The sequence below is a fragment of the Arthrobacter sp. UKPF54-2 genome (assembly GCF_007858535.1).
Classification (GTDB): domain Bacteria; phylum Actinomycetota; class Actinomycetes; order Actinomycetales; family Micrococcaceae; genus Arthrobacter.
In genome coordinates, this window is sequence record NZ_CP040174.1 from 1,474,676 (window position 1) to 1,530,006 (window position 55,331).

Annotated in this window: 54 protein-coding genes, 2 pseudogenes and 1 riboswitch (2 of these 57 running past the window's edge); of the genes and pseudogenes, 22 read left to right on the top strand and 34 right to left on the bottom strand. The window is 68.7% G+C overall.

Annotated features, from left to right (window positions below; genetic code table 11):
- The 6 genes in view from E7Y32_RS06680 to E7Y32_RS06705 are tightly spaced (at most 50 nt apart) and all read right to left on the bottom strand, a layout consistent with a single transcriptional unit that may run on beyond the window.
- On the bottom strand, positions 1 to 701 hold the 5' portion of the coding sequence (locus tag E7Y32_RS06680) for an HpcH/HpaI aldolase/citrate lyase family protein (protein ID WP_186467063.1). The gene continues 115 nt to the left of window position 1, outside the view; 701 of the gene's 816 nt are visible here — the first part of the coding sequence; it begins with the start codon at positions 699 to 701; the stop codon falls past the left edge of the window.
- A complete protein-coding gene (hpaH, locus tag E7Y32_RS06685) occupies positions 686 to 1,471 on the bottom strand; it encodes a 2-oxo-hept-4-ene-1,7-dioate hydratase (RefSeq protein ID WP_146336434.1) in 786 nt (261 codons plus the stop codon). Before hpaH ends, E7Y32_RS06680 begins: the two co-directional genes overlap by 16 nt.
- A gap of 2 nt (positions 1,472 to 1,473) precedes the next feature.
- Positions 1,474 to 2,550: a 3,4-dihydroxyphenylacetate 2,3-dioxygenase gene (hpaD, locus tag E7Y32_RS06690; protein WP_146336435.1), complete on the bottom strand. Its 1,077-nt coding sequence runs from the start codon at positions 2,548 to 2,550 to the stop codon at positions 1,474 to 1,476.
- Between the two features lie 50 nt (positions 2,551 to 2,600).
- Positions 2,601 to 4,115: a 5-carboxymethyl-2-hydroxymuconate semialdehyde dehydrogenase gene (gene hpaE, locus E7Y32_RS06695; protein ID WP_146336436.1), complete on the bottom strand. Its 1,515-nt coding sequence runs from the start codon at positions 4,113 to 4,115 to the stop codon at positions 2,601 to 2,603.
- Positions 4,116 to 4,125: 10 nt separating this feature from the next.
- The gene (locus tag E7Y32_RS06700) at positions 4,126 to 4,800 is read right to left on the bottom strand and encodes a GntR family transcriptional regulator (RefSeq protein ID WP_146336437.1); all 675 of its coding nucleotides are present in this window, start codon (positions 4,798 to 4,800) and stop codon (positions 4,126 to 4,128) included.
- Positions 4,793 to 6,253, bottom strand: a complete 1,461-nt coding sequence (locus E7Y32_RS06705) for a fumarylacetoacetate hydrolase family protein (protein ID WP_146336438.1) — start codon at positions 6,251 to 6,253, stop codon at positions 4,793 to 4,795. Before E7Y32_RS06705 ends, E7Y32_RS06700 begins: the two co-directional genes overlap by 8 nt.
- A 312-nt stretch (positions 6,254 to 6,565) precedes the next feature.
- On the opposite strand from E7Y32_RS06705, the gene E7Y32_RS06710 reads away from it, so the two are divergent.
- A complete protein-coding gene (locus E7Y32_RS06710) occupies positions 6,566 to 6,964 on the top strand; it encodes a hypothetical protein (protein ID WP_186467064.1) in 399 nt (132 codons plus the stop codon).
- A gap of 34 nt (positions 6,965 to 6,998) precedes the next feature.
- Here the strand turns inward: E7Y32_RS06710 and E7Y32_RS06715 are convergent, their stop codons facing one another.
- Positions 6,999 to 10,388 (bottom strand): DEAD/DEAH box helicase, encoded by a 3,390-nt coding sequence (locus E7Y32_RS06715; protein WP_146336439.1) that lies wholly within the window; start codon positions 10,386 to 10,388, stop codon positions 6,999 to 7,001.
- Between the two features lie 163 nt (positions 10,389 to 10,551).
- Between E7Y32_RS06715 and E7Y32_RS06720 the strand changes: the two genes are divergently transcribed.
- Positions 10,552 to 11,433 (top strand): hypothetical protein, encoded by an 882-nt coding sequence (locus E7Y32_RS06720; protein WP_261382560.1) that lies wholly within the window; start codon positions 10,552 to 10,554, stop codon positions 11,431 to 11,433.
- Here the strand turns inward: E7Y32_RS06720 and E7Y32_RS06725 are convergent.
- Positions 11,430 to 11,990 (bottom strand): hypothetical protein, encoded by a 561-nt coding sequence (locus E7Y32_RS06725; protein WP_146336440.1) that lies wholly within the window; start codon positions 11,988 to 11,990, stop codon positions 11,430 to 11,432. The genes E7Y32_RS06720 and E7Y32_RS06725 overlap by 4 nt on opposite strands.
- A gap of 153 nt (positions 11,991 to 12,143) precedes the next feature.
- Here E7Y32_RS06725 and E7Y32_RS06730 point away from each other — a divergent pair, with 153 nt between their 5' ends.
- Both E7Y32_RS06730 and E7Y32_RS06735 read left to right on the top strand, forming a co-directional pair.
- Positions 12,144 to 12,644 carry a sigma-70 family RNA polymerase sigma factor gene (locus tag E7Y32_RS06730; protein ID WP_146336441.1) on the top strand — a complete coding sequence of 167 codons (501 nt, stop codon included), beginning with the start codon at positions 12,144 to 12,146 and terminating at the stop codon, positions 12,642 to 12,644.
- A complete protein-coding gene (locus E7Y32_RS06735) occupies positions 12,641 to 13,318 on the top strand; it encodes an anti-sigma factor (RefSeq protein WP_146336442.1) in 678 nt (225 codons plus the stop codon). Before E7Y32_RS06730 ends, E7Y32_RS06735 begins: the two co-directional genes overlap by 4 nt.
- Positions 13,319 to 13,341: 23 nt before the next feature.
- Here the strand turns inward: E7Y32_RS06735 and E7Y32_RS06740 are convergent, their stop codons facing one another.
- Positions 13,342 to 14,187, bottom strand: coding sequence for a DUF1206 domain-containing protein (locus E7Y32_RS06740; RefSeq protein ID WP_146338317.1), 846 nt, complete (start codon positions 14,185 to 14,187; stop codon positions 13,342 to 13,344).
- Between the two features lie 126 nt (positions 14,188 to 14,313).
- The gene (trmB, locus tag E7Y32_RS06745; protein WP_146336443.1) at positions 14,314 to 15,237 is read right to left on the bottom strand and encodes a tRNA (guanosine(46)-N7)-methyltransferase TrmB; all 924 of its coding nucleotides are present in this window, start codon (positions 15,235 to 15,237) and stop codon (positions 14,314 to 14,316) included.
- 234 nt (positions 15,238 to 15,471) lie between these two features.
- Here trmB and E7Y32_RS06750 point away from each other — a divergent pair.
- A pseudogene (locus E7Y32_RS06750) lies at positions 15,472 to 16,786 on the top strand (MFS transporter).
- A gap of 33 nt (positions 16,787 to 16,819) precedes the next feature.
- On the opposite strand, the gene E7Y32_RS06755 reads toward E7Y32_RS06750, so the two are convergent.
- Positions 16,820 to 18,109: an MFS transporter gene (locus E7Y32_RS06755; protein ID WP_146336444.1), complete on the bottom strand. Its 1,290-nt coding sequence runs from the start codon at positions 18,107 to 18,109 to the stop codon at positions 16,820 to 16,822.
- A 24-nt stretch (positions 18,110 to 18,133) separates the two neighbouring features.
- Complete coding sequence (locus E7Y32_RS06760) at positions 18,134 to 19,384, bottom strand: M20 family metallopeptidase (protein ID WP_146336445.1); 1,251 nt, start codon at positions 19,382 to 19,384, stop codon at positions 18,134 to 18,136.
- Positions 19,385 to 19,547: 163 nt separating this feature from the next.
- Between E7Y32_RS06760 and E7Y32_RS06765 the strand changes: the two genes are divergently transcribed.
- The 3 genes and pseudogenes from E7Y32_RS06765 to E7Y32_RS06775 all read left to right on the top strand — a co-directional run bounded on the left by E7Y32_RS06765 (position 19,548) and on the right by E7Y32_RS06775 (position 24,368).
- Positions 19,548 to 20,579, top strand: a complete 1,032-nt coding sequence (locus E7Y32_RS06765; protein ID WP_146336446.1) for an Lrp/AsnC family transcriptional regulator — start codon at positions 19,548 to 19,550, stop codon at positions 20,577 to 20,579.
- Positions 20,580 to 20,765: 186 nt separating this feature from the next.
- Positions 20,766 to 22,138 (top strand): annotated as a pseudogene (locus E7Y32_RS06770) (MFS transporter).
- 331 nt (positions 22,139 to 22,469) lie between these two features.
- Positions 22,470 to 24,368 carry a DEAD/DEAH box helicase gene (locus E7Y32_RS06775; RefSeq protein WP_146336447.1) on the top strand — a complete coding sequence of 633 codons (1,899 nt, stop codon included), beginning with the start codon at positions 22,470 to 22,472 and terminating at the stop codon, positions 24,366 to 24,368.
- 112 nt (positions 24,369 to 24,480) lie between these two features.
- Here the strand turns inward: E7Y32_RS06775 and E7Y32_RS06780 are convergent, their stop codons facing one another.
- The 6 genes from E7Y32_RS06780 to E7Y32_RS06805 form a co-directional block, all read right to left on the bottom strand.
- Positions 24,481 to 25,131 carry an MBL fold metallo-hydrolase gene (locus E7Y32_RS06780; protein ID WP_146336448.1) on the bottom strand — a complete coding sequence of 217 codons (651 nt, stop codon included), beginning with the start codon at positions 25,129 to 25,131 and terminating at the stop codon, positions 24,481 to 24,483.
- Between the two features lie 21 nt (positions 25,132 to 25,152).
- On the bottom strand, positions 25,153 to 26,163 hold the full coding sequence (locus E7Y32_RS06785; RefSeq protein ID WP_146336449.1) for an aldo/keto reductase: 1,011 nt from the start codon (positions 26,161 to 26,163) through the stop codon (positions 25,153 to 25,155).
- Between the two features lie 157 nt (positions 26,164 to 26,320).
- Positions 26,321 to 26,713: a multidrug efflux SMR transporter gene (locus E7Y32_RS06790; protein WP_146336450.1), complete on the bottom strand. Its 393-nt coding sequence runs from the start codon at positions 26,711 to 26,713 to the stop codon at positions 26,321 to 26,323.
- A 2-nt stretch (positions 26,714 to 26,715) separates the two neighbouring features.
- Positions 26,716 to 27,039, bottom strand: coding sequence for a multidrug efflux SMR transporter (locus E7Y32_RS06795; protein WP_146336451.1), 324 nt, complete (start codon positions 27,037 to 27,039; stop codon positions 26,716 to 26,718).
- A 9-nt stretch (positions 27,040 to 27,048) separates the two neighbouring features.
- Positions 27,049 to 27,113: riboswitch (guanidine-III (ykkC-III) riboswitch) on the bottom strand.
- Between the two features lie 50 nt (positions 27,114 to 27,163).
- Positions 27,164 to 27,877 (bottom strand): cache domain-containing protein, encoded by a 714-nt coding sequence (locus tag E7Y32_RS06800; RefSeq protein WP_146336452.1) that lies wholly within the window; start codon positions 27,875 to 27,877, stop codon positions 27,164 to 27,166.
- Positions 27,878 to 27,915: 38 nt separating this feature from the next.
- Positions 27,916 to 28,659, bottom strand: coding sequence for a FadR/GntR family transcriptional regulator (locus E7Y32_RS06805; RefSeq protein WP_186467065.1), 744 nt, complete (start codon positions 28,657 to 28,659; stop codon positions 27,916 to 27,918).
- Between the two features lie 174 nt (positions 28,660 to 28,833).
- Between E7Y32_RS06805 and E7Y32_RS06810 the strand changes: the two genes are divergently transcribed.
- Genes E7Y32_RS06810 through E7Y32_RS06825 form a run of 4 tightly spaced genes read left to right on the top strand, consistent with a single transcriptional unit; the run spans position 28,834 to position 32,927 of the window.
- Positions 28,834 to 29,907 (top strand): ABC transporter ATP-binding protein, encoded by a 1,074-nt coding sequence (locus tag E7Y32_RS06810; protein ID WP_146336454.1) that lies wholly within the window; start codon positions 28,834 to 28,836, stop codon positions 29,905 to 29,907.
- A 52-nt stretch (positions 29,908 to 29,959) separates the two neighbouring features.
- Entirely contained in the window at positions 29,960 to 31,147 is a 1,188-nt protein-coding gene (locus E7Y32_RS06815) for an ABC transporter substrate-binding protein (RefSeq protein ID WP_146336455.1), read from the top strand.
- A 1-nt stretch (position 31,148) separates the two neighbouring features.
- Positions 31,149 to 32,078, top strand: coding sequence for an ABC transporter permease (locus E7Y32_RS06820; RefSeq protein WP_146336456.1), 930 nt, complete (start codon positions 31,149 to 31,151; stop codon positions 32,076 to 32,078).
- A gap of 21 nt (positions 32,079 to 32,099) precedes the next feature.
- The gene (locus E7Y32_RS06825; protein WP_146336457.1) at positions 32,100 to 32,927 is read left to right on the top strand and encodes an ABC transporter permease; all 828 of its coding nucleotides are present in this window, start codon (positions 32,100 to 32,102) and stop codon (positions 32,925 to 32,927) included.
- Here the strand turns inward: E7Y32_RS06825 and E7Y32_RS06830 are convergent.
- On the bottom strand, positions 32,924 to 33,526 hold the full coding sequence (locus E7Y32_RS06830; protein ID WP_146336458.1) for a HutD family protein: 603 nt from the start codon (positions 33,524 to 33,526) through the stop codon (positions 32,924 to 32,926). The two genes, E7Y32_RS06825 and E7Y32_RS06830, sit on opposite strands and share 4 nt — an antisense overlap.
- A 106-nt stretch (positions 33,527 to 33,632) precedes the next feature.
- On the opposite strand from E7Y32_RS06830, the gene E7Y32_RS06835 reads away from it, so the two are divergent.
- Positions 33,633 to 34,232, top strand: coding sequence for a phosphoribosylanthranilate isomerase (locus E7Y32_RS06835; RefSeq protein WP_146336459.1), 600 nt, complete (start codon positions 33,633 to 33,635; stop codon positions 34,230 to 34,232).
- 59 nt (positions 34,233 to 34,291) lie between these two features.
- On the opposite strand, the gene E7Y32_RS06840 is transcribed toward E7Y32_RS06835, so the two are convergent.
- The 7 genes from E7Y32_RS06840 to E7Y32_RS06870 form a co-directional block, all read right to left on the bottom strand.
- On the bottom strand, positions 34,292 to 35,026 hold the full coding sequence (locus E7Y32_RS06840) for a hypothetical protein (RefSeq protein WP_186467066.1): 735 nt from the start codon (positions 35,024 to 35,026) through the stop codon (positions 34,292 to 34,294).
- A gap of 121 nt (positions 35,027 to 35,147) precedes the next feature.
- A complete protein-coding gene (locus E7Y32_RS06845; protein ID WP_146336460.1) occupies positions 35,148 to 35,531 on the bottom strand; it encodes a hypothetical protein in 384 nt (127 codons plus the stop codon).
- Positions 35,521 to 37,344, bottom strand: coding sequence for a hypothetical protein (locus E7Y32_RS06850; protein ID WP_261382561.1), 1,824 nt, complete (start codon positions 37,342 to 37,344; stop codon positions 35,521 to 35,523). Before E7Y32_RS06850 ends, E7Y32_RS06845 begins: the two co-directional genes overlap by 11 nt.
- Positions 37,345 to 37,427: 83 nt before the next feature.
- Positions 37,428 to 39,548: a glycosyltransferase gene (locus E7Y32_RS06855; RefSeq protein ID WP_261382562.1), complete on the bottom strand. Its 2,121-nt coding sequence runs from the start codon at positions 39,546 to 39,548 to the stop codon at positions 37,428 to 37,430.
- A complete protein-coding gene (locus E7Y32_RS06860; protein ID WP_146336462.1) occupies positions 39,545 to 40,645 on the bottom strand; it encodes a hypothetical protein in 1,101 nt (366 codons plus the stop codon). The genes E7Y32_RS06855 and E7Y32_RS06860 overlap by 4 nt, the downstream gene beginning before the upstream one ends.
- 49 nt (positions 40,646 to 40,694) lie before the next feature.
- Complete coding sequence (locus E7Y32_RS06865; RefSeq protein WP_146336463.1) at positions 40,695 to 41,693, bottom strand: glycosyltransferase family 2 protein; 999 nt, start codon at positions 41,691 to 41,693, stop codon at positions 40,695 to 40,697.
- A 1-nt stretch (position 41,694) separates the two neighbouring features.
- Complete coding sequence (locus E7Y32_RS06870; RefSeq protein ID WP_261382563.1) at positions 41,695 to 42,474, bottom strand: glycosyltransferase family 2 protein; 780 nt, start codon at positions 42,472 to 42,474, stop codon at positions 41,695 to 41,697.
- 384 nt (positions 42,475 to 42,858) lie between these two features.
- Between E7Y32_RS06870 and E7Y32_RS06875 the strand changes: the two genes are divergently transcribed.
- Complete coding sequence (locus E7Y32_RS06875) at positions 42,859 to 43,824, top strand: glycoside hydrolase family 16 protein (RefSeq protein ID WP_261382564.1); 966 nt, start codon at positions 42,859 to 42,861, stop codon at positions 43,822 to 43,824.
- Positions 43,825 to 43,828: 4 nt separating this feature from the next.
- On the opposite strand, the gene E7Y32_RS06880 is transcribed toward E7Y32_RS06875, so the two are convergent.
- Positions 43,829 to 44,740, bottom strand: a complete 912-nt coding sequence (locus E7Y32_RS06880) for a metallophosphoesterase (RefSeq protein ID WP_146336466.1) — start codon at positions 44,738 to 44,740, stop codon at positions 43,829 to 43,831.
- 444 nt (positions 44,741 to 45,184) lie between these two features.
- Between E7Y32_RS06880 and E7Y32_RS06885 the strand changes: the two genes are divergently transcribed.
- The 3 genes from E7Y32_RS06885 to E7Y32_RS06895 all read left to right on the top strand — a co-directional run bounded on the left by E7Y32_RS06885 (position 45,185) and on the right by E7Y32_RS06895 (position 46,764).
- Positions 45,185 to 45,736 (top strand): YceI family protein, encoded by a 552-nt coding sequence (locus E7Y32_RS06885; RefSeq protein ID WP_146338323.1) that lies wholly within the window; start codon positions 45,185 to 45,187, stop codon positions 45,734 to 45,736.
- Between the two features lie 93 nt (positions 45,737 to 45,829).
- Positions 45,830 to 46,231 (top strand): YccF domain-containing protein, encoded by a 402-nt coding sequence (locus E7Y32_RS06890; RefSeq protein ID WP_146336467.1) that lies wholly within the window; start codon positions 45,830 to 45,832, stop codon positions 46,229 to 46,231.
- A 41-nt stretch (positions 46,232 to 46,272) separates the two neighbouring features.
- Positions 46,273 to 46,764 carry an SRPBCC domain-containing protein gene (locus E7Y32_RS06895; RefSeq protein ID WP_146336468.1) on the top strand — a complete coding sequence of 164 codons (492 nt, stop codon included), beginning with the start codon at positions 46,273 to 46,275 and terminating at the stop codon, positions 46,762 to 46,764.
- A gap of 13 nt (positions 46,765 to 46,777) precedes the next feature.
- Here the strand turns inward: E7Y32_RS06895 and E7Y32_RS06900 are convergent, their stop codons facing one another.
- Genes E7Y32_RS06900 through E7Y32_RS16390 form a run of 4 tightly spaced genes read right to left on the bottom strand, consistent with a single transcriptional unit; the run spans position 46,778 to position 48,588 of the window.
- Positions 46,778 to 47,182 (bottom strand): VOC family protein, encoded by a 405-nt coding sequence (locus tag E7Y32_RS06900; RefSeq protein WP_146336469.1) that lies wholly within the window; start codon positions 47,180 to 47,182, stop codon positions 46,778 to 46,780.
- Positions 47,179 to 47,331, bottom strand: a complete 153-nt coding sequence (locus E7Y32_RS06905; RefSeq protein ID WP_146336470.1) for a CopG family transcriptional regulator — start codon at positions 47,329 to 47,331, stop codon at positions 47,179 to 47,181. Before E7Y32_RS06905 ends, E7Y32_RS06900 begins: the two co-directional genes overlap by 4 nt.
- 45 nt (positions 47,332 to 47,376) lie before the next feature.
- Entirely contained in the window at positions 47,377 to 48,246 is an 870-nt protein-coding gene (locus E7Y32_RS06910; protein WP_146336471.1) for a DUF4031 domain-containing protein, read from the bottom strand.
- Positions 48,247 to 48,255: 9 nt separating this feature from the next.
- The gene (locus tag E7Y32_RS16390; protein WP_261382565.1) at positions 48,256 to 48,588 is read right to left on the bottom strand and encodes a BBE domain-containing protein; all 333 of its coding nucleotides are present in this window, start codon (positions 48,586 to 48,588) and stop codon (positions 48,256 to 48,258) included.
- 90 nt (positions 48,589 to 48,678) lie between these two features.
- Between E7Y32_RS16390 and E7Y32_RS06920 the strand changes: the two genes are divergently transcribed.
- The 5 genes from E7Y32_RS06920 to E7Y32_RS06940 are packed head-to-tail and all read left to right on the top strand — an operon-like array spanning position 48,679 to position 52,864.
- A complete protein-coding gene (locus E7Y32_RS06920; RefSeq protein WP_146336472.1) occupies positions 48,679 to 49,089 on the top strand; it encodes a molybdopterin-binding protein in 411 nt (136 codons plus the stop codon).
- Positions 49,086 to 49,853 (top strand): molybdate ABC transporter substrate-binding protein, encoded by a 768-nt coding sequence (gene modA / locus E7Y32_RS06925; RefSeq protein WP_146336473.1) that lies wholly within the window; start codon positions 49,086 to 49,088, stop codon positions 49,851 to 49,853. Before E7Y32_RS06920 ends, modA begins: the two co-directional genes overlap by 4 nt.
- Entirely contained in the window at positions 49,850 to 50,698 is an 849-nt protein-coding gene (locus E7Y32_RS06930; protein WP_186467067.1) for an ABC transporter permease, read from the top strand. Before modA ends, E7Y32_RS06930 begins: the two co-directional genes overlap by 4 nt.
- Entirely contained in the window at positions 50,695 to 51,744 is a 1,050-nt protein-coding gene (locus E7Y32_RS06935) for a sulfate/molybdate ABC transporter ATP-binding protein (protein WP_146336474.1), read from the top strand. Before E7Y32_RS06930 ends, E7Y32_RS06935 begins: the two co-directional genes overlap by 4 nt.
- 37 nt (positions 51,745 to 51,781) lie before the next feature.
- On the top strand, positions 51,782 to 52,864 hold the full coding sequence (locus E7Y32_RS06940; protein ID WP_186467068.1) for an SDR family oxidoreductase: 1,083 nt from the start codon (positions 51,782 to 51,784) through the stop codon (positions 52,862 to 52,864).
- 19 nt (positions 52,865 to 52,883) lie between these two features.
- Here E7Y32_RS06940 and E7Y32_RS06945 read toward each other — a convergent pair whose 3' ends face one another.
- The 3 genes from E7Y32_RS06945 to E7Y32_RS06955 form a co-directional block, all read right to left on the bottom strand.
- Complete coding sequence (locus tag E7Y32_RS06945; protein WP_146336476.1) at positions 52,884 to 53,402, bottom strand: carboxymuconolactone decarboxylase family protein; 519 nt, start codon at positions 53,400 to 53,402, stop codon at positions 52,884 to 52,886.
- Between the two features lie 157 nt (positions 53,403 to 53,559).
- Positions 53,560 to 54,546, bottom strand: coding sequence for a glycerate kinase (locus E7Y32_RS06950; RefSeq protein WP_146336477.1), 987 nt, complete (start codon positions 54,544 to 54,546; stop codon positions 53,560 to 53,562).
- 4 nt (positions 54,547 to 54,550) lie between these two features.
- Positions 54,551 to 55,331, bottom strand: partial view of a 3-keto-5-aminohexanoate cleavage protein gene (locus E7Y32_RS06955; RefSeq protein ID WP_146336478.1) — the 3' portion only. 152 nt of this gene lie beyond the right edge of the window; 781 of the gene's 933 nt are visible here — the last part of the coding sequence; its start codon lies off the right edge, out of view; it ends in the stop codon at positions 54,551 to 54,553.

Here is a 55,331-nt window from a genome sequence, read left to right on the forward strand (position 1 = left end):
CTGGAGAGGTAGTGCCGGGCGGTGTCCGGGTTGAAAGCGTTGACGCCGGCGGGTTTGCCTGCCGCCTTTGCAGCGGAGAGGCAGTGCTCAACGGCGGCGCGGACCTCGGGATGTTCCTGCTGTCCCAGCAGGCCCATGGACGCTGCAAGGTCGGAGGGCCCCAGGAAAATCGCGTCCACACCATCCACGTTCAGGATGTCCGCCACGGCATCTACTGCCGCCACCGACTCGATCTGGACCGTGACGCTGATGGTTTCGCCGGCGCGGGCCAGGTAGTCAGGGACCCGGTTCCAGCGCGCGGCCCGGGCCAAGGCCGAGCCGACGCCGCGTACGCCGTGCGGCGGATAGCGGGTGGCGGCGACGGCGGCTTGCGCCTCCGCCGCCGAGTTCACCATGGGAATCAGCAGGTTCTGGGCGCCCAGGTCCAGGTACTGCTTGATCACCACCGTGTCGTTCACCGGGGGCCGGACCAAGGTGTGGACCGGATAGCCGTGGATGGCCTGCAGCTGGGCGAGGATGGATTCGAGTCCGTTGGGGCTGTGCTCGGCGTCGACCAGGAGCCAGTCGAGCCCGGAGCCGGCACAAATTTCGGCCACGAGGGGGCTGCCCGAGCACACCCACATCCCGGCCAAAGGCCGTCCGGAGGCGCCGGTCTGGCTGCGCAGGGCGTCCCGGAAAGTGTTGTCTACTCGAAACGGCATGTGATGCTCCCCAATGGTCCGTAGTCCGCGTGGACGGTATCACCCTTGTACACCCACATCGGCCGGGTGAACGAGCCGGCGAGGACGATGTCGCCGGCTTTCATGGCGTCCCCGTGTGCGGCGATCTTGTTGGCCAGCCAGTGCACCCCGTTGGCCGGATGGTCAAGGACGCCGGCGGCAACACCGGTTTCCTCCACGGTCTGGTTCTTGTACAGGATGGCCGAGATCCAGCGCAGGTCGACGGTGTCCGGCTTCACCGGGTTGCCGCCGATCACCATGGCGCCCATCGCGGCGTTGTCCGCGATGGTGTCCACGATGGTCCGGCCGTCCATCTCGATCCTGGAGTCCAGGATTTCGAGGGCCGGCACCACGTAGTCGGTGGCGTTCAGGACGTCGAAGATGGTGCAGCCGGGTCCCTTGAGCGCATCCTTCAGCACGAACGCCAGCTCCACCTCAACTCTCGGATGCGTGTACCGGTCCCACTCCACTGAGCAGCCGGTCTCAAGCACCATGTCATCGAAAATCGCACCGTAGTCCGGTTCGGTGATGCCCGTGGCGGCCTGCATGGCCCGGGATGTGAGGCCGATCTTGCGGCCCACCAGGGTCCGGCCGGCGTCCTCATTGCGGCGCCGCCAGAGCTGCTGCACGGCGTAGGAGTCCTCCACGGTCATGTCCGGGTAGCGGGCTGTCAGGCGGGGGACCGGGGTCCGGCTGCGGCCGGCTTCCAGCAGTTCGTCGGCGATGGCCTCGATCGTCTTGGCATCCAGCATGGCTACAGCTGCGCCCCGAGCTTGAACCCCTCGGCCGCAGAGCCTTCCTTGCGGGTGTAGGAGAATCCGTCGGCCCCCACGGTGACGGCCATTTCGGAGGCGTCGGTGCGTTCGATCACCGGTTGGGGGTTCCCGTCGAGGTCCAGGACCAGGGAGGCTTCGGTGTACCAGGACGGGACCACGGGGTTGCCCCACCAGTCGCGGCGTTGGTTGTCGTGCACGTCCCAGGTGATGGTGGGGTTGTCCGGGTCTCCGGTGTAGTAATCCTGGGTGTAGATTTCCACGCGGTGGCCGTCCGGGTCCAGGATGTACAGGTAGAACGCGTTGGAGACGCCGTGCCGGCCGGGGCCGCGTTCGATCCGGTCGCTGATCCGCAGGGCGCCCATCTTGTCGCAGATCTGGATGATGTTGTGCTTCTCGTGGGTGGCGAACGCGACGTGGTGCATGCGCGGGCCGTTGCCGCCGGTCAGGGCGGTGTCGTGCACGGTCTGCTTGCGGTGCATCCACGCGGCGTACGTGACGCCGTCGGAGTCCTGGATGTCCTCCGAGACGCGGAAGCCGAGGTCCTCGAGGTACTTGCGGCCGCGCGGGACGTCCGGGGTGACCTGGTTGAAGTGGTCCAGCCGGACCAGCTCGCCGGCGGAGTAGAGATCGTAGCGCTGGGTGAGGCGTTCCACGTGCTCCACCTCGTAGAAGAATTCGTAAGGGAAGCCAAGCGGGTCCTCGACGCGGACGGCGTCGCCGATGCCCTTGGTGAAGCCGTCCTTGCGGCGCTCGGTACGGCACCCCAGTTCCTTGTAGTAAGCCTCGGCGGCGTCCACTTCGGCGGGGGACTTCACCCGGTAGGCGAAGGCCGCGACGGCGGCGATGGGGCCCTTGCGCAGCACCAGGTTGTGGTGGATGAACTCTTCGAGGGAACGCAGGTAGATCGCGTTCTCGTCCTCCTCGGTCACGTGCAGGCCCAGGAGGTCCACGTAGAACTCACGGGACTTGGCGAGGTCGGTGACCACAATCTCCATGTAGGCGCAGCGGACGATGTCCGGTGCCGGGACCGTGGGGGTGGGGATGAAGTTGGTCATGGGATTCTCTCTTCTTTGAAAGGGTTCTGGGGTGGCGCTGGCCGGAAGGCTCAGGCGCCGAACTTCGGGGTGTGGACGGCGCCCAGAGTGATGTGGACGGCCTGCTGGTCGGTGTAGAAGTCGATGGACCGGTAGCCGCCCTCGTGGCCGAGGCCGGAGGCCTTGACCCCGCCGAAGGGGGTGCGCAGGTCGCGGACGTTGTGGCTGTTGAGCCAGACCATGCCGGCCTCGACGTTCTGGGAGAAGTTGTGCGCGCGGGTCAGGTTCTGGGTCCAGATGTAGGCGGCGAGGCCGTAGCGGGTGTTGTTCGCGAGCGCGAGGGCTTCGTCGTCGGTGTCGAAGGGGGTGATGGCGACGACGGGGCCGAAGATCTCCTCCTGGAAGATCCGGGCGTCCGGGGCGACGTCGGCAAACACGGTGGGGGCGATGTAGTTGCCCTCTGGGAGATGGTCCGGGCGGCCGCCGCCGGCCAGCAGCCGGCCCTCAGACTTGCCGATCTCCACGTAGCGGGAGACCTTCTCGTAGTGTTCGGGGTGGACCAGGGCTCCGACCTCGGTGTTCGGATCATGCGGATCGCCGACGACGATGTTCTTTGCCCGGGCGGCGTACTTCTCGCAGAACTCCGCGTAGATGCCGCGCTGGACCAGGATGCGGGAGCCGGCGGTGCAGCGTTCGCCGTTGAGCGAGAACACGCCGAACAGGGTCGAGTCGATCGCGGCGTCGAGGTCGGCGTCGGCGAAGATGATCGCCGGGCTCTTGCCGCCAAGTTCCATCGAGAGGCCCTTGAGGTTCTCCGCGGCGTTGCGGAAAATCGTCTTGCCCGTGGTGGTTTCACCGGTGAAGGAGATCAGCGGGACGTCCGGATGCTTGACCAGGGCGTCCCCGGCTTCCTCCCCCAGGCCGTTGACCAGGTTGAAGACACCGTCGGGCAGGCCGGCGTCCTTGAAGATCTTCGCCCAGAGCGAGGCGGAGAGCGGGGTGAATTCGGCAGGCTTGAGCACCACGGTGTTGCCCGTGGCCAGCGCCGGGGCGAGCTTCCAGGATTCGAGCATAAAGGGCGTGTTCCACGGGGTGATGAGGCCGGCGACGCCGATCGGCTTGCGGTTGACGTAGTTGATCTGGGCGCCGGGGACCTTCATGGCGTCGTCGAACTGGGCCACGATCAGGTCGGCGAAGAAGCGGAAGTTCTCGGCCGCGCGCAGCGCCTGGCCCTTGGCCTGGGTGATCGGCAGGCCGGTGTCGAAGGTTTCGAGCTGCGCGAGGCGGCTCTCCTGGGCCTCGACCGCGTCGGCGATCCTGTTCAGCACGCGGGCGCGTTCGCGCGGTTTCATCCGCGGCCACGGGCCCTCGGTAAAGGCCTTGCGCGCGGCGGCGACGGCGAGGTCGATGTCCTCTTTCTGGCCGGCGGCGGCGGTGGCGTAGGTCTCGTTGGAGACCGGGTCCAGGACGTCGAAGGTCTTGCCGCCCACGGAGTCCACGAATTCACCGTTGATGTAGTGCTGGATATGGGTGGGCAGGTCCTGCGGGACGTAGCGGGTTGTGGTAGCAGGAGCAGTAAACGTCATTGTTGTCTTCCTAACTGTTGCCCTGGGCGAGGTAGGCGTCCAGGGTTGCGGAGCGGTGCAGGCGGGCGGCCTTTTCGATCTCGTCGGCGCTCGCGCCCGACTCGATAAGCCGCAGGAGCATCTCGTGTTCTTGCACCGATTCCCGGGCGCGGCGGGGGACGAAACGGAAGGTGGACGAGCGGAGGGACGCCAGCCGGTTCCAGCCCCGGTGGACCAAGTCCAGGATGTGGGGGTTGGGGCAGTGCTCAAACAGAATGCCGTGGAAGGCCTGGTTCAAGCGGGTGAACCGGTCGGGGTCGAAGTCCTGCAGGCACTCGCGCATCTCGGCGTTGACCGCCCGTGCCCTAGCGATGTCCGGCGCGCTGATCAGGGGTGCCGATAGCGCCGTCGCTGCCCCCTCCACGATGCTCAGGGTCTGCATGGTGTAGAGATACTCGGTGGGGTCGATCCCGAAGACGGTGGCTCCGACGTTCCGCTCGAATTTCACCAGGCCTTCTGCCTCGAGCCGGCGGATGGCTTCGCGGACCGGCACCACGCTAACGCCCAGGTCCTCGGCGATCTTCGCCAGTACCAGCCGGTATCCAGGGGAGTACGACCCGTCCACGATCCGGCCCTTGACGGCCGCATAGGCCCGCTCGGACTTGCTGACTGCCTGCGGGCCAGCGGTGCTGGTGGTGTCACCCATGGGCTTTGCCGGCTTCCCATTCCTCAAAGCGCGCCCGCCATGCCGCGTTGAGCGGGTACAGGCCGTCCACGCTGTGGCCCTGCTGCACCATCTCGGCGATGAATGATTCCTCACGCTCCTGCGCGATCGAATCATCCGCGAGTTCCTCGGCCAGCGCCGGCGGGATCACCAGGATGCCGTCCGCGTCGGCCACGATGATGTCCCCGGGCTGGACGGTCGTGCCGCCGCAGGCGATGGTGATGTCCGTGTCCCACGGGATGTGCCGGCGCCCCAGGACCGCCGGGTGCGGGTTGGCGTAGAAGGTGGGCATGTCCAGGGCAGCGACGGCGGAGAAGTCGCGGACCCCGCCGTCGGTGATGACGGCCGCCGCGCCGCGGACCTGGGCGCGGAGGGCCAGGATGTCGCCGATGGTGCCGGTGCCCTTCTCGCCCCGGGCCTCCATGACCAGGATCTCGCCGTCGTTGACGGAATCGATGGCCCGCTTCTGGGCGTTGAAGCCGCCGCCGTGGGTCTTGAACAGGTCTTCGCGGTTGGGGACGTAGCGCAACGTTCGGGCCAGGCCCACAATCCGCTTGTCCGGCCGGGTGGAGGTCAGGCCGTCGATGCTGACGTTGTCCAGGCCGCGCTTGCGCAGCTGGGACGACAGGGTGGCGGTGCAGACGCTCTCCAGCTTGGCCTTCAGCTCGGGGGCGAGGGCAGGTGCGGGGGACGCGAGCCCCGCCGCCTCGCGCGAGCCGTACGCCTCCTCCCGCTGGAGGTCGTCGGTCTTCGGCCGGGCGCCGAAGTCGGCGAACGGCGTCGTTCCCTCGGCGATCCGGGTGGCGAGGCGGCCGGTGCTGAGGTCTGCGCTGCTGACTTCAACCTCGACGAGGTCGCCGGGCTTGGCCACGGAGGCGCCGGCGGGAGTGCCGGTGAGAATGATGTCGCCCTTTTCGAGGGTGAGCAGTTGGGAAAGATCCGCGATGAGCCGGGCGAACGGGAAGAGCAGGTCCTCGGTGCTGTCGTCCTGGACCAGGCTGCTGTTGTGCCAGGTGCGGACCCGGAGTTTGGCGGGGTCAACGGCGTCCGCCGCGAGCAGGGCCGGGCCTACGGGGGTGAAGCCGTCGCCGCCCTTGGACCGGAGGTTGGATCCCTTGTCCGCGTAACGGAGGTCGTAGACGCCGAGGTCGTTGCTGGCGGTGACCCACTCCACGTGGCTCCAGGCGTCGTCGATGGCCACACGGCGGGCGGGCTTGCCGATGACCAAAGCGATCTCGCCTTCGAAGCCGAGGAGTTCGCAGCCGGCCGGGCGCTCGACACTCGAGCCGCTGAGCGCCAGGGAGGACGATGGCTTCAGGAAGTAGGACGGCTGCTCGGGCGTCCGGCCGCGCTGGGCCGCCCGGCTGGGGTAATTGATGTGCACCGCGATGACCTTGCGGGCCGAGGCCAGGGTGTGGTCGGTGACCTGTTCCAAGTGCTACTCCTCAACGAGTACGATATCGTATACGAAACTATCCCTCACGAATCGTGGCACGTCAACCCCTAACCGGACCAAGTAGTCGGGCCGCCGTAACTGAGTACCCGCGACAAAAGTCAGGTGGTCGTGCCCGCATAGTCGCGTACCGGCAGCCCGTGACTCCCGCCCGGGCTGCCGGTTGAATTGTCTTGGCAGTCGGGTGGCAGCCCAAAACAGGAGTTCCAGTGCAAATGTCGGGGGGCAGCACATGTTCACTTCACTGATTCCGGACGCGACAGCGCCGGTGTCCGCAACGATCGCGGACCGGCCATGAACTCCGGATTGCAGGCCGTCGCCCTCTTCGGAAGCTCTCTGCCCGGGCTGCTCCTGTTGACCCTCGGACAGGCGCTCGTCGTCGTCTGCGTCTGCTTTGACCTGGTCCGGGCCGTCTCCGTGCCGCGGACCCGACGCCGTTATGTGGCCAACACGGTGTTCCGCACCCTGGCGCTGCCGTCGATCCTCAGCATGCTCCTGATCGTGTTGGTCCAGGCGGCGTCGGGAGCTTGGGAACAGGTAGCCGGCGGTGTCTTCGTCCTGGTGTCCGTCATTTTCCGCTGGCACCACGACAGCGACGAGGACAGTTGGTGGAAGGGCAAGGGCAAACAGCTCGGCCGCTGGCTCCGGAGCCGCGCAGCGACACGTTTCGTCACCGCGCCCGCCGCCGCCTGAGCCATCCCCGGCCGACCCTCAGCCACCGGGCAGCCTAGTCGGTGAAGAGCCCGGCCAGGTCCTCGGCGGTCAGCGCCCCGCCGGAAAGGGCATCGCCTTCCATCACGTCGGCGAACAGCTGGGACTTCCTGGCCTTGAGCGCCATGACCTTCTCCTCGATGGTGTCCTTCGCCACGAGCCGGTAGACCATCACGTTGCGCGCCTGCCCGATCCGGTGGGTCCGGTCCACCGCCTGCGCCTCCGACGCCGGGTTCCACCACGGGTCCAGCAGGAAAACATAGTCCGCCTCGGTCAGGTTCAGGCCGAAGCCGCCGGCCTTCAGGCTGATCAGGAACACCGGGGCTGCGCCGTTTTTGAACTCGTTGACGACGTCGGTGCGGTTGCGGGTGCCGCCGTCGAGGTAGCAGAACTCGATGTTTTCGTCGATGAGCCGCTCGCGGACCTTCCCGAGGAAGCCGGTGAACTGGCTGAAAATCAGCGCCCGGTGGCCCTCCGCCACAAGATCCTCCAACTGCTCGAACAACACGTCGAGCTTGCTGGAGCGCACCCCCGAGAGGGAGGGGTCGATCAGCGACGGATCGAGGCTGAGCTGGCGCAGCAGGGTCAGCGACTGGAAGATCGTGAAGCGGTTCTTGTTGACGTCCTCGATCAGGCCCAGGATCTTCTGCCGCTCGCGCTGCAGATGCGTCTGGTAGACCTTCTGGTGCCGCGGGTTCAAGACGACTTCGAGGACCTGCTCCTGCTTCGGCGGCAGATCGTGGATGACCTGTTCCTTGGTGCGGCGCATCATGAGCGGGCGGACCCGGCGGCGGAGCTTGTCCAGCTGCGCCTTGTCACCGTTCTTCTCCACCGGCTTCTGGTAGTACTCCGCGAAGCGCTTGGGGCTGGAGAAGAGCCCCGGCGCCACGATCGAGGTCAGCGCCCAGAATTCCATCAGGTTGTTCTCCAGCGGCGTGCCGGTGATGGCCAGCCTGAAGCCGGCGGGGAGTTTCCGGGCGCACTGGTACGCCTTGGACTGGTGGTTCTTGACGAACTGGGCCTCGTCCAGCACCAGGCCGGCCCACTGCCGGGAGGCATAGGCCTCGTAGTCGATCCGGAACAGCGCGTAGGACGTGATGACAACGTCGGCGCCCGCCATCGCCTCGGCCGGCACCGAGCCGCTCTTCGCGAAGGTTTCGCTGATGGCCCGGACCGTGAGGCCGGGCGCGAACCGCGCGGTTTCGGCCTGCCAGTTGCCCACCACGGAAGTGGGCGCCACCACGAGGAAGGGGGCCGTCGCTGGAACGTCTGCCTCAGCGGCCGCGACCTTGGCGGCGCAGATCAGCGCCAGCGCCTGGACGGTCTTGCCCAGGCCCATGTCGTCGGCCAGCACCCCGCCCAGGCCGTGGCGGTAGAGGAAGCTGAGCCAGTTGAAGCCCTCCAGCTGGTACGGGCGCAGCTCGGCATTCAGGGTGGGCGGCAGCGGCAGCCCCTTGACCCCGCCCTCCAGCAGCCCGCCCACAGCCTCGCGCCAGGCGGCGGCCTGCTCGTCGACGATCCCCAGCTGCGCCAGCTCGTCCCAGAGCCCGGCCTGGAAGCGGCTGATCTGCAGCGGTGCGTCCTTGTTGTCCTGCAGCTCCCGGGCTTCCTCGATCAGGGCGCGCAGTTGGTGCAGCTCAGGCAAGTCCAGGGAGAAGTAGGCGCCGCTGGGCAGCAGCATCTTGGTCTGGCCCGCCGCGAGGGCGGAGAAGACGGCAGCGAAGGAGACCGGCTGGCCCTCGAGCGAAATCTGGATGCCCAGGTCGAACCAGTCCCGCTGCTCGGTGGCCTTGGTGGAGATCGAGACCACCGGGGCCTCCTCGGCCTCGCGGTAGTCGGCCATCTCGCCGGCGGTGTCCACGGAGACCTCCGGCAGTTCGCTGAGCCGGGGCAGGACCTCCTCGGTGAAGGCGAGCGTGTCCAGGCCGCTGAGTTCCGCGGACGCCGCCAGCCGGGGAGTGCCCCAGCCGCCCGTGGCGGATTCGCCGAGCTTCGGCACCACGTCCCAGGGCTGGCCCACGGTCTCCAGGATCCGGGCCTCGGCGGCATCGTCGCGGTAGCCGTGGTCACCCGGGTGACGCCACAGCGGCTGGGCCGTAACCAGGGTGCCGGAGGTGTAGTGCCACTCCCAGTGCAGCCGGACCCGGTGGTCGGCGCCGTAGTCCGCCAGCAGGGACAGGGTGGGGACCGCCAGGGCGGGCAGCTCCACGGATTCGTCGGAAGCCGTCACCCGGGCGGTCTGCTTGAGCTTGGGATAGAACCCGGTCAGGAAGCGGCCTTCGTCCCGGGCCGGAATGCGCAGCGTGGTGCCGGCGGTGACGAAGGTCAGGAGCTCCTCGCTCAGGCCGCCCTCCAGCGGCGCGAGCGTGATCGCCGCATCCCCCGGAGCGACGCCGGGCAGCGCGTCGGCGTCGGAGGCCAGGAAGATCCCATGGGCTGGCCGGCCGATTGTGCCCACCGACGCCGGATCAACCACTGTCCCCTCCACGGTGATGGTCGGGGCGAGCGCCAGCCCGCCGCCGTCGTTCTCCTCGGCGCCGAGCCGGGTCAGGTTGAGTCCGACGGCGGCCGGCTCGCCGGCCAGGTGCACGGGGTCGTCCCCGCGGCCGTGGACCAGGACGAGGCCGATCTTCCGGGCTTCGGCCAGCAGGCTCCACAGGTTCTTCCCGGCGTAGGTGTTCAGCCCCAGCCAGGGCGCGGTGCCGGAGTGCTGGCGGTTGGCCAGGGCGGTATGCGAGGCCAGGAATTCCAGCATCCACTCGACGTGCGCTTCGTTGCACTCACGCCGGTAATTCAGGTAGCTCAGCGTGTTCCAGGAAACGTCGCCGCGGATCCACTTGCCCTTGGCGCCCATGATGACCGGGCGGGCCTTCAGCTGGCGGACGCTGCGCAGCGGATCCCGGCGTCCGGTGTAGGAGAAATGCGGTGCCGGTTCCTCGATCTCGAACTGCAGCGCCAGCGGGACGCCGTTGGTCGAGGCGGTGATTCCCGGCCGGGCGAGCAGCGGGCTGAGCGCCTGTTCCCAGTCCGGCAGGTCCTGGGCCGGGGGCTGGCGGGAGAGCCGGGAGGAACCGGCGGGTGCCAGCAACTGCATGCGGGTGGCCGGGTTGTCCTCGGCGGCGAAAAGCAGCGCCGCCACGTGCTTGCAGTCCTTCCGGACGGGGCAGCTGCACACCCCGACGCTGCAGCTCCAGCCGCTTCCCTTGCGCACCAGCTTCGCCGTTGTCGAATACGGCACGGGCGCGCCGCCGCGGACCTTGCCGAGCAGCAGACCGGTGGCGGGATCGAAGGACATCCCGGAAACCCGGCTCCCCATGGCGTAGGCAAGCCCGGCCGCGAGGGAGCGGTCGTTGATCGCGGGGGTCTGTATTGCCAGTGCCGCACTCTCGTCCGGATGGGATGGCATGTGCGCACTACTTTCAGCAGTTGGTCATCTGATCCATCTTAGCCAGCCCGGCGGGGACCGGAAACTTCGCCAGACGTTCACCTGCCGCAGGGGTCGCCGGCAACGGCGCAGACCTACGGTGGAGGGGACCGGAGCAGCACCCGCACCACCGTGAGGATTCCCCATGAGCAGCAGCCTGATCCCGAGCCCGACCGCCACCGGCCACGCCCCGGTCCTGACCAGGGACAGCCTGCACGGCGGCAACGTGGACGTTGTGGACGCGAACGTGGACGTCGTCAATGCCATGTACGCGGAACTGCTCGACGCCGAGGAGATCGCGCCCGCCGCGCTGTGCAGCTACTACGTGGACTTTTACCTGACGCAGGCCCTCGACGGGGGCTTCGCCCAGTACGTCTTCACCGTGCCGGAGCGTGCGGAAATTGACGGGTACATCCGGGCCGGGCTCGCCGGCATGGGCGCGACGGCGCACCTGGACCTGTTCAACCGCAGCGTGGCCGCCTTCGACGCCCTCTCGGACGAGGAAGCCGACGCGTACCTCGACGGGGAAGGCAGCGAGGCCGGGGCGCCGGAGGCCGTCCAGCTCCTGGAGCGGCTCGACGGCGAATTCGAGCCGCTGCTGGAAACCGAGGACCTCGTCGCACTCAACGCTGCCTGGCTCCGCAGCCAGCCGGACCTGCTGGTCCTGGACGGAGACGAACTCGACCGGCACATCCACGAACGGGTGTCCCGGATCCCCAACCTGGCGGAACGCCAGGCCGAGGCAGCCGAGGAGGAACGCCTGACCGCACCGGAGTTCGAACAGATCATCCGGGAACTCTGCGAGGTGGCCGGACACACCCTGCTGAAGATCACCATGGGCGACCCGAACCACGACCACAACGGCGAACGGGTCCTGGCCTGGCACTTCACCACGGACCAGGGCGAGTTCCTCATGCTGGAGGACGACGACGAGGCTTACATGGTCCACCCGGAGACCCGGGAGATCGTGGCCGCCGTCGAGTTTGTGGACGAGGACGGCGACGACGAGCCAGAGTCCGGCTCCTAGTAACCGCCCGCAGCGGAGGTGATCATCTCCCCGGCCGGGTTCACGAGGTACCAGACTCCGCCGACGCCTTGGCCGGTGATGTCGCCGGGGGCCTTGTCCTTGACGTAGTAGTACACCGGCATCCCGTTGATGGTCAGCTGCTTTTTGCCTTCCGGCGTGGCGATGGTCCCGATCTTGCCCGTGACGCCTTCGACAGCGGGCGCGTCGGAGTCGGCGAGCACCGGCGGCCACGCCGCGATGCAGGAGCCGGTGCAGGCGCTGGTGCCGGAGTCCTTGGTGTCCTTGGTGAAGTAGTAGACGCTCATGCCTTTGGCGTCGACCACCACCTGCCCCGCCTTGGTCGCCGCCGTCTTGAGCGCCGCGGCGGACGCCGGGGCGCCCGACTCGCTGCCCGCTGCCGGGGTGGACGCTGCCGGGGTGGAGGACGAAGTGGCAGGACCAGTCGTCGTGCCGGCGGTGGACGCCGGCGAGGTGGAGGTTCCGGTGCCGCCGGCGCAGCCGGAAAGAACCGCGGCGAGGGCGAGGGCGGACAGGGTGGCGCCGTAGTGCTTTGTCATGATTGGCTCCTTGGCTCGGTGCCGGTCCTCTCGCGGTCCGGCTAGTTGATACGACGGCGGCGGGTGAAGAATGGTTCACGGGCGGGCCGGTGAACTTTTTCGATCGTATGGACGTCCTAGTGGGGCAGCAGGAGAAAGCCCGGGAGGTGCCGCGTGCCGCTTGATGAAGATGTAGTTGCTGCGATCTACCGCGACCACGGCACGGCCCTGCGGCGGTTCGTCCTGGGCGCCTGCCACGACCCGCAACTGACGGAGGACGTGGTGCAGGAAACGGTGCTGCGCATCTGGCGGCAGGCGCCGCAGATCACCGGCAGCCTGCGCAGCTACCTGTTCCGGACCGCGCGCAACATCCTGATCGACAACTACCGCAGGGCCCAGCACCGGCCGCTTGAAGCGGCGGAGCGGGACGTGCCCGACCCGGCCGGGGCCGCCGACCGGGTGGATGAGCTGCTCAACCGGGTCCTGATGGAGGAGGCCCTGCTGCGCCTCAGCGCCGAACACCGGGACGTGCTGGTGGCCCTCCATTACCGCCGCTTCACCGTCCAGGAGGCTTCCGACCATTTGAATATTCCAGCCGGCACGGTGAAGTCCCGGGCCTTCTACGCTGTCCGGGCGCTCCGGACCATCCTGGACGAAATGGGGGTGCAGCGGTGAACGGACCCGAACGCCACCAGTTGCTCGGGGCGTACCTGCTCGGCGGCCTGCGGCCGGACGAGTCCGCGGCCTTCGAACGGCATCTGGCCGAATGCCGGGACTGCCGCGCCGAACTCGATGAGCTCGCCAGCCTCCCGGCGCTGCTGGACGCGGTCCCGGTGCCCGACGCCGTCGCGCTCGGGGCCGCTGCCGCCCCCGGGCGAGAGCCGGCGCCGTCGGATTCCGCTCCGGCGGTGCCCCGGCGGCTGCTCGAGGAATTGTCCTCCCGCCGTCGGGCGATTCGACGCCGGTGGACCGCGGCGCTCGCTGCCGCTGCGGCGGCGTGCCTGGCGCTCGGCATCCTGGCCGCGCCGCTGTTCAACCAGCCGCCCAAGCCGGATGCCAGCTACTCCGTCCAGGCCGGCGACGGGCTGCAGTTCACGGTGTCCCTGGTCAAGAAGAGCTGGGGTACCGAGCTCGCCGTCGACGGCCGGAGCCTCCCGCTGGACGGGACCTTGTCGCTTTGGGTGAGGGCCGGCGACGGCGGCGAAGACCGCGCCTGCGCCTGGACGGCAACGGCGAGCGGGAAGGCGCGCGTCACCGGAGCCACGCCGCTGCAGCTCGCCAACATCGCCAGGATTGAGATGCGGAACGGCCAGCAGACCATGGCCGTCATAGCCGTGCCGCGGGGGTAGGGCCCGTAGCCGGGGGCCCACTCCTACATCCGGGCGAGCCGGGCCCGGACGGCCATAAAAACGCCGTAGCAGATCAGCCCCGCGCCGACGGCGGCCAGCATGTACATACCCAGCGGCTGGTCGCGTAAGGCCTTCAGCCCGCCGTCGAGGCCTGTCGATTCGTCCGGGTCCGCCTTCACCGTGGCTATGACGACCAGCAGGCCCGTCAGCAGCAGCGCAACACCCTTGGCTGCGTAGCCCGCGATTCCGGTGACGGACACCGCGGTCCGGGCGTGCTCATTGGAGGGCATGCGCAGATACTTGATGAATGACTTCCTGAAGCCGCGGATGGCGTAGACCACCCCGGTCACGGCCACCGCGGCACCGATGACGATCAGCAAGAGGACGCCGCCCGGGGCCTGCATGAGCTGCAGGGTGAGGTCGCTGGTGGAGCGCCGGTGGTCTGCATGGGCGCCGATAGCGACGGAAGCCAAGGTGAGCGCGAACCCGGTGTAGACGACTGCCTGGAGGGCGGCCTTAGATTTGTTGGCGATCTTCTTCTTGGTCGGCAGGTGTGAGAAGTCGAAGATGGCATCACTGGTCTGCCAGATTGCCAGCGCGACGCAGGCGGCGAAGGCGCTCCACAGCAGGATGGGGCCCGCCGGTTGGCCGGCCAGCTCCGAAACGGCACCGCTCACATCGGCCTGCCCCTGGCCGCCCATGGCGAGCCTGATCGCGACCAGTCCGATCAGGAAGTGCAGGATTCCGGAGACGGCAAACCCGGCCCGTGCCGCGTATTCGAGCGGCTTCGAATTGGTGACCTCCTCGGCGACTTCGGCGGCGTCCTGAAGTTCTTTTTTAATGGTCGGTCCCTTGCGTCCTTGAGCTATTCCGCTGCGGTGTTGCCGCCGCCAGCCATGTATATCCCGTAATCGTGCCACGGGAATCGGCCGCGAGACAGCAGCTACGCGGCACCAATGGCGGACCCGGGCCTGCCGTCCCTGCGGCCGGCCGCGTCAGCGGCGGCGGTAGCAGAGATCGAAGATCAGCCGGCCGGCCTCGTGGGCCTTGTTTTCGAAGCTGGTCAGGATCCGGCCCTCGAACCTGGGCGCCCAGCCGCCGACGTCGTCGACCCCCTCGTTGGGGCCGGTGTGCTCGGTGCTGACCGGGGCGCGGCCTTCCTTGACCGGGGCGCCTCCCACGACTGACTCGACGCCGGACTCCCAGACCTGCGTGAGCGGGCTGTCGTCGCCGCTGCGCTCGCCGTCGTGCAGGTTCTCGAAGTCGGCCGAGCCCGCCAGGACCTCACGGACATGCACGGCGTAGTTGGACCAGTCGGTCGCGATCCGCCAGATGCCGCCGGGTTTGAGCGCTCGGGCCGCGAGTTCCGCGAAGGCGGGCTGGATGAGGCGGCGCTTGTGGTGCCGGGACTTGTGCCACGGGTCAGGGAAGAAGACCCAGAGCTCGGTGACCGAACCCTCCGGGAGCATGCTGGCCAGCACCTCGGGGGCGTTGGCTTCCACCACCCGGACATTGGTCAGCCCGCGGCTGTTGATTTTGATGAGGGTGTTGGCCAGGCCCGGGGTGTAGACCTCCACGGCGAGGAAGTCCGTGTCCGGATTCTGCTCGGCCGCGTGGCACACGGCGTCGCCGAGACCCGAGCCGATCTCCACGATCAGCGGGGCCTTCCGGCCGAATTCGGCTTCAGCGTCGAAGACGTAGTCCGGATGTACGGAAGTGTTGGCGACGTGCCGCGGCACTTCGACCGCCCACCGGTCCGAGTGCTCTTCCCACGCGGCCTGGCGCCGGCCCTGCAGGCGGGTTCCGCGGCGCACGAAACTGACCGGCCGGCCGCCGTAGGTGCCAAAGGAGGCTTGGCTGCCGGGCGTGACCGGGCGGGGATCCTGCGACGGCTGGGGGGATTCTGGAGACTCACTCATCACCTCCAGAATAGTGGAGTTCCGGCGGCCGCTCCGGTTCCGGCCGGGCGGGCTGGCGCCAGCTTGCCCTGTCCGGGCCCCATAGCAGGCTGTCCGCATGAATGGCGCGACACGCGAATACTGGGACAGCCAGGCAGCGGATCTTGACCGGGAAGCCGACCACGCCGCCGGAACTGACGGGGGACCACCGCCGGTGCCGCTGTTGAAACGGCGGGCGGCACGGAGCCTGCCAGAATGGCGTACGTGACTGCATCAAAAAGCTCCCAGGGCTCCACCGCCCGCAGCGCAGCCGGCGGTCACCGGCACCAGCGGCTGGAACCCTTGGTGGACGCCGAGATCGACGACGTTCCCGCGGCAGAGCCGACCGTCGTCGGGGGCCGCCGCACGCTGGCCTATCTTGGCGTCTGCCTGGTGCTGATCGGACTGAACCTGCGCACTGTCTTCTCCAGTTTCGCCGCGGTCCTTCCGGAGGTGACGGCCGACGTCGGCCTGCCCGCCTGGGCCGTCGCCGCGCTGAACACGGCGCCGGTGACCCTGCTTGGTGTGTTCGCCCCGCTCGCGCCGCGGCTGGCCCGCCAGTTCGGGGCCGAACGGGTGCTGCTCGGAGCCACGGCCGTGCTGACCGCAGGCCTGCTGCTGCGCCCCGTGGACATGCCCGGCGTCGGCCACCTGCCCGCGCTCCTGGCCGGCACGGCGGCCTGCGGCGCCGCCATCGCGGTCTGCAACGTCCTGCTGCCAGGCCTCGTGAAGCGCGACTTCCCGCATCGACTCGGCCTGATGGGCGGGCTCTACACCACCGCGATGTGCGCTTCCGCGGCCCTCGGCGCCGGCTTCACCTACCCGCTGTTCAGCGCGAGCGGCCAGTGGACGGCGGCGCTGTGGTTCTGGGCGCTGCCCGCCGGCGTCGTGCTGCTGCTGTTCCTGCCCTTGGCGGCGGCCCAGCGCCAAGGACGGCACGGGACCGCGGCCAGCGGGATCAGCGTTTGGCGCTCGGCGGTGGCCTGGCAGGTGACTGGGTTCATGGTGTTCCAGGCGATGATGTCCTTCAGCGTCTTCGCCTGGCTGGCGCCGATCCTGCGCGAGCGGGGGGTGGACGGCGGCACAGCGGGCCTGATCGTGTCCGCCTCGATTGTGCTGCAGATGCTGGGGTCCTTGTTTGCCCCGGCGCTCGCGGCCCGGCTCCGGGACCAGCGCCATCAACACGGTGGCGGCCCTGATGACCGGCGGCGGGTTCGCCTTAAGCATCTTCGGCCCGCTGGACCTGGTCTGGGTCTGGACCGGGCTGCTGGGCCTGGGCCAAGGCAGCCTGACGGCGGTGGCCCTCACCATGATCATGCTGCGCACCCGCGACGCCCACACCGCAGCCCACCTCTCCGGCATGATGCAGGGGGTGGGCTACGGCGTCGGGTCGGCCGGAACCCTGCTGGTGGGCCAGCTGCACCAGGCCACGGGATCCTTCGCCGCGGCAGGGGTCCTCTTCCTGGTGGTCGGCTCCCTGGCGGCCGTGTTCGGCTTCCGGGCGGGCAAGGACCGTTTCGTCGGCGGCTGACCAGGTGGGAGCAACCGGCCCTGGCGCGCGAACTCAGAGTGTGAGGTCCTTGCCCTTCGTCTCCGGGATGGTGAAGACGAAGACGGCGGAGACGGCCAGGAGCAGGACTGCGTACACATTGAACAGTTGCGGCAGCTGCAGGCTTGAGCCCAGCCACTGCTGGAGGTAGGGTGCGGTCCCGCCGAACAGAGCCACGCAGATGGAGTACGGCACTCCGACGCCCACGGTGCGGATGCTGGTCGGGAAGAGCTCGGCGTAGACGGCCGGAACGATCGCAGCGCTCGCGGCGATGAAGATCAGCATCACGGACATGCTCACGGCCAGCTGCCAGGCGGAGTCCTTGAGCAGGGCGGTCATCGGGAAGTGCATGATGCCGGCGCCGATGGCCCCGGACCACAGCACCTTCTTGCGGCCGATCCGGTCGGACAGCTTGCCCCAGAAGGGCAGTGCGGCTATGAAGACGATGTTGCCGACCACGCCCGCCCACAGGGCCTCGCCGCGGTCGATCTTCAGCGCGGTGGTGGCGTAGCTGGGGGCCACAACACCCCAGATGTAGTAGATGACCGTGAGGCCGACCGTCAGGCCGATCACCTGCAGCGCCTGCTTGCGGTGCCGGACGATTTGCGGCCAGATCGGGGCGCGCTTTTCCTCCGCGGCTTCGCCAGCAAAGACGTCCGTTTCGTGCAGCCGGGACCGCATGATCAGGGCGTACAGACCCATCGCCGCGCCGACCAGGAACGGGATGCGCCAGCCCCAGGCGTTCATCACTTCGGTGCTCAGGGCCATGTTCAGCACGGCGCCCAGCAGGGTTCCGAACAGGATTCCCACGGTTCCGGAGGTGTAGATCAGGGTGGCCCAGAAGCCCCGGTGTTCCCGCGGGGCCATCTCGGAGAGGTAGGTCTGCGACGACGGCAGCTCGCCGCCGTGCGCCAGGCCCTGGACCAGCCGTGCCACCAGCAGCATCAGTGAGGCCCAGGCGCCGACCGCCGCGAAGGTCGGCGCGATGCCGATCATCAGGCTGCCCACGGATGCCAGGCCCACGGCCAGCGTCATGGACGCCTTGCGGCCGATCCGGTCACCGATCCAGCCGAACAGGAAGCCGCCGAAGGGACGAGCCACGAACCCGACGGCGAAGATCGCCAGGGTGGACAGCACCGCCGACGCCGGATCGGACTTGCTGAAAAGCTGGCTGGCGATGAACGGCGTAAACGTGGCGTAAATGGCCCAGTCGTACCATTCGACGGCGTTGCCGATGCCGGTGCCGATGATGGTCTTGCGGGTGGAGGTCCGGGTTGCCGTTGGCATGGACGCGGTTGCAGTCATGGGTCTTCTCCCTTGGGAATGGGGTTAGGAATGAGTGGGGGCGGCGGCGTGGGCCGGGGCGGAGGCGGCCGCAAGGGCTGCCAGCCGGGAGATGGCGAGTTCCGCGTAGAGCGCGGCGCCGTCGGCCAGCACGCCGTCGTCGAACGTGGCGTACGGGGAGTGGTTGAACGCGGTGGTGGTGTGGTCGGCGTCGCGGGGGACGGCGCTTAGGCCGATGAAGGTGCCGGGGACCTCGGCGAGGACCCTCGAGAAGTCCTCGGAACCGCTCAGCGGGGTGGCCCAGCGCGCCAGCCGCGAATCGCCGAACATGCCCTCGATGACGGTCTCCGCGGTGCGGGTCTCGTCCTCGTCGGTGATGGTGAGCGGGTACTCCTGCTGGTAGTCGACGTCGACGTCGAGCCCGTGCGCCGCCGCGATGCCCTTCAGCAGCCGCGGCACGGCCTCCATCATCTTCTGCCGGGATTCCTCGGAGAAAGTCCGGATGGTGGCCTCGATGCGGGCGGTTTCCGGGATGATGTTGCGCTTGGTGCCGGCCTGGAGGACGCCCACGGACAGGACCACGGGGTCGAACATGTTGAACTGGCGGGTGACCATGACCTGCAGGGCGGTGACCATTTCGGCGGCTGCGGTGACCGGGTCCTTGGCCGAGTGCGGGGCCGAGCCGTGGCCGCCGGCGCCGAGCACCGTCACCGTCAGGCCGTCGGAGGAGCTGAGCATGACGCCGGGCTTGGTGCAGAACGTTCCGTGCGGCTCAAGGGCGGAGAAGACGTGCATGCCGTAGGCGGCGTCCACCCGCCGGCCGGGCGCGTCCAGCACGCCTTCGCGGATCATGTGGCTGGCGCCGTCGAAGCCCTCCTCACCGGGCTGGAACATCAGGACGACGTCGCCGGAGAGCCGGTGCCGGCGTTCGGCCAGCAGGGTGGCGGCCCCGGTGAGCATGGCGGTGTGCAGGTCGTGGCCGCAGGCGTGCATGGCGCCGTCGATCCTGGAGGTGTAGTCCACGCCGGTCTTTTCCTGCACCGGCAGGCCGTCCATGTCCGCGCGCAGGAGCACGGCCGGGCGGATGCCGGCGCCGGGGGCCCCTCCGCGCAGGACCGCCGTGACCGACGTCGTGTCCTGGCCGAGTGTGATCTCGTAGCCGAGTCCGTCGAGGGCCTGGAGCACCTTCTCCTGGGTCCGGGGCAGCGTCAGCCCGATCTCCGGCTCCCGGTGCAGTTCATGGCGGAAGCGGGCAAGGTCCGCCTGCATTTCGCGGGCGTCTGCGGTGATCGGCACGTGGTCTCCTTTGTGGTGGGTGCTGTGGTGGGTGCGGCCGGGGTCGGCCTGGCGTGGACTTTCGTCTATTCTGGAGTGACCTGACTCACAGGCCTGGAAACGTCTGAAAATATGCAAAAAGTACGTCTCCCTGCAGGATTCGTGCACCGTTGAAGGGGAAACTATGGAACTCAGTGAGGACGACCTTGCCCTGATCAATGTCCTGCAGATCGCCCCGCGCCTGAGCTGGGCGGACGCGGCGGAGGTGCTTGGCGTTCACGCCACCACCCTCGCCGCCCGCTGGGAACGGCTGCGGGCGGCCGGCGTCTCCTGGGTCACCGCGCACCTGATCGGCGACCCGCATCAGATGTGCCTGGCGTTCGTGGCCGTGGACTGCGACATGAACCGGCGCGAGGAAGTAACAGCGGAACTCGCCGGGATGCCGGAAATCGTGACGGTGGAAGAGGCGGCCAGCAACCGGGACCTGATGCTGACCGTAATCACCCCTTCCCTGGACGACTTCAGCTCCAGGGTGGTGTCGCGGCTGAAGGAGATTGACGGACTGCTCAAGTACCAGATCGCCCTGTGCACCCGGCTGCACTCAAGCGGCGGCTCCTGGCGGCTTAACGTGCTGAGCCGGGCCCAGCAGGCCACCGTGCGCGCCATGGCGGGCGCTGAGACCACGGGGGCCGTTCATTCCACCGCCCGGGACGAGCTTCCGGCCAGCCACCTGGCCCTGCTGCCCTTCCTGGCCAAGGACGGCCGGGCCACGGCGGCGGACATAGCCCGCGCGCTGGGCCGGCACCCCGCCACCGTCCAGCGGCAGCTCAACCGAGTGCTCGCCAGCGGGATCCTGTCCTTCCGCTGCGAGGTCGCCCAGAAGCTTTCCGCCTTCCCCGTGACCTGCCAATGGTTCGTGAACGTCCCGGCCGGCCGGCACGAGGCCGCGGCCGCCGAGCTGAAGACCATGCGTAACGTGCGGCTCAGCGCCTCCACCACGGGCCCCACCAACTTTGTGATCATCATGTGGTTGCAGTCCCTGGCGGACGTCATGAGCATCGAGCTGGTGCTGCAGCAAAAGGTGCCCGGCATCGTGCTCGTGGAAAGTGTCATCATGCTCAGCACCGTGAAGCGCGTGGGCTGGATGCTGAACCCGGACTCCCGGGCGAGCGGCGCCGTCGTGGTGCCGGCGCAGGGGCTCGACGCCGCCGGCTGAGTTCCGGGGTCCGCCCGGTCGGGGCCCAGCCGCTGCCCTGCCGCTGCACGCCGGGCGCCGGGGGAGCGGCGCTCTTGTAGGCTGTGGCACGTGCCCCACACCGACCCGCCCGCACCCCGCGGCGCTGACGCCCCGGAAGCTGCCGGCATTTTCCACCGCCGCTACCTGCTGGTGACACTCGGCGCCCTGGCCCTTGTGTTCCTGGCGGCCTTCGAATCGTTGGCGGTGACCACCATCATGCCGCTGGTCAGCCGGGAACTCGACGGCGCCAGCCTCTACGCCCTGGCCTTCGCCGGACCGCTGGCCACGGGCGTGATCGGGATGGTGGCGGCCGGCAACTGGTCGGACCGGCGCGGCCCGGTGGGTCCGCTCTGCGCGTCGGTGGCACTGTTCGTCCTGGGCCTGCTGATCGCCGGAACTGCGGGGACCATGCCGGCCCTCGTTGCCGGACGGCTCGTGCAGGGTCTGGGCGGCGGTGCAATGACGGTGGCGCTCTACGTTGTGCTCGCCCGCGTCTATCCGCCGGTCCTGCACCCGAAGATCTTCGCCGCTTTTTCCGCAGCCTGGGTGATCCCCTCCCTGGTGGGCCCGTTCGCCGCCGGGCTGGTGGCACAACTGCTCAGCTGGCACTGGGTGTTCCTCGGCGTCGTGGGGCTGGTGGTGCCGGCTCTGCTGATGATCGTCCCGGCCCTGCGCGGACTGCGCGGCGGTCCCGAAACCGAAGCGGAAACGGCGGCGCAATCTTTGCCCGGGAACGGGGGCCCCGCCGGTACCCCGCGGCCTCCTGGGCTTCGCCGCCTGGCGTGGGCCGCGCTCGCGGCGCTCGCCGTGCTCGGCCTGAATCTCTCCGACAGGCTTCCGACGGCGGGCGGCATTGGGCCGTCGCAGCCGTCGCAGCCGTCGCCGTCGCGCTGGTTGCGGTCCGTCCGCTCTTGCCCCGCGGAACCCTGACCGCCCGACGCGGCCTGCCCAGCGTCATCCTGACCCGCGGGCTGGCTTCGGCGTCGTTCTTTGGTGCCGAGGTCTACCTGCCCTACCTTCTCGTGGAACGCTACGCATTCTCGTCCGCCTTTGCCGGAGTGACCCTCACCGGTGGCGCGGTCGCCTGGGCTGCCGGGTCCGCGGTGCAGGGCCGGCTCGGGGCGCGCCTGGATCACCGCCGCGCTGTTCGAACCGGCGCCGCCCTCGTGCTGGGCGCCATCGTCCTGGTGCTGGTCACCACAGTCCTTCAGTGGCCGGCCGCCGTCGTGATCACCGCGTGGGTGTTCGCCGGCGGCGGCATGGGCTTAATGTACGCGCGCCTGAGCGTCATGACCCTGGCCTTGTCCACCAAACGCAACGAGGGCTTCAATAGCTCGGCGATGTCCATCTCCGATTCTCTCGGAGGCGCCCTGGCCCTGGCCTCCACGGGGCTCGTCTTCGCGGCGTTCACGACGGCAGCAACGGGGACAGGCGGCGCCGGCGCCGCACCCTTCGCGGGCGTATTCGCTCTGACCGCCGCGATCGGCGTCGCAGTCGTGGCGGTCGCGCCCAGGGTGTCCGGCGCCAGCCCGGCATAGGCGCGTCCGGCCCCCCGAAAACGGGAGCGGGCGCGCAGATGCTAGACTGAAGGAACTTGATGTGCAGTGATGCCCACTCTGGATTCGGTTCGGCCAGCTTCGGCCCGGGGCGGATCCCCTGCAGGATTCCTCCGGAACCCGGCGCAGCGGTGGGCTTTATTCATGTGAGAGGCACATCCTGCGTCGATGAACGCGTTCTATTTGGTCCCGGCCGCCGGCAAAATTGCTGGCAGCCCGGTTGATCACCTGACTTTTCTTCGGCGAACCCCTGGTCCAACCGGCGCCGGGGGCCGATATCCGTATGGATACCGCCTGAAAGACCTTGAAACTTATGACTACTTTTGCTGCCCTCGGCACGCCCAAGGCCCTCGCCGACACCCTCACCGCCCAGGGGATCGAAACGCCGTTCCCCATCCAGGTCAAGACCCTGCCGGACACCCTGGCCGGACGCGACGTCCTGGGCCGCGGCCGCACCGGCTCCGGCAAGACCATCGCTTTCGCCATCCCGCTTGTAGCACGACTCGCTGAGCGGGAAGCCGCGCACTTCCGCAAGCCCGGCCGCCCCATGGGCCTGGTCCTTGCACCCACCCGCGAACTGGCCACCCAGATCAACGCGACCATCGAACCGATGGCCAAGGCCATGGGCCTGACCACCACCGTGATTTACGGCGGCATCTCCCAGGCCCGCCAGGAAAAGGCCCTGCGCGCCGGCGTCGACATTGTCATCGCCTGCCCGGGCCGCCTGGAGGACCTGATCCGCCAGCGCATCCTGACCCTCGAGGCCGTTGAGATCACCGTCCTGGACGAGGCGGACCACATGGCCGACCTCGGCTTCCTCCCGGTAGTCAAGAAGCTGATGGACATGACCCCAACCCAGGGCCAGCGCCTGCTGTTCTCCGCCACCCTGGACAACGGCGTGGACAAGATCGTCCAGCGCTACCTGTCCAACCCGCTGACCCACTCCGTGGACGACCCGCAGGCCGCAGTGACCACCATGGAGCACCACGTCCTGGTGGTCAACGACCAGACCGTCAAGAAGCAGCTGATCGTTGAGCTCGCCTCGGGCGCCGGCCGCCGGGTGCTCTTTATGCGCACCAAGCACCACGCCCGCAAGCTGGCCAAGACCCTGACCGACGCCGGCATCCCTGCCGTCGACCTCCACGGCAACCTCTCGCAGAACGCCCGTGACCGCAACCTCGCAGAGTTCTCCTCCGGTGACGTCCGCGTTCTGGTGGCGACGGACGTCGCGGCCCGCGGCGTCCACGTCGACGACGTCGAGCTGGTCATCCACGTGGATCCGCCCACGGAGCACAAGGCGTACCTGCACCGCTCGGGCCGGACCGCCCGCGCCGGTTCCGACGGTACCGTGGTCACGCTGACCCTGCCCGAGCAGCAGTCCGACGTCAAGAAGCTGATGAAGGCCGCCGGCGTCGAGGTCAACTTCGAGCGCGTCACCGCCAACTCCCCGCTGGTCGCGGAGCTGGTGGGCGAAATGGCCGAGAAGATCGATCCGCGCACCCGCGCCGCGCTGCTGGCCACCAAGGCCAAGCAGCAGGGCGGCGGCACCTCCACCGGTGCCAACGCCGAGCGCAAGCGCGCCCGCCGCCAGGCTGCACCCACCGCGGGTGGCCGGGGCGGACGCGGCGGCCGGGGCCGGGTTTCCGCCGAGGCGCCCCGCACGGACCTTCCCCGCGCCGAGCGCCGCGCCGTGGCCTACGAAGGCCAGGCCGCTGCCCGAAACGCCGCAGAGCGCGTCGCGGAAAAGAACCAGGACCGGGCCGACGCCGAGCGCGCCGAGCGGCGCAACGCCCGGGGCCGTGGCCGCACCACGGCCTACGCGCACCACAACGATGTTCCCGCAGCCGGCGGCCGCGCCTCGGCTGGCCGTGGCTCGGACGGTCGCGCTGCGGAGGGTCGTAGCGACTCCCGCGGCGGTTCCGCACCCCGCAGTGGCGCACCCCGCAGCGGCGCACCCCGCACGGGTGGCGCAGGCCGGGCCGGCGCGCCGGCCGGTGGCCAGCGCGGCGGACGCCCGGCAACCGGCCAGCGGGCAGCTGCCGGCGCCAAGTCCGGCGGTTCGGCGCCCGTGTGGTCCTCCAACACCGGTGGCACCTCCGGCGGATCCTACGCAGGTGGCGGCAACGGCCGCTCCGGCGAAGGCCGTCCGGCACGTAGCGGCGGCCCCCGCCGCGCGTCGGCCCCGGCGTCGAACGAACGCCGCAGCCGCTAATCCCCAACCGCTCCCTAACCTCGCAAGCTCGGTCAGGGAACCCGGCGGTCGTGGCCTCAGCTCAACTATCGGTGGTTGAGCTGGGGCCCCAAGCGGGTCAGCCGCTGCCTTATTACCAGCCGCGGGCGCGCCACTCCTCCAGGTGCGGGCGCTCCGCACCAAGGGTGGTGGGCTTGCCGTGGCCCGGGTGGACCACGGTGTCATCCGGATAGACGTCGAACAGCCGCTCCGTGACATCGCTGAGCAGCTGGGCAAAGCGCTCGGGATCTTTTTGCGTGTTGCCGACGCCTCCCGGGAACAACGAGTCGCCGGAGAAGATGTGCGCCGGGCCCTCCGGGTCCTGGTACACGAAGGCCACCGATCCCGGGGTATGGCCGCGCAGATGCACCGCCGTCACGTCGAAACCGTCGAAGTTGCCGACGTCGCCGTGATCGAGCAGCACATCAACCTTCACCGGCAGCTCGGCGGCGTCATCCGTCCCCGCCGCCGTCTTTGCGCCGGTCGCTTCAACGAGGCCGGGCAGTGCGCGGACGTGGTCCCAGTGCTGGTGCGTGGTTGCGATCAGCGTCAGTTTCGGCGCCGCGGCCGTGTCTGCAGCGGCGTCGGCCAGCAGGCCCTGGATCGCGGCCAGGTCGTCGGCTGCGTCGATCAGCAGCTGCGCGCCGGAGGCCTTGGCGGTAAGCAGGTACACGTTGTTGTCCATCTCGCTGACCGAAATCCGGCGGATGGTGATGTCACGAAGCGAGTGTATGAGCGAGTCCATGGGCTGCAGTCTACTGATTCGCTATTCACGGCCCTCGGACACCCATGTGGGGTCCGCTGAACGGGAACCGACGACGGCGTCCGCAGCGGCGTCGAGCCGCTCCAGTTGCGCCGGGGTCAGGTCGAGCGTCAAAGCGCCGAGGTTTTCATCGATCCGGTCGGCCTTGCGCGTGCCGGGGATCGGGACCACGGGCAGGCCGAGCTTCCGGCCCTGCGCGATCAGCCAAGCGAGGGCCACCTGGGCGGGCGTTGCAGCCTGGCCGGGGCGGCCCAGCTCGGTGGCGACCGCCCGGACCGCGGCCACCACAGTCTGGTTGGCATCCAGTGCTGCCTCGGCGAAGCGCGGGATGTTGCGGCGGAAGTCGTTGCTGCCCAGTTTGGAGGCGTCCACGGTGCCGGTGAGGAATCCCCGGCCCAGCGGCGAGTACGGCACAAAACCGACGCCGAGTTCGGCAGCGGCAGGCACGATGTTGCGTTCCACGTCGCGACTCCAGATGGACCACTCGCTTTGGACTGCGGCGATCGGATGGACGCTGCTGGCCTCCCGCAGCTCCTCGGCCGTCACCTCGGACAGACCCAGGTGCCGCACCTTGCCGGCCTGCACCAGCCCCGCCATGGCCTCCACGGTTTCCACAATCGGAACGCGGAGGTCACGGCGGTGCATGTAGTACAGGTCGATCGTGTCGGTGCCGAGGCGCTTCAGGCTGCGGTCCACGGCCTGCCGCACGTAGGCGGCGTCCCCCCGGATGTCCGAGTAGCCGGTGGCCGGCGTCCCCACCAGGCCGAACTTGGTGGCCAGCTGCACCTCGCCGCGGCGTCCCTTGAGCAGCTTGGCGATCAGCTCCTCGTTGCTGCCGCCGCCGTAGATGTCCGCCGTGTCGATGAAGCTGACGCCCGCGTCCACCGCATGGTGCAGAGTGGCCAGCGCCTCCGCCGGATCCACCTCCCCGTACACGGGAGTCAGGGCCATGCCGCCGAACCCCAGGGGACTGACGCTGAGGCCGTCGCCCAGCCGGACTGTCGCTGCATTCATCTTTGGTCTCCTGTCACTGCTGCAGTAGTGCCGTCCCTGCCAAGAACTCCGGCGCCCGCGCGGCTATTCCGGACCTAGGCCCCAGGTTCTCCCCACCTTTGACCGCTGCCCGGGCCTCGACGACGGCGCGCCGCGGGGAACACGCCGTCGCGCTGGCCTAAATGTGGGGAGATTCCGCGGCGGAGGCCGGCAGCAGCTTCAGCCCGGCGGCGCAGCCGACGATTCCGGCGATAAACAGCAGTTTCAGCGGACTGGCGGGCTCGACGCCGGTCGCCATCGCCCAGCCGACCGTCAGGGCAGCCCCGATTCCCACCCAGACGGCGTAGGCCGTGCCGAGCGGGATGCGCTTGACGGCCAGGCCCAGCCCCACCATGCTGAGGATTGCCGTCACGGCGAACACGAGGGTGGGCAGCGGCCGGGTGAAGCCGTCGGAGAGACCCAGAGCCGTGGCCCAGACCGCCTCCAGTACGGCGGAGGCAAGCAGAATGAGCCAGGCCAGGGTTGTTGCCGGGGCCTTGCCGGCCGGTGCCGGCGTGCGATTCGCGGCCATGGCTACGCCACCAGTTTCAGGCCGGCAACGCAGGCGACGATCCCGCCGAGCAGCAGGATCCGCGCGGTCGTGGCGGGTTCCACTTTGGTGGCCATGGCGTAGGCGGAGGTCAGCAAGACGCCGACGCCTACCCAGACGGCGTAGGCGGTTCCGGTGGGGATGGACTGCATGGCGGCGGCGAGCCCGCCGGTGCTGGCGAGCACAGAAACGAGGAAAACGGCGGTCGGTGCGATCCGGCGGCGGCCCGTGGCCTGTGCTGTGCGGTGCAGGGCTGCGGCCCAAACGGCTTCCAGCGAGCCTGAAAGAATGAGAATTAACCACGACATGGCGGCTCCAATGGCCAGTCTTGTCGCGTGCCGGGTACTGATCCGTCGTCCGGAGGCCCAAGACAGGGCCTTGATTCCAGCCTAGCAACGCCCGGGCGGAGGGGCGGGCGGGCAGCGGCAGTTTCTAGAGCGCCGCGGCCCCCGCCCAGATCTGGAACTTCCGGCCCACGGGATACACGCTGCAGCCTTCCTCGGCTGCGGTGAGGTCTCCGGCGGCGATATCAGGGGCCGCCGACACGATCGCGCGGCCGTCGGCGTTCACCAGGGTGGCCCGTTCCCCGATCCGGCGCAGGGCGGGCAGGGCGCCGCGTTCGAGCCGCTGCACGGTGACGTCCATCCCCACAATCCCGGAGACCGGCCCGTCCGAGCGGCAAAAGACCGGGTGCGTGAACGTCAGCACGTACTCGTCTGTGCACAGGAAGTCGACGTACGGCCCGGTGACGTGCGGTTGGCCGGTATCCACCGGCACGCGGAACCACTCCGATTTCACGTAGCGGCTGATGGAGTTGGGGCTGAAGTTGGCCAGGGCGTCCACGTGTTCCAGATCCTCACCCTGCCACCAGGCGATGTAGCTGCGTTCCGGGCCCAGCAGCCCGGCGTTGGCCAGGAAGCCTGCGCCGGCAATGTAGCCGTCGGGGGTCCGGACCAGTTCCTCGACCACCGGACGGACGAGCTTATCCACAGCAGTTCCGCTGACCTTGGCGGAGAGGGCCGCCAAGGCGGTTCCCGTTTCCGTCGCCCACTCCGTGAGCCTGCTCTCGATGTCGGTAATGACGGCGTCGAGGCCCGCGGCGGCGCAGAGGATCGGCGTATTCGAGGAAGCGGTGATTTCGGACATAAGGGTCGCTCCCTTGGGTCGACGGAACGGGGGGATGGTCAGTGGTAGCGCTTGGATTGTTCGTTCAGCAGCCAATCCGTGGTCGCGGCGACTAGGGCTTTCACGGCTACTTCGGCGGTGGACGACTGGCGGCCCTCGACGGCGGCCGCGATGTCATCCAACAGTCCGGCGGTGGTCCGCCGATAGGCGGGGTCGGCGCAGGGCAGCATGGTGAGGGGACCCAGGTCCGCCTGCAGCCGGATCAGCTCCCGGGCGAGCCGGGCCGAGCGGGCGATCGCGGCTACTTCGAGCAGGAACTCGGAGACGGCCAGCCGCCAGTGCAACGGATCCGCCTCCGCCGTGGGAATGAAGGAACGCAGCGTTGCCATGTCCGCGGCGTCAGAGCGCCGGGCCGCGACGCCGGCGCACGCGGCAGCAATGGCCTGGTAATGCAGCCCCAGGTCGCTGATCTGGAGCCGGGTCAGCTGCCGCAACTGCTCCAGAGCGCGGTCCCGTGACGGCAGGACGTCGTCGGCAATGAAGCTGCCACCGCTGCGACCGCGGGCTGTGCGGATAATGCCCGAGGTCCGCAGCTGCGACAGGGCTTCGCGGGCCGTCACGGCGGAGACCCCGAGTGCGGCGGCGAGCTCCGTCTCATTGGGCAGGCGCTGGCCGCTGGTGAGCAGCCCGGTTTCCACCGCCTGCTCGATCCGGCTGCACACCTCGTCCACCAGGCCGCGGGACCTGATCGGAGTGAACACGGCCGCCAGGCTGCGGGAGGCGCCCTGCGGTGTCAGCAGCATCGGGCCTCCCTGTACGTCTCCGGCGGTAGCTGCCATCCTAATCCGGGCTTCTGCGGGGGTCTATACACAAATCCTATGGAGTAATAGTATTTGGCCCAACAGCATGTTGTGGCCTGGATCACACCCCGCTGTGTCGCATCTAGGACGACCCGGCAACGGAGTTAGGCGCACCCCATGACCGAGATGCTCGCGACAGGCCGGCCGACGGAAAGGGGCGCGGTTCCCGCGATCCGGCTGCGGAAACTCACCAAAGTTTTCGGTGACACCGTGGCCGTCAACGCCGTGGACCTGGACATCCGCCAGGGCGAGTTCTTCTCCATGCTCGGCCCCTCTGGATCGGGGAAGACCACGGTCCTGCGCCTGATCGCAGGCTTCGAATTACCCACCTCTGGAAGCGTTGAACTCGAGGGCAAAGACGTCACAGGCCTGGCGCCCTTCGAACGGGACCTCAATACCGTTTTCCAGGACTATGCGCTGTTCCCGCACATGTCCCTCATCGACAACGTCGCGTATGGGCTGCGGGTGCGGGGGATGGCCCGGAGGGAGCGCCACGAGCGGGCCCGTGAAGCCCTGGAGCGCGTGCAGCTCGGAAAATTCGTCGGGCGCAAGCCTGCCCAGCTCTCCGGCGGCCAGCGCCAGCGGGTGGCTCTTGCCCGCGCCCTGGTGGTGCAGCCCAAGGTCCTGCTGTTGGACGAACCACTCGGTGCGCTGGACCTGAAACTCCGGCAGCAGATGCAAGTGGAACTGAAGGAACTGCAGCGTTCCCTGGGTATCACCTTCATCTTTGTCACCCATGACCAGGAGGAGGCGCTGACCATGAGTGACCGGATCGGAGTCTTCAACAACGGCAGCCTGGAACAGATCGGCACCGCCCACGAGATCTACGAGCGACCCGTCGGCGCGTTCGTGGCCAACTTTGTCGGGACCTCTAACATCTTCGACGCCGCCCTCGCCCAGAAACTCTACGGCCGTGCGGAGCAGGTCTGCATCAGGCCCGAACGGTTGCGCCTGTCCTGGACCGGGGCGCCGGAACCGCGCGCCGGCGTCACCTCCCTGCCCGGAACCGTCTCCTCACTCGTCTACGTGGGGCATGCCACCCAGGTGCGGGTACAACTCGACGACGGTCCCGCCGTCGTGGTGCTGGTTCCGGAGGCACTCCCCGGCGGCGACTGGGAGCTCCCGGGCCGGCACGTCAACGTGAGCTGGGACGACGACGCCGCCGTCTGGCTGCGGTCCCCGGCTCCTTAAACGTAAGTTCCCGGACTGAGTCCGTTTCACCCCGCAACGAAAGGTAAGGATCATGGCATCACGGAACAGGGCCACCCTCGTGGTCGGGTTGGCCGCGGCGGCAGCCCTCGCGCTGGCGGGCTGTGGCACCAGCGGCGGGGGATCGGCGTCGCCGTCCGCTCAGGCGACCAAAACGGAGATCGGCCCGGGCGAAGGGCAACTGTCCATCCTTGGGTGGCCAGGATATGTCGAAGACGGCAGCAACGACCCGGCGGTGGACTGGGTTCATCCGTTCGAACAAGAGACCCAGTGCAAGGTCAGCTTCAAGCCGTTCGGCACCTCCGATGAAGCTGTGACGCTTATGCGCACCGGACAGTACGACGTCGTTTCGGCGTCCGGGGATGCCTCGCTGCGCCTGATCGCCGGCCAGGACGTCCAGCCGGTCAACATGAGCCTGCTGAAGAACTACCCCGATGTCTACCCGTTCCTAAAAGACAAGGCCTGGAACACCGTCAACGGCACAAACTACGGCATGCCCCACGGCTGGGGCGCCAACCTGCTGATGTACAGCACAGACAAAGTCACCCCGGCGCCCACCTCCTGGAGCGCGGTATTCGACGACGCCGCCAAGAACACCGGGAAGGTCACCGCCTACGATTCGCCGATCTACATCGCCGACGCCGCCGTGTACCTGATGGCCCACAAACCGGAGCTGGGAATCAAGAACCCGTATGCGCTGGATAAGGACCAGCTTGCCGCCTCCGTCAACCTCCTGAAGGAGCAGCGCAAGCACATCGGCGAGTACTGGAGCGACGTCGTCAAGGAGGTCCAGGCCTTCGCCAGTGGAAGCACTGTCGTCGGCACTACCTGGCAGGTGGGGGCCAACATCGCAGCTGCCGATGGCGCCAAGGTCGCGACCCTCCTGCCGACAGAGGGCGCCACCGGGTGGTCGGACACCTGGATGATCGGGTCCAAGACCAAGAACCCGAACTGTGCCTACAAGTGGCTTGACTACATCGCCAGCCCCAAAGCCAACGCGGCAGTTGCGGAGTACTTCGGCGAATCGCCGGCCAACCCCAAGGCCTGCGAACTCACCAAGGACAAAGCGCACTGCGAGACCTACCATTCCGGTGACGAGGCCTACGCGAAGCAGATCTGGTACTGGACCACCCCGGTGGCCGCCTGCCTGGACGGCCGCAAGGACGTCAAGTGCACGGACTACTCGGAGTGGACGAAGGCCTGGACCGAAATCAAGGGCTGAGATGGCGCTCCAGTCGCAGCAGCCGGCCCCGGGGGCTCCTTCGGTCGCTTCCGCCGTGCCCCGGCCGAAGGCCAACAAGGTCTCGGCGCTGCTCCACCGCTCGCCAAGGCTGCGGCTGGCCGGGCTCATCACGGCCCCCGCCGGCTGGCTGGTGCTGGTCTACATCGCCGCCCTGGCCGCGCTGCTGATTACCGCGTTCTGGACCGTGGACACCTTCACCGGCAAGGTGTCCACGGCGTGGACGACCGACAACCTGGTCACGGTCGTGACCGATCCCGTCTACCAGCGCATCACGCTGCGGACGCTCTGGATCGCGTTCGCCGTCACCGTGATCGACCTGATCCTTGCGCTGCCGATGGCGTTCTTCATCGCCAAGGTGGCCAGCGCCCGCTGGCAGAAGCTGCTGGTGGTGGCCGTGCTGATGCCGCTCTGGGCGAGCTATCTGGTGAAGGCGTACGCCTGGCGGAACGTGCTCGCCGATGGCGGCCTGCTCGAATGGCTGGGGGCGCCACTCGGGCTGCAATCGCCGGGTTACAGCGAAACGGCCGTGATCCTGACGCTGTCCTATATTTGGCTGCCGTTTATGATCCTGCCGATCTACGCAGGGTTTGACCGGGTCCCCGATTCGCTCCTGGAAGCCTCCAGCGACCTCGGCGCGAAACCCCTGGCAACCGTGCGCCTGGTCGTGTTCCCGCTGCTGGTCCCCTCCATCATTGCCGGAACGATCTTCACGTTCTCGCTCTCCCTGGGGGACTACATCACGGCCCAGATCGTGGGGGGCACCACCCAGATGCTGGGCACCGTGGTCTACGCCAATGTTGGAGCCGCAAACAACTTGCCGTTCGCCGCCGCCGTCTCGCTGGTACCCATCGCGATCATCACGCTCTACCTTTTCATCGTCCGCCGGACCGGCGCCCTCAACAGCCTCTGAACCCGGACAGCCAGGAGCACCATGAGACTTTCCCGAAGCGCCAAAGTCATCCTCGGCGTCGTCACCGTGCTCGTGTTCCTCTTCATCTACGGTCCGTTGCTGCTGGTGGTAGTGAACTCCTTCAACGCGGACCGGACCTTCGGCTGGCCGCCTCGGGGGCTGACCCTTGAATGGTGGGGGCGGGCGTTCGACTCCAGCGGCGTCCGCGAGGCCCTCGTGTCCTCGCTCTGGGTGGCCGCCGTCTCGACGATCATTTCGCTGGTGCTGGGCACGCTTCTGGCGCTGGCGCTGCTGCGTTACAAGTTCTTCGGCCGGGACGTGATCAGCCTGCTGGTGATCCTGCCGATCGCCCTGCCTGGAATTGTGACCGGCATCGCGCTGAACAACATGTTCACCACCATCCTGGGTGTCTCGCTAAGCCTGTGGACGGTCGTGATCGCGCACGCCACTTTCTGCATGGTGACCGTCTTCAACAATGTCATTGCCCGGCTGCGCCGGATGCAGGGCGGCCTGGAGGAGGCATCTGCCGACCTGGGCGCCGGCGTGTTCACCACCTTCCGGCTGGTCACGTTTCCGCAGCTCCGCTCGGCCCTGCTGGCCGGCGGCCTGCTGGCCTTCGCGCTGAGTTTCGATGAGATCATCGTGACCACCTTCACCATCGGCGCAGGGGACACTACGCTGCCGATCTGGATCCTGCAGAACCTCTTCCGGCCCAACCAGGCACCGGTAGTCAACGTGGTGGCCGTGGTGCTGATCGTTGTTTCCATCGTCCCCATCTGGCTCGCGCAGCGGCTGTCAGAGGACTCGGTGGGGATCGGTGCGGTGCGCGTGAAGGGCTCGAAGGGCTAGTCCCCGGCCGGGTCGATCGACACCACGGCGAGGAAGCCGCGGCCCAGGATCTCGGGGGAGGCGCTGTCCGTACCGACGACGGCGTCGTAGCGGTCCAGCGGCTCGGTCCCGGCTGCGGATGCGCCGCCGTCAGCGGCGCCTGGTGTGGCCGTGGCCTGGCCCTGGAGCAGGATGCCCAGCTGTCCCCCGAACAAGGGGTGCGCGCGTTTCTTTGAGAGCTCGATGATGGAGGTGTAGCCCTTGAACGCCCCGCGTCGTGTGATCACGTTCAAGTCGCGGATGTTGCCCGTCGGCAGGGCACCGGCGGCGGCGGCGTCGCCGGAGAACCGGAACGGCCGGTACTGCTCCAGAGGGTGCTCGGCGCCGTCGACGCTCAGCAACAACAGTTCCCCCTCCACCACGGTCAGGACGCGGTCCATCCCGGGAAACGCCGAGAAATCCCCGGCCTTTGACATCTCCGCGATGCTCACCCGCCAATCCCAGCTTCCGTCCTGGGTGCCCTCGGCGGCAGATTCCGGGAACCGGGCCAGCTCGCGGGTCACGCCGCCCCCGTTGCGCCAGGGACGGGGCTTGAGCGCGGCGTAGCGGATGATCTCCATGGACCCAGCCTAGCCGCCAGCCCCGCGGGCCGCGGCAGCGTAACCTCTGCGGTGCGGGGGCGGGCTTGCTAACGTCAAAGGACCAAGGGTTACGAAGGGATCCGCGATGTTCGTCAAAGTGTGCGGCCTCAGCACCGCCGAATCGGTGCGGGCCGCGGTCGAGGCCGGGGCGGATGCCGTTGGCTTCGTGCTGACCCCCAGCCCCCGCCAGGTGGCGCCGGACTGTGCCCGGGAACTCCTCGCAGGGGTGCCGGCCGGGTTGCCCGCCGTGGGCGTCTTTCGCCACGAGGAGGCGGCCGACGCCGTCGCGGCAGCCCGGGCCGCCGGGCTGGACTGGGTGCAGCTGCACGGCCGGCGCAGCCCCGGGGATGTGCGGACCGTGCACGCTGCGGGCCTGAAGGTCATCCGGGCCATCACCATGGCGGCCGCGCCGGAAGAGTTTGCCGACTGGGGTGAGGACCTGCTGCTCATCGACGCCGCTGTGCCCGGATCCGGCGAGGCCTGGGACTACGCCTCCGTCCGCGGCCTGGGGCTGGAGGGTCGGAAGTGGCTGTTGGCCGGCGGCCTGGACCCCGCAAACGTGGCCGTTGCCGCCGCGGCGGCCGGCGCGTGGGGCGTGGACGTCTCCTCCGGAGTCGAACAGTCCCGCGGCGTCAAGGACCTCGCCAAAATCAGGGCCTTCGTTGCGGCGGCCAAGACGGTCTGAACGGCGAAAAGCGGCGGCCGGGGAACTAATCCCCGGCCGCCGACGTGCGCTACGTGCAGCTAGGAGCGCTTGATGACTACGTCATCAATGTAGCAATCGCCCATCTGGCGATTGTGTTCGGCCCCTAGCTGGACCTTGCTCAGCCCGGTGCCGGCCATGCTGACCGCACTGCTGGAGTATTTCAGCACTCCGTCAAACCAGACCTGGATGGTCGACTTTGTGCCGTTGCTGGTGACTCGCATCTGGACCCGGTGCCAGGCGCTGAGGCTGATGCTTCCGGAGATCAGCTTGGTGTAGACGAACGTCCCGTTGGGAGCGGTCACCCTAAGCCACAGCTGGCCATTGCTGTTGTATCGGTACACATCGGCCACCCGTGTGCTGCCGGAGAAGACTCGAAAGTACGGCACATCGTTGCCGGCCACTCCGGCCTTGGTGATGTTGAACCAGCCGTCGGCATAGACGGTCTTGGTTCCGGAAGCGAGCGTAGGGCTGGAGAGGTTTGCCAGCGAACCGGCGTCGGTGGTGACGTGAAGTTTGGCCGAGCACGTCCCTGTCTTCGCCAGCGGGCTCGTGACGGCCGCCGTACCGGTCCCGGACACCGTCGGGATGAACGGGTCGAGGCTGCCGGACTCGAAGTTCGTGGCGACGGCGACGGTCCCGGGGAAGCTGTTCGTGGGCACGGCGGTGCCGGCCTTGCAGGTAGCCGCTGAGCTCGCCTGCGCTGTACCGAACAGCATGCCCGTGACGAGCAGGCCCGTGGTGCCAATCGTGCCGAGTGCTTTTAGTTTTCTCATTAGATCTACTCTCAGGATTTCGTGTAAGCGGTTATTTCAACTGATCCGGCGGATGCGGATCCGCCGGCGCTGGGTACAGCAGCCCATTCGGCTGCCCGATCAGCGTCACGCCAATAAAGGGTCATCGCGCCTCCGCCGGGGCTGGCCTGGTTCGCCGGTAGTCCACGGCCAGCAGGCCGAGGGTGACAAGGGCAAGGAGGCAGACCCCGGCCGGAGGGGCCCAGAGCCGCGCGTAGATCATGGCGGTGGCCACGAGCGTGGAAAGGGTGAGGCTGACGGCGACGGCGAGCGCGGTTGCCAGAGGGATCGCGCCGGCGGCGACCGTGGAGCTGGAGCTGTCCGGTCCGAAGCGGATCAGGAGGACCAGCGCCGTGCCCGGGCCGGCGAGCAGGAACAAGCCGACGACGGCGAGCCGTAGTGCTTCCGGCCCCACGAAAGAGAGCGGTATGGCTGCTACCGCCACGGCTGCCGTTGCGTAGCCCACGTGCGCGCGTTCAATTGCCATTTTTTGCTCCTTCGATGTGGAAGATGACGCCGCCGGCGTTTTCGCTGACCTTCTGCCAGCCCGGGCCGGTGCCGCAGGTGTCGATAAAGCGCTGAAGATCCCCGGCCGGCGTCGTGCCGCGCAGTTCCGCGGCGTGCTGCTGGGATGCCGTCACAATCAGGTAGGCCCCGGCACGCCGGGCGATCTGGTTGACTGTGTCGCAGCTCAGCGGTGCTGCATCCGGCCGCGGTTCTGCTGCTGCCAGGGCGCGGTAGTCGTAGCGGGCATAGTCCTGGTATTTCCACGGGGTGTTGCGGATCGCCTCGATCAGTACGGAGCCGGGAGGTGCCGTAGCGTACAGCCGGTCCACGAGGGCAATCTCGGCGCGGGAAAAGGTCTCCATGCTGTCATTGCCGTAACGCGTGACGAGCGTCGTTGTGGCCAGCGCCGCGCCCAGCACGAACAGGGCCACACCCCGGACCAGTCCGGGCCCGGCCGGCCGGTCCCACATCAGCGGCAGCACCACGAGGCACGCGGCGAACGGCAGGCTGAACAGGAAGAGCCGAAGCATCAGTTCGCCGCCGTAGGGCTGGACCGAAACCAGCAGGAGCGGCGCAAGGGCGCCGACGGCCGCGGCAAGCCACGGTGTTGACCGCCGGTAGCCGGTCACGGCGCCGATGATCGCCAGGATCCAGATCACCGCGACCTCCGCGACCCGGGTGTAGACCACGGCGAGGTGTGAACCGCTGCCGGAGATTCTGTCGTTCAGCGCCCCGACCGTGTTCGCGCCGATGTCGCCGAAGGAGCCGAAGAGCTGGTCCTGGTGGCCTTGGAAATAGGCGGAGGCGACAAAGACGAGCCAGAACACCGGCAGGACCAGCGCCAGCAGCGGCAGGAAGCGCGAGCGCAGTCTGCCAATCAGCATGAACGCCACGAGGACCGGGACAGCGGCGAACGGGGTGAGCTGGTGCGAGGCTGTCATGGCGAGCAGGATCAGCGCGCAAATCCCCATCAGGATCGCCGAGTCCCGCGGGGACGGCTGGACCAGGCCATGACGCTGCGGTACGGAGTTATCCAGCTTCTCCACGGTCCGGGCAAGCGCCGTGGTGAAGCGGTTCCCGCCGGTGGGCCACGCCCAGCCGCTGAAGGCGCTTAGGAGGCAGGCGGAGAGTGTGACGAGCAGGATGAACGCGTAGGCCTGGGGCGCGAGGTAGTCCTGCCCGACCCAGCTGGTCAGGTAGAAAATCCAGACGCCGGCCCACGCCTGCCGCCGGCTTGCGGTGAGGCGTGTGGCCAGGGCCAGCAGGGGGGCCAGCAGCAGGAGGTTGATGCCCACCGGTGCCCACGTCGCGATGGTCATCAGGTCCTTCGCGCCCGTTGCGCCGGAGAGCATCCCCAAAAGGTCGAAGAAGCCCGGCCAGTTGAAGTAGGCGTCCAGGTTTGGGTTCAGCTGTCCGGACTGCGCGATGCTGTCGGCAATGCCGAGGTGCCGGTAGCTCGCTTCAAGCCGGGGCAAACCGTGGATGATCGGATCGGCTCCGTGCAGGATGAGTACCGTGACCAGCACCTGGCCGGCAAGCAGCGCGGGGACATACTGCCGAAGGTTCAGGGACGCGACGAAGCCGGTCAGGCTGAGGGCCAGGGCCACGAAGTACACGGGGGGGAGAAGTGCGATGAGTCCGGCGCCGCCGGTCTGGGCCGGGTCGACGTCCCGCAGGCCCCAAATGCCCAGGACCAGGGCTAAAGCCGCGATCCCCGCCAACGCGCCGATCTGCCAGAGCGGGCTTGATTCCACCCGGTGCTCGGCGGACGGGGGAGTGGCGCCATGTTTCACGGGGTGTTTAGCCTCGTCCCTGGGTCCTTCGTGACGGCCATGCGCCTGGGGAGCAGCAGGGACAGCGGTGGAAGGTTCGGGTGTCATGATTTCTCGATTCCAGTGGGCTCGTTGAATGCCGCTGAAGAGACCGGGTCAGGTGCAGCGGGCTTCACTCGGGTCAGAGTGATCAGACGCCAGACGGCGATCAGCGCCGCGGCCGCCTGGGCGGCGGACCAGAGCACGGATACGCCGGTAAGGCCAAATTGCTGGGCAACGGCGGCGGCCGGGATGACCACCAGCGCGGCCGTGAGGACCGCGACGAATGTCGATTCCACCAGGCGCCCGCGGGCGCGGCACAGGCCGTAGTAGACCTGGGTCACGCAGCTGAGCAGCAGTGCCGGCACGAGGACCGGCAACAGCACCCATGCGGAGGCATAGTGCGGACCGAGAAACTGCAGGAGGTAGGGGCCCAACAGCAGGAGGATCAGCCCGGCCGCGAGGGTGAGCAGCAGGCTTGCGCGGATTGCGGAGGAAACCAGCCCCGGCCTGGACCGCGTTCCGGCCAGGGCTGTCTGGAGTGAGAACCCGGCCGACTGCGGGACGAAGAAAACCGCTGACGCCATCATCCACACGATGTACCAGGCGGCCGTCGTGGCCGGCCCGAGGGTGGCAGCGACGATCAACGGCAGGAGGTATCCCGGCGCCCGGTCCGCCATCATAAGGGCGTGGTTGGGAAGTCCGGGCCTGAGCAGTCCGACGGCGGACCGGGGGCGCAGACCGTGCCGCCAGTCCGGTTCAAGTCGTGCACGGCGCAGCTGCCGCAGTCCCGCGAGCACGCTGACCAGGGCACCCGCGGCCACGGCGCCCACCACGATGGAGAGGTCGCGGATCCCCGCGGCGAAAGCCAGGCCGAGGACCCCCAGCTGCACCAGGCTCTGCAGCAGGCTGCGGACCAGGGCACGGTCGGCCCGCTCCTGGGCCACGCCGATGTGGTCCAGCTGGTAGGCCGCGCTGGCGAAGAGCGCCGTCGCCAGGAAGATGATGGTGACGACAGGGTTGCGCCAGGCCTCGCCGACGCCCGAACCCATCGAATAGGTGACCGCGGCCAGCACACCGCCCACCAGGAGTGCCGAGACCCCTACGGTCAGCAGGCTCGTCGCGGTCAGCCGGCGGCCGCCGTCGGGCTCGCTGGGCAGGAGCGTCAGGGTGGCCGGTCCGACGCCGAGCATGCCCAGCTGGACGGTGAGGAGGGCGGCGGCCACCACGGCCGACCCGAGCCCGATCTGTTCCGGCGGCAGCAGGAGCGCCGCGAGGGCCCAGAACAGGAACCCCGTCACCATGGGGGCGATCCGGGCCGCCGCGAGCCAGGCCGCGTTGCCTCCGACCGAGAGCGGGCGCGCCTGGGGGCGGAGGATCTCCCCGAACATGGCACGGTAGTTGTAGAGCAGGAAGCCGGCCCAGTAGGGCAGGAAACGGGGAGCGTGGACCAGGGACAAGCCGACGCCGCGTACTGAGGCCAGCAGCGGCAGGACGGCCAGCCAGCCTGCCCGGCCCGGATGCTTCCGGATGGTCCGGGCCATGCCGGCGCCGTCCTGGAGCCATTGGTCGCGGGCGCAGTCGAAGGTGTCGGCGAAGCGGTGCCGGACCACTGTTGTGGGGGAGACGCCGAGCTTGTAGCCGCCGTTCTCGAGCCGGATCCGCAGTTCGATGTCCTCACCGGAACGGAAGTTGTCGTCGAAGCCGACGGACAGCAGCACGTCCCGGCGCATCAGCGTGGCGCTGACACCGAACCAGGACCGGACGCGGCTGTGGTTGTGGTGCCAGGCCAGGGCGGCGCCCCAGTAGCCCGGGCCGTCGGACTCGCTGGCCAGCCCGAACTGCAGGCCGTCGTAACCGCCGTCGTCGAATTCACGCAGCAACCGGCTCAGCGTGCCCGGCGGAAGCACGACGTCGGCGTCGATCAGGGCGACGACCTCGCAGCCCGCATTCTGCACCCCCAGCATCCGCGCGGCCGGCAGCCCGCGGCCCTCGTCGGAGAGCACGCGGGCCCCAAACGACCGGGCAATACTGACGGTGTCGTCCAGCGAACATCCGTCGACCACGATGATCTCGCGCGGGTGCTGGGCGCGGACCGACTCCAGGCATTCGCCCAGCCAGGCCTCGGCATTCCGCGCCGGAATGATCACCGACACCTCAAGTTCCCCCACGGGTCCGTACCTCACTCATCCAATTTCGAGCGGACCAGGTTGGCCACGTAGTCGGAGGTCCGGTCGGCGGACCAGTCGGCAGGGATTCGCAGGAGCGAGCAGGGCACGTCTTCCAGTGCCCGGCGCACAACCGCGGCCTTTTGCCCGAAGTGGTCCTCGAGGGGGACCAGCCCGGTCGCGCCGAGGGCTTCGACCAGGCGGCGGGAGACCATCGGCAGTTCGGAGTGGAAGTTGCCGATGATGCGCGAGGTCATCCACTCCCGGCTGCGGGCCTCCAGCCTTGCATCGGGGCCGTCGAACCGTTCGAGGAAGATCGCCAGCCGGGCCGGCGCGGCCGAGGAGATCCGTTCGGCCCCGAACACCTGGTCCGGATGCACCATCCGGTGCTCGGGGGACCAGCGGCGGGTGAACGCCGCCGTCTTCGGGTACCGGACGATTACCGGGTGCACGGCCGTCGCAAGGCGCGCGACGGGGTTGGTGAGCCAGCCCGGCGCGAGGGGCTTGCGGGTTCCGTGGAACAGGTCGGGGTAAATGGCGCGGTGGTGCGGTTTGATGAACATCGGCTTGGCGTAGCCCATGAGCATGCCGTCCGCGCTGGTAAAGGCCCAGTCGTCGGCCATAAAACGCACGCCCGGGGTGGCGACCAGCTTGGCGACCGTGCTGGTTTTGCCCACCCCGCCCCAGGCCGGCAGCAGGACGCCGGAACCCCGGAAGTCCACGACGGCGGCGTGGATCATCGCGGCGTCCTCGCGGACGCAGAGCCTGTCCAGCAAAGGGATGACGGCGGTCAGGAGTTCCCCTTGGCCCTGGACGCGGTAGCCGTCACGGGTTTCGATGATTTGCACGCGGTCGGCGGGCAGGTACAGCGACTCGCCGGTGAAGCGGTAGGCGTCCTCGGCGTGCGACTGGCCGGAAACCTGGGAAACGGCTCCGCTGATGTGCAGCCGCAGCGGCGCCCGGGAGCCGCGCAGGAATGGCGCGAGCATGTCGCGCAGCTGGGACTCGCCGGGTGTGCCGGGCTCGACGTCGATGCCGACCAGCCCGTGGACGTCGAAGCTCGCGCCGGCGGAGGCGCCGGCGGGGGTGAGCACGTCCCGCTCCGACTGGCTCATGGTTGGAGCCTCCGGGCGAATTCGCCGGGCCCGCCTACTGAGATCGCTTTCACTGGACTTCCCTCCACAGATCATCGGGTGCTGGCTGGCTGGTTTCTTGCGGTGCTGGGGCTGGGGGCAGCCGGCGCCCGCGGACGTACCCCAGGGCAGTCGTGGCGAGCACAGCCATCACGGCGGCGGAGCGGCCGAGGCCGGCGAGGTCGCCACCTCGCACCGCGTCGCGGATGCCGGCGAAGACGGCGCGCGGCAGGACCTGCCGGACATAGCGCCGTTCCGGGCCGAGCGCCCGCTTGTGCCCAACGAGCCGGCTGACCCGGGCCTTGGAGATGCCCTCGGACCAGGACCGCGCCAGCATGTACTTCAGCGTGCCGCGCTCCCGGGGGACGTGGTGGTGCACCACTGCCGCAGGTTCGTAGACCACCCGCGAACCCGGCGCCCCGATGACAGCCCGGATGCACAGCTCCGTTTCTTCGCAGCCGAGGGGCTGCGCGTCCTGCCGGCCGAGTTCGGGGTTGAAGCCCCCGACGCGCTTCAGCACGTCGGCCCGGAAGGACATGTTCGCGCCGATCACGTTGCGCACTTCGGCGGCGACTTTGGGCAGGCCGTGGTAGGTGCAGCCGACGATCCAGTCGAGTTCCTCGGCGAAATAGCGCGGCCGGCCGGCGTCCCAGGCCGGCTGGACGCTGCCGCCGACTGCCAGCACGTCGTCGTCGTCGTACATGGCGGCGAGCCGCTCGAGCCAGTCCGGGTCCGCCTCGGCGTCGTCGTCCAGGAAGGCGACGATCTCGGCATTGGCGACGCCGGCGCCGGTGTTCCTGGCACCGGAGAGGCCCTTGGGCCCAGTGTTCTCCACGATCACGACGTCGGGAACGCTGAAGATGAGCCGCTTGTACAGGTCCACGTTGTAGTCCACGACGACGATTGTCTGCTGCGGTCTGTGCGTCTGGGGCCGTAATGAATCGATGGCGCCGATGAGCAGGTCCCAGCGCTCTTCCGCGTAGGAGCAAATGACGACGGACACACTGGGCAATCCCGGGATCTGGGACATCCTATTCCCCTACCGCTACGCCGAGCACGCTCCGCGGATCTGTGGGAATGTGCGGGAACGCCTTATTCGGATACTTGTATTTGACCCGGCGCAGGGCCTCGGGCCGGGCGCCGGCGGTCGGTGCCTCCCAGCTGAGGCGTTCCCGGGCCAGGGTGCGCAGCACGCGCCACCCGTCCCGGAAGGTGTGGAGGTTTGAGTTCCCGGAGATCCGGGCCAGTTCTCGGCTGGGCACCTCGGCGATCCTTAGCCCGGCCCTGGAGGCGCGCACGATCAGCTCAGTTTCGATTTCGAATCCGTCCGATTGGAGTTCCAGCACTTCGACGCATTCCCGGCGCAGGGCGATATAGCCGTAGCAGAGGTCGGAGAAGTCACTGCCCAGGACGAGATTGGCCAGCGCGGTGAGAAGCCGGTTGCCGGTGGTCCGCACCAGGGTGATGTCATCGGAGCCGCCGCCGGTCACATAGCGGGATCCTTTGACGAAGTCGTATTCGTGCTGGAGCGGGGCGACCAACCAGCCGATTTCCTGGGGGTCCATACTGCCGTCCCCGTCCAGCATGACGATGATGTCGCCCGAGGCGGCGGCGAAACCTGCGCGGACCGCGGCGCCCTTGCCTGCCCGGTGCTCGTCCACCACCACGATGTCCAGACGCAGTGCCTTGGCCACCTCCACCGTGCTGTCGAGCGAGCGCCCGTCAACGATCACAACCTCATCCACGTAGGAGGGCATGCGGCGAAGGACCCAGGGCAGGTTCATGGCCTCGTTCAAGGTGGGGATAACCACGCTGACGGAAGCTGGAATCATAGGCGGCGTCGTCTGAGGGCGCGATTTTGAAGCGAGATTTGGGATGGACATTAGCCTCACCACTCAATGACGTTGTTAGCTTTCGCCCCAACTGCAGTCATTTCCCGGTCTTAGGAACCAGGATGTAGACCTACGTGCGTACTGCCCGCTGCGGCAACTTCCATGAATTCCCCCTTTCCATAGTCGACTCAGGAGCTTGTAAAAACCTTGGGTTAACTTGAACATTCAAGCTATTTCCGCGGGGCCGGCAAAACCGTTGATCGGCGCCGCCGTCGGTGTCAGACTGGCGCCATGCGGATACCCGGTGAAGGCGGAGCTACCCGGCGGCCCAGGGGCCGGAGGCCCCGTTTCAGACGCCTGCTCGTGCCCGCCGTCGTCTTGCTGGTCACCGGCTGCTCTGGCGGGGGCGCGCCGAATCCGCCGGGTGCCCAGTCGCCGCCGCCCGCATCGAGTGCCCAGTCCACGGCGGCCCCGCCTGCCTCCCAGGCGGCGCCGCCGGAAACATCCGCCGGACCGACGCCGCCGCCCGCACCCGCGGCCGAGCCGGCACCCCCGCCCGCCGCACTGTCGGACCTAGAACTGGCGGGGCTGCAAAGCCTGCCGGTGGGGGATCTGCCAGGCTGGAAGCAGGTCTTCACCGAGGACTTCACCCTGAGTGATGTCCCGATCGGCGCCTTCCCTGGGCCCGCCTACCAGGCGCGCTGGAGCGCCGGCTACAAGGACGGGACCCCGGACACCGCGGGCCAGGCGAGCGGAGGTCAATCCGGCTACTATCCCAGCAAGGTGCTGAGCGTAAGCAACGGCACCCTCGACTGGTTCATGCACTCGGAAAACGGGGTGTTCATGGGGGCAGCCCCGACGCCCCGGATACCCAACGCCAGTACCGCGCCGCCGCGGGCCAACAGCCTGCTTTACGGGCGGGTTTCGGTTCGGTTCAGGGCCGATTCGCTGGCCGGCTATAAGACGGCATGGCTCTTCTGGCCCGACAGCGGGGTCTGGCCGCGGGACGGGGAGATCGACTTTCCGGAGGGGGACCTCGCCGACTATATTTATGGCGCTTCACATTGGGCCGACCCGGACCCAGCGGCTGCTGACGTCTTTTTTTCGAAATCGCGGTTCCCTTCGTGGCACATCGCCACCACTGAGTGGACCGAGGGGCGCGTCGCTTTCTTCCTCGATGGGCAACTGTTGGGCGCGGGTATTACGCGAACGCCGAACACACCCATGCACTACATCCTGCAGACTGAGGCGTGCCTGCCGGCGTGCCCGGCGCCGCAGACCCAGGGACATGTCCAGCTTGACTGGATCGCCCTCTGGTCACGCGTTTAGCGGGCTATTTCCGGCGGATCTCAAAGGCATCGGTGTGGCTGTAGCCTTCGGCCGGCACCAGCCTCGCGGTGAGCGAATCCCGCCCCGCCCGTACATCCAGGGTGCCCAGGGTGGCGTTACGGTTCTTGCCTGACCAGCTGGCGAAATAGCCAACTTCCGGATCGTCGTCGTGGACGTTGTAGTGTCCGACGCCGCCAATGCCGACGCCCACAAAAACTGTCCCGGCACCCTGGACCATCGTGTCGTCGGTGTCGGCCAGGCACTGGGTCGAGAACGACGCCGGGACCAGGGCCGGGCAGTCGCCGGAGAGGCCCAGCTGGTGCGTTCGCTGGTAGACGTGGTCGTGGCCGGTGAGGACCAGGTCCACCTTCTTCTCGATCAGCATGTTGGTGAATTCCTCGCCGGGCTGGCAACCATAGTTGCCCAGGCTAAAGCACGGGGCGTGCATGCCCACCACGGTCCACGGGATATTGCGGGACTTGGCCCCGTCCAGCGCCTCGGCGGTCCAGCGCCAGCGCTCACTGCCCCTGGAGTAGTCCAGCGGGTTCCCGCCCCGGAAGTCTATGCCGGGCGAGACCATCACGATCCGCACCACAGGGTCCTGTTCCGGGACGTCCACGTACCACTGGGTCCCGTACTCGCCCTGAAGCCCGGGCAGCCGGTTGGGCAGGCACTTGACGATATTGGCGATGTCCCCCTCGTGGCCGTCACTTTCGTGGTTGCCCGTGACGACCTCGTACGGGAAGCCGGCGCCAAGCTTGTCGGCCACCAGGTCGCAGAACTGCTGCTCGATCCCCGCCTTGTACGTGTAATCGCCGAGCCCCAGGTTCAGTTGGGGTTTGATCTGCGCAATCACATCCAGCACCTTCCGCGCGCCGGAGCCGACGCCGGTGTCCCCCTGGGCAGTGAAGTGCACGGTGGAGCCCTCGATGGGCGGGAGCGGGGGCTCCGGCGGGGTCCGCGACGTCGGCTGCCCCGCGGAGCTGGAGGGTGGAGGCTGCGGGGTCTCCGGGGTGCAAGCGGGCAACAGCAGGGCCGCCGTCAGCAGAGCCGCTGCTAGGCCGAACCTGTTCGATGCGCGCGATGATCGGGCCACGGTTCCTCACATCAAGAGTCTGAGTCCGGCCGGCGCGGCCGGGCAGTGCCGGACGGTTTGGCGGCGGACAATTCGACGGCTGCTAGGCCTAGGGTAAGCCCGGCTGCTTGGCCAAGGCCAGAGGACTCTGGCTGGTTGGCCGCGGGGCCCCGGGGCAGGCGGCCGCGGCACCTATCGCCGCCCGGGCTTCCTCGTTAGCATGCTTCTTGGGGACTTCCGGTTCCCGGCGGGCACGCCCGCCGCCGATGCGAAGGAGAAATGGCGATGACCCTGCCCGAAGGATTGACCCCCGGCGTCTGGACCTTGGACATGTCCCACAGCGAAATCGGATTTAGCGTCCGCCATGCCGGAATCAGCAAGGTCCGGGGCCGCTTCAACGAAGCCTCGGCCGAGGCGCGGGTGCGGGATTCCCTCGCCGACGCCAGCCTGCACGCCACGATCAAGACGGCCAGCTTCGACTCCGGCGACGCCAACCGTGACGGCCATGTGCGCGGACCCGACTTCTTCGACGTCGAGAACTTCCCCGAGATGACGTTCCGCGCCACGTCCATCAGGGGCGACGGCGAGGACTACGTGCTCACCGGCGACCTCACCATCCGCGGCGTCACCAAGCCTGTGGACCTGGAAGTCGAGTTCACCGGCATCGCTGTGGATCCGTTCGGCGCCACCCGGGCCGGCTTCAGCGCGGAGACGGACATCAGCCGCAAGGAATTCGGCCTGACCTGGAACGCCGCCCTCGAGGCCGGCGGCCTGCTGGTCAGCGACAAGGTGAAGATCAACGTCGAAGCGGCCATGGTCAAGCAGGCCGACGCCTAGCAGCGGCGTGGAATCAGGGGCTGACCCCAAATCAGGGGCCGCTCAGGGCAAACCCTTGATCCGGATCCGCGGCCGGCGGGAGACAATGGTGCCATGAAGACACTGCTCAATATCATCTGGCTGGTTTTCGGCGGCCTCTGGCTGGCGCTGGGATACTTCCTGGCCGGCGTCATCTGCTGCCTGCTGATCATCACCATCCCGTGGGGCCTGGCCTCGTTCCGGATCGCGTCCTACACCCTGTGGCCGTTCGGCCGCATGGTGGTGGACAGGCCCGGCGGGAACGGCGTCTTTACCCTGCTTGGAAATGTCATCTGGCTGCTGGTGGCCGGCATCTGGATCGCGATCGGGCATGTGGTCACGGCCTTTGCCATGGCGGTCACCATCATCGGCATCCCGCTGGCCATCGCGAACCTCAAGCTCATCCCGGTGTCCCTGATGCCGCTGGGCAAACAGATCGTTCCCACCGATCGGCCCTTTGTGACCGGCTACCGCTAGGCCGGCCCGGGCGGACCGCCCGGCAGCCGAGGGAGAGTGCAATGCCAGAGTCAACATTTCCGGACGCAGTGCCCAGCGACGATGAGCTGATGCTGGTCATCACCCGCGAATTCCAGGTCCCCATCAGCGCGGTCTGGTCCGCCCTGACCGATCCGGACCAGGCGCCGGCCTGGTGGGGACCGCGGGGGTTCCACGCCCCGCGGGAGAGCATTGACGCCGACCTGGAGGTCGGCGGCCTGTACCGGGCCTGCATGGTCCAGGACGCCACCGGGCAGGAGTACTGGTGGAGCGGGGTCCACACGGACATCGAGCCGCCGAACCTGTTTGTGTTCACCCATGCCTGGGACAAGCCGGACGGGACCAGGGGCTTCGAGACCGAGGTGACGTTCCGGCTGGAGGAGATCGACGGCGGCACCCGGATGACCTTCACCCAGGGCCCCTTTGATACGGCGGAGAACCGCGATAGCAACGGTGCCGGCTGGAGGGAGTCGTTCGAGCGCCTGGCTGAACACCTCCGCCGCGGCGCCCCCTGACTCCGCGTTGCGGTTAGGGCTGCTGTTTCAGGGCTGCAGACTCACGGATTTCGTAACTGAGGTTCTGCAGGTCCTCGTCGGCCTCGTTGACCTGGATGCGGTAGCCGTCCGGATCCAGGACGGTGAGGAATCGTCCGAAGGTTTCATCCATGACGGGCGAGGTCTCGAAGCCGGCCGCGGCCAGCCGCTCCGCCAGAGGCTCGAGCTTCTCATCGCTGGTGAACTGCAGGGCCACCGCGCCGGCGTCGTCGTGTGTGCCGGGGTGCCGCGCGATGTGCAGCCCCAGCGAGCCGCCGCCCGCGTTGAGGTCCGCCCAGGTGCCGCTGGTCGCCTCGGTCTGTTCTGCCAGGCCCAGCAGCGCATAGAAGGCGCGGGAGGCCTCGACGTCACGGACGAAGCGGATCGGGGTGAGTCTCATTCGCTGTGGCCTTTCGTTGTGTCCAGGGTCCGGGTCAGGGCCTCCTCCACGAAGGCGGACAATGAGAGCCCCTCCTCGATGGCGGCGTGTTTGACCCGCTTCACCAGCGGTGTCGGCAGATAGACGTTGAACTGCACTTTCTCTGTCATGGCTAGAATGCTAGCAACCTAGCCAGTCGGCCACAAGGGGTTTCCTCAGCCGAGTTCTCCCTGCAGGTTCCGCCGCGCCCCGTCCTGCCACAGCTCGCGGCCACGCGCCGTGTGGAAGAGCGGATCCAGTTCCAGCAGCCGGCGGACGACGGCGGCGCGTCCGGCAGCGAAATCGGCGTCGCCGATGTGCGCGAAGTCTTCGCGGACGGCGGCGAGGTAGCGGGCGTAGGCCGCCGGCTCGCAGGCCAGGACGGAGAGATCGGCGTCGCTGAGCAATGCGGCGGCACCGTCGTCGGGATCCGGCCGGTGGTCCGCCGTCATCCTGACCAGACGCGCGACCTCATCCACCTCGTCCGCCGGCAGCCCGGCGTGCGCCAGCCGCTCCTCGGCGAGCCGGGCCGACTCCTCCTCGTCCTCGCCGGCGATGCCGCGGTACACCGCGTCGTGGAACCAGGCGGCGAGCAGCACCGTATGAGGCGGCCGCGCCGGCGCGGTCAGAAGGTCAAGGGCCTCCAGCACGGCGAGCAGGTGGGTGCGGCCGTGGTACTTCCGGTGCTCCTCGCCCCAGCGGTCCAGCAGGTCCAGAAAGAGCGCGTCGTGGCCCGGGAGGACCTCGTTCCAGCGGGTCAGCAGCGGCAGTTTCAGGGACCCGTTGCGCCGCCGGGCCGGAATCCGCAGGCCGCTCGCGATCAGCTTGCGGACCAGGACCCTGCCCTCCACCGGGATGGCCCCGGCGGCCACGAGAGCGGCGTAGCGGGCTTCGGCGACGTCGTAATGGTCGCCGTCGAACGCCCGCTCCGGGATGCCGGCGGCCCGGGCGAAGGCATGCAGTTCCTCGAGCGAGCTGTCCGAGATGAGGTGCGAAAAGCGGGTTCCGTGGGCGGGCCACAGCGGTGGATCAAGGTAGACGGCCATGCAGGCAGTCTACGAGGCGGCCGGCAGGATGTTCTGGTTGCCGCGGAAGACGTTCCCCGGATCGAACTCGCGCTTTACCCGGGCCAGCCGGGCGTAGTTGTCTGCGCCGAAGGCCGCCTGGACGCGGTCCGCGCCCTCGTCCCCGACGAAGTTCAGCCACACGCCGCCGTTGGCGAAGGGGGCGATGTCCTGGAGGAACTTCCTCACCCAGGCCCTGGCCTGCTGCCCGCCCTCCGGTGTCTCCTCGATGCCGAAGGGGTGCGTGACCCACTTGGCGCCACGGTTCTGCAGCGGGGTCTGGGCCGCGGCGGCTCCGGCCACCGCGCCGCCCCAACGGGCCACCAGCTGCTGGGAGTGCGTCCGGCACGCGGGTTCCGGAGGATGAGGGTCTGTAGCGGCCAAATTGACGCAAATGCGGGTTAGAGTGAGCCCATGACTCGTATTCGCGTTTCCGAGGCCGCCCGGTTCCTCGGCGTCAGCGACGACACCGTCCGCCGCTGGACCGAGAACGGCAGCCTGACCCCGCTCAAGGATGAGGCGGGCCGGCTCGCCGTCGACGGCCTGGAACTCGCCACCCTCGCCCGGGACCAGGCGAAACTGCCGGAGGACCCGGCCCGCGCCGGAAGCTCGGCCCGGAACCGCTTCGTCGGACTGGTCACCGCCATCACCGCGGACACCGTGATGGCCCAGGTGGAACTGCAGTGCGGGCCGTTCCGGGTGGTGTCCCTGATGAGCAGCGAAGCCGTCCGCGAACTCGGCCTGGAACTGGGCTCGGTGGCCACCGCCGTCGTCAAGGCCACCACGGTGATCATCGAAAGCCCGCACGGGAGGTCGCTGATATGAGCCGGTTCCGCAGCGCCGCCGTAGTGCTGGCAACGGCCCTGGCGGCCGCGGTCTCCGGCTGCGCCGGCCCGGCCGGCGGGGGTGCGCCGGAGAAGGCCCTGACGGTGTTTGCGGCGGCCTCGCTGAAGGGGCCCTTCACGGCGCTGGCGAAGAAGTTTGAGGCCGGCCACCCCGGGACCAGTGTGACGCTGAGCTTCGCCGGCTCCGCCGACCTCGCCACCCAGCTTGGCCAGGGCGCCCCCGCGGACGTCTTCGCCTCCGCGGACCAGAAGAACATGGCCAAGGTCGCCGGCGCCGCCCTTGTGGAGGGTGCCCCCCAGGACTTCGCCAGCAACGTCCTGGCCATCGCCGTGCCACCCGCCAACCCGGCGAACATCGGCTCGTTCGCCGATCTGGCCAGGCCCGGGACCAAACTCGTAGCCTGTGCGCCCCAGGTTCCCTGCGGCGCCGCGGCCGCGACGATTGCGGCCAAGGCCGGTGTGGCACTGAAACCGGTCAGCGAGGAATCCGCCGTCACGGACGTCCTCGGCAAGGTCACCTCGGGGGAGGCGGACGCCGGGCTGGTCTACGTCACCGATGTGCGGGCCGCCGCCGGCAAGGTCAAGGGGATCGACTTCCCAGAGTCCGCCTACGCCGTCAACAAGTACCCGATCGCCGCGCTGAAAGGCAGCAGCAACAAGGAGCTGGCCGCCGCCTTCGTTGGGCTGGTCACCGGAGCCGAGGGGCAGCAGCTCCTCACAGACGCCGGCTTCGGCCGCCCGTGACGCGGCACGCCTACAGCGGCATCCCGCGCTGGGTGCTGGGCCTCGCCGCCACCGGGGCACTGTTTGTGCTGCTGCCGCTCGCGGCCATGGTGGCCCGGGTCAATTGGGCCCAGTTCCTGCCGCTCGTCACCTCGCAGGCCTCGCTCACCGCCCTGGGCCTCAGCCTGCGCACCGCGGCGGCCAGCACCGTGCTGTGCGTTGTGCTCGGGGTTCCCCTGGCGCTGGTGCTGGCCCGGGGCGAATTCCGGGGCCAGCGGCTGCTGCGCTCCTTTGTGCTGCTGCCGCTGGTGCTGCCGCCGGTGGTGGGCGGCATCGCGCTGCTGTACACCTTCGGCCGGCAGGGCCTGCTGGGCCGGAGCCTTGAGGTGGCCGGCCTCCAGATCGCGTTCTCGACGACGGCGGTGGTGCTCGCGCAGACCTTTGTGGCGCTGCCGTTCCTCGTGGTGAGCCTGGAAGGTGCCCTGCGCTCCGCGGGCAGCCGGTACGAGGCCGTGGCGGCCACCCTCGGCGCCCGCCCCACCACGGTGCTGCGCCGCGTGACCCTGCCGCTGGTGCTGCCTGGCCTCGCCTCCGGCGCCGTGCTCTCCTTCGCCCGCAGCCTCGGTGAATTCGGGGCCACCCTCACCTTCGCCGGCAGCCTCCAGGGTGTCACCCGTACGCTGCCGCTGGAAATCTACCTGCAGCGAGAGGCCGACGCCGACGCCGCCGTCGCGCTGTCGCTGCTGCTCGTTGCGGTGGCGGTCATCGTCGTCGGACTGAGCTACAGGAGTTCCTCGCCTGCCGGCCGCCCAGTCGGCAGCCCTGCTGCGGGCGGCCTTTCGGCGGCCGGGCGGGGGCGGGCATGACGTTCACGTTCGACGCCGCCGTCGCCGCCCGCGGGTTCGACGTCGCGCTGGGCCTTGGGCCGGCGGAAAAGGTGGCGGTCCTCGGGCCGAACGGCGCCGGGAAGTCCACCCTGCTCTCGGTGGTGGCCGGCCTGGTGCGGCCCGATGCCGGCCGGGCGGAGCTGGACGGGCGGGTCCTCTTTGATCTGGGGCAGGGTCCGCAGGCATGGACCCCGCCGCACCGGCGCGGCACGGCCCTGCTGGCCCAGGAGCCGCTGCTGTTTCCGCATCTGAGCGCGCTCGAAAACGTCGCGTTCGGTCCCCGGAGCGCCGGTTCACCCCGGGCCCAGGCCAGGGAAACGGCCCGGCACTGGCTGGCCGAGGTCGACGCGGCGGACCTGGCCGGCCGCAGGCCCGCGGAACTCTCCGGCGGCCAGGCCCAGCGGGTGGCGGTGGCCCGGGCGCTAGCCGCCGACCCGGGACTGCTGCTGCTGGACGAGCCGATGGCCGCCCTGGACGTGCACGCGGCCCCGCTGCTGCGGCGGCTGCTCAAGCGCGTGCTGGCAGGGCGCCGGGCCATCATCGTGACGCACGACGTGCTCGATGCGTACATGCTGGCTGACCGGGTGGTCGTGCTGGAGGGCGGCAGGATCACCGAGGAGGGCCCCACCCGGGAGGTGCTTCAACGGCCGCGTAGCCGCTTCGCCGCGGGGCTGGCCGGGCTGAACCTTTTGGCCGGGACCGTCACCACGGGCGGGCTCCGGACGGGCTCAGGCCAGGAACTGGCTGGCCGGTACGAGGATCCTCCGGTTCCGGGACTGAACGGCGTGGCGGCCTTTCCGCCGTCGGCTGTCTCCGTGTTCCTGGACGAGGCGCATGGCAGTCCTCGGAACTCCTTTCCGGTGACGGTGACCGACCTGGAGCCGCACGGCGACCAGATCCGGGTGCGGGCCGGGGAGCTGTCCGCGGACGTGACGCCCGCGGCGTCGGCGGATCTGGGCCTGGCACCCGGGGTACGCGTCTACTTTGTGGTCAAGGCGGCCGCGGTATCGATCTACCCGGCCTAGGGTGGAGGGAAGCCTGCCCCGCAACCAAAGGAATCACGTGCACAACAGCTCAGCCCCGGCCCATGGACGCACCGCCCTGGTGGTCGGAGCCAGCGGCATCGCCGGGTCCGCCCTCGTCACCCTCCTCGCCGAGAGGGGCTGGGAGGTGCTGGCGCTGACCCGCGGCGGGGTTTCGCAGCCCGGGGTCCGGTCCATCAGCGCCGACCTCACCTCACCGGGGAGCCTCGCGGCTGCCCTCGCCGGCGAAAAATCGACGCACGTGTTCTTTACCGCGTGGTCGCGGCAGGACACGGAACGGGAAAACATCGAGGTCAACGCCGCGCTGCTGCGGAACCTGCTCAACGCCCTGCACCACAGCCCCGTGGAACATGTGGCCCTGATGACCGGCCTGAAGCACTATCTGGGCCCGTTTGAGGCCTACGCCGCCGGGGAAATGCCGGACACGCCCTTCCACGAGGAGGAACCCCGGCTACCGGTTCCCAACTTCTACTACGCCCAGGAAGACGTCCTGTGGGCCGCGGCCGAACGCCAGGGGTTCAGCTGGTCGGTCCACCGCGCCCACACGGTCATTGGCCACGCGGTGGGCAACGCCATGAACATGGGGCTCACACTGGCGGTGCAGGCGTCGATCTGCAAGGAGCTGAACCGGCCATTCGTCTTCCCCGGCTCGGAGACGCAGTGGAACAGCCTCACCGACATGACGGACAGCGGACTGCTGGCAGAACACATGCTCTGGGCGGCGACGGCGGAGGCGGCGGGCGATCAGGCATACAACATCGTCAACGGAGATGTCTTCCGCTGGCGCTGGATGTGGCCGCGCCTTGCAGCTTACTTCGGCGTTGACGCCGTCGGTTTTGAGAGCGAACCAAGGCCGCTGGAAGTGCAGATGCGGGGCATGGAAACGGGGTGGGCGGACATGGCTGCCCGGCACGGACTGGCCGAACCGGACCTCGCGCGCGTCTCCTCGTGGTGGCACACCGACGGCGACCTGGGACGCAACATCGAGGTGCTGGCCGACATGAGCAAAAGCCGCCTCGCGGGCTTCGCCGGGTACCGCCGAACCCTGGACTCCTTCACTCAGCTGTTCGACCGTCTCCGGGCGGACCGACTGATCCCGTAGCTGCCGGCTGCGGGGCCGTTTACCCGGGTTGGGTTTCCTGGTCCTTGTTGCCCTGGGCCTTGTTCCGCACCGGGTGCTGGCTGACGATCGAGACGCGGTTGAAGGCGTTCATGGTGATGGCGAGCCAGCTGATCGCGGAGAACTCGGTGTCGGTGAGGTGCCTGCGCGCCCGGCCTCCTTCGTGCTCGCGGGCCTCGGCATCGGAGATGTTGGTGATCGCTTCGGCGAGGGTCAGGGCGGCCCGTTCCCTTTCGCTGAAAAGGTTGGTGTCGCGCCAGGCCGGGAGTACAGCCAGGCGCTGGGCTGATTCACCGTTCTTGACCGCGTCGCCCACGTGCAGGTCGAGGCAGAAGGCGCAGCCGTTGATTTGCGAGATGCGGACGTTCAGCAGCTCGATCAGCGCCTGGTCCAGCCCTGCCTCCTCCGCGGCTTCCTTGGCTTTCAGGCCGAGGCCATTAAGCGCACGCCACGCGGCGGGGTGCGCCTTGTCCAGGAAAACGCTTCGGGTGCTGTGCTCGGGTGCCGGAGTCTCATCCATGAGTCCCAGATTACAGAGGTCCGGCCACCCTTGCCCGCGCGGCATGTGACAAAGTTGTCAAATGTGTGACAAGCTTTACTCATAGCCGTTATTCGATCCGGTGGTCGGTTCCTTGGGGGAGCCGACCGCCGGGTCGCGTCTCTAAGCCGGCGCGCCTTCAGGACGGCGCGCACGCAATGTGGGCCAGTCGCGAACCGGCCGCCACCATGGCATCAGCGTCGCTGGCCACGATCACGCCCGTAAAGTTGTCCGCGTAGTCGCCGAGGTCCTCGTGGATGGAACCGACGACGGCGTAGACCGGCGTGGTGCCGCTCCGTGCCAGGATGGCGGCAATGATCTTGCCCTGGCCCGTCTGGGAGTCCAGCCGGCCCTCGCCCACCACCACCGCGCTGCTGGCGGCGGCGTGCGCGTCGAAGCCGAGCAGGTCCAGGACGTGGTCCGCGCCGGACACCAGCCGGGCGCCGTATTTCGCCCACATGCCACCGGAGAAGCCGCCGGCGGCCCCGGTGCGGTCCACCGGGCGGGGATCGCGCCCCAGTTCCCGAACAAACCCGTCCGCCAGGGCGTCGAGGCGCCGCGTGAGGGCCTCCACCGTGGCGGGGTCGGCGCCCTTCTGCGGGCCGAAGACCCGGGCGGCGTCGGCGAAGCGGGTCGTCACGTCGCTGAGGACCACCACCTCGGCGCCGTCGAGGCCGCCGCGTTCCTCAATCGCGGCGATGGCCCCCGCCCCGCCGTCGGTGGTGGCGGAGCCGCCGGCGGCCACCAGCAGGAGCCGCGCCCCGAGCCGGACGGCTTCCGCCATCATCACCCCGGTGCCGTAGGTGCTGGCCCGGACGGGGTCCCGGTCCCCGGCGGTGGGCAGGTTCAGTCCGCTGGCAAAGGCGAGCTCGATGACGGCGGTGCCGTCCGGCGCCAGCGCGACCACGGCGTCGACGTCGTCGCCCCAGGGGCCCACCGTGCGGACCCGCACGGGCCGGGCGTCGAGTCCCCGGACCAGCACCTCGAAGGTTCCCTCGCCGCCGTCGGCCACGGGAAGTTCGACGGCGGACGCCCCGGCAACCCGGATTCCGGCGGCGATGTGGGCGGCGACGTCGGCGGCCGTGAAGGTGCCCTTGAAGCTGTCCGGGGCGACGAGGATGCTCACCGGCCTAGAATCCCACCTTGTCGCGGCCCTTGAGCTGCAGCATTTCGCGGGCTTCATCGGGGGTGGCGATCTCGAAGTTCAGCGCCTCGAGGATGGTGCGGATCCGGGTGACCTGCTGGGCGTTGGAGGTGGCGAGCTGGCCGGGGCCGATCCAGAGTGAGTCCTCCAAGCCCACGCGGACGTGGGAGCCCATGGCCGCGCCGATCGTGGCGAGCGGCATCTGGTTCTTGCCGGCGCCCAGGATGGACCACTGATAGTCGTCGCCCAGCAGCCGGTCTGCGGTGCGGCGCATGTGCATCAGGTCTTCGGGGTGGGCGCCGATCCCGCCGAGCAGGCCGAAGACGGACTGCACGAACAGCGGGCCGCGGGCCAGGCCGCGCGCGTGGAAGTGGGCCAGGTTGTTCAGGTGCGAGATGTCGTAGCACTCGAACTCGAACCGGGTGCCGTTCTCGTTGCCGATGCCGAGGATGGTCTCGATGTCCTGGAAGGTGTTCTTAAAGACCAGATCGCGGCTCTTCTCGAGGCCCTCGCGCTCCCACTCGTGGCCGAACTCCGTGAACCGGTCCAGCATCGGGTACAGGCCGAAGTTCATCGAGCCCATGTTCAGGGAGGCCAGCTCGGGCTTGAACAGGGCGGCCGGCTGCATCCGCTCCTCCACGCTCATGTGCGGGGAGCCGCCGGTGGTGATGTTGATGACGGCGTCAGTGTTGCGCTTGAGCTTGTCCAGGATCGGGGCGAAGTGCTCCGGGTCCTGGGAGGGCCGGCCGTCCTTGGGGTCGCGGGCG

Coding starts and splice junctions, on each gene's coding strand:
- E7Y32_RS06810 (WP_146336454.1), top strand. CDS start 28,834: ATGACCGAGATGCTCGCGACAGGCCGGCCGACGGAAAGGGGCGCGGTT.
- E7Y32_RS06795 (WP_146336451.1), bottom strand. CDS start 27,039: ATGTCGTGGTTAATTCTCATTCTTTCAGGCTCGCTGGAAGCCGTTTGG.
- E7Y32_RS06910 (WP_146336471.1), bottom strand. CDS start 48,246: ATGGCCGTCTACCTTGATCCACCGCTGTGGCCCGCCCACGGAACCCGC.
- E7Y32_RS06765 (WP_146336446.1), top strand. CDS start 19,548: ATGGAACTCAGTGAGGACGACCTTGCCCTGATCAATGTCCTGCAGATC.
- E7Y32_RS06830 (WP_146336458.1), bottom strand. CDS start 33,526: ATGGAGATCATCCGCTACGCCGCGCTCAAGCCCCGTCCCTGGCGCAAC.
- E7Y32_RS06900 (WP_146336469.1), bottom strand. CDS start 47,182: ATGAGACTCACCCCGATCCGCTTCGTCCGTGACGTCGAGGCCTCCCGC.
- E7Y32_RS06775 (WP_146336447.1), top strand. CDS start 22,470: ATGACTACTTTTGCTGCCCTCGGCACGCCCAAGGCCCTCGCCGACACC.
- trmB (WP_146336443.1), bottom strand. CDS start 15,237: ATGAGTGAGTCTCCAGAATCCCCCCAGCCGTCGCAGGATCCCCGCCCG.
- E7Y32_RS06840 (WP_186467066.1), bottom strand. CDS start 35,026: ATGAGAAAACTAAAAGCACTCGGCACGATTGGCACCACGGGCCTGCTC.
- E7Y32_RS06945 (WP_146336476.1), bottom strand. CDS start 53,402: ATGGATGAGACTCCGGCACCCGAGCACAGCACCCGAAGCGTTTTCCTG.
- E7Y32_RS06895 (WP_146336468.1), top strand. CDS start 46,273: ATGCCAGAGTCAACATTTCCGGACGCAGTGCCCAGCGACGATGAGCTG.
- E7Y32_RS06710 (WP_186467064.1), top strand. CDS start 6,566: ATGAACTCCGGATTGCAGGCCGTCGCCCTCTTCGGAAGCTCTCTGCCC.
- E7Y32_RS06890 (WP_146336467.1), top strand. CDS start 45,830: ATGAAGACACTGCTCAATATCATCTGGCTGGTTTTCGGCGGCCTCTGG.
- E7Y32_RS06885 (WP_146338323.1), top strand. CDS start 45,185: ATGACCCTGCCCGAAGGATTGACCCCCGGCGTCTGGACCTTGGACATG.
- E7Y32_RS06820 (WP_146336456.1), top strand. CDS start 31,149: ATGGCGCTCCAGTCGCAGCAGCCGGCCCCGGGGGCTCCTTCGGTCGCT.
- hpaE (WP_146336436.1), bottom strand. CDS start 4,115: ATGACGTTTACTGCTCCTGCTACCACAACCCGCTACGTCCCGCAGGAC.
- E7Y32_RS06905 (WP_146336470.1), bottom strand. CDS start 47,331: ATGACAGAGAAAGTGCAGTTCAACGTCTATCTGCCGACACCGCTGGTG.
- E7Y32_RS06860 (WP_146336462.1), bottom strand. CDS start 40,645: ATGAGCCAGTCGGAGCGGGACGTGCTCACCCCCGCCGGCGCCTCCGCC.
- E7Y32_RS06780 (WP_146336448.1), bottom strand. CDS start 25,131: ATGGACTCGCTCATACACTCGCTTCGTGACATCACCATCCGCCGGATT.
- E7Y32_RS06700 (WP_146336437.1), bottom strand. CDS start 4,800: ATGGGTGACACCACCAGCACCGCTGGCCCGCAGGCAGTCAGCAAGTCC.
- E7Y32_RS06725 (WP_146336440.1), bottom strand. CDS start 11,990: ATGACAAAGCACTACGGCGCCACCCTGTCCGCCCTCGCCCTCGCCGCG.
- hpaD (WP_146336435.1), bottom strand. CDS start 2,550: ATGACCAACTTCATCCCCACCCCCACGGTCCCGGCACCGGACATCGTC.
- E7Y32_RS06920 (WP_146336472.1), top strand. CDS start 48,679: ATGACTCGTATTCGCGTTTCCGAGGCCGCCCGGTTCCTCGGCGTCAGC.
- hpaH (WP_146336434.1), bottom strand. CDS start 1,471: ATGCTGGATGCCAAGACGATCGAGGCCATCGCCGACGAACTGCTGGAA.
- E7Y32_RS06805 (WP_186467065.1), bottom strand. CDS start 28,659: ATGCTGCTGACACCGCAGGGCGCCTCCCGCAGCCTGGCGGCCGTGTTC.
- E7Y32_RS06755 (WP_146336444.1), bottom strand. CDS start 18,109: ATGACTGCAACCGCGTCCATGCCAACGGCAACCCGGACCTCCACCCGC.
- E7Y32_RS06715 (WP_146336439.1), bottom strand. CDS start 10,388: ATGCCATCCCATCCGGACGAGAGTGCGGCACTGGCAATACAGACCCCC.
- E7Y32_RS06720 (WP_261382560.1), top strand. CDS start 10,552: ATGAGCAGCAGCCTGATCCCGAGCCCGACCGCCACCGGCCACGCCCCG.
- E7Y32_RS06865 (WP_146336463.1), bottom strand. CDS start 41,693: ATGTCCCAGATCCCGGGATTGCCCAGTGTGTCCGTCGTCATTTGCTCC.
- E7Y32_RS06790 (WP_146336450.1), bottom strand. CDS start 26,713: ATGGCCGCGAATCGCACGCCGGCACCGGCCGGCAAGGCCCCGGCAACA.
- modA (WP_146336473.1), top strand. CDS start 49,086: ATGAGCCGGTTCCGCAGCGCCGCCGTAGTGCTGGCAACGGCCCTGGCG.
- E7Y32_RS06845 (WP_146336460.1), bottom strand. CDS start 35,531: ATGGCAATTGAACGCGCGCACGTGGGCTACGCAACGGCAGCCGTGGCG.
- E7Y32_RS06800 (WP_146336452.1), bottom strand. CDS start 27,877: ATGTCCGAAATCACCGCTTCCTCGAATACGCCGATCCTCTGCGCCGCC.
- E7Y32_RS06835 (WP_146336459.1), top strand. CDS start 33,633: ATGTTCGTCAAAGTGTGCGGCCTCAGCACCGCCGAATCGGTGCGGGCC.
- E7Y32_RS06815 (WP_146336455.1), top strand. CDS start 29,960: ATGGCATCACGGAACAGGGCCACCCTCGTGGTCGGGTTGGCCGCGGCG.
- E7Y32_RS06935 (WP_146336474.1), top strand. CDS start 50,695: ATGACGTTCACGTTCGACGCCGCCGTCGCCGCCCGCGGGTTCGACGTC.
- E7Y32_RS06825 (WP_146336457.1), top strand. CDS start 32,100: ATGAGACTTTCCCGAAGCGCCAAAGTCATCCTCGGCGTCGTCACCGTG.
- E7Y32_RS06785 (WP_146336449.1), bottom strand. CDS start 26,163: ATGAATGCAGCGACAGTCCGGCTGGGCGACGGCCTCAGCGTCAGTCCC.